Origin of the sequence: Sedimentitalea xiamensis, from assembly GCF_030164465.1 — a bacterium.
GTDB classification, from domain to species: domain Bacteria; phylum Pseudomonadota; class Alphaproteobacteria; order Rhodobacterales; family Rhodobacteraceae; genus Sedimentitalea; species Sedimentitalea xiamensis.
The window spans coordinates 1-57671 of record NZ_JASNJE010000023.1; the positions used below are offsets into that span (position 1 = coordinate 1).

Annotated in this window: 52 protein-coding genes, 3 pseudogenes, 2 CRISPR repeat arrays and 1 riboswitch (1 of these 58 running past the window's edge); of the genes and pseudogenes, 8 read left to right on the forward strand and 47 right to left on the reverse strand. The window is 64.1% G+C overall.

What is annotated here, in order from left to right:
- Positions 1-147 precede the first annotated feature (147 nt).
- The 3 genes from QO034_RS16300 to QO034_RS16310 form a co-directional block, all read right to left on the reverse strand.
- Positions 148-450, reverse strand: coding sequence for a monooxygenase (locus QO034_RS16300; RefSeq protein WP_284486593.1), 303 nt, complete (start codon positions 448-450; stop codon positions 148-150).
- Positions 451-548: 98 nt separating this feature from the next.
- Positions 549-839 carry a CcdB family protein gene (locus QO034_RS16305; RefSeq protein ID WP_284486594.1) on the reverse strand — a complete coding sequence of 97 codons (291 nt, stop codon included), beginning with the start codon at positions 837-839 and terminating at the stop codon, positions 549-551.
- Positions 827-1078 carry a type II toxin-antitoxin system CcdA family antitoxin gene (locus QO034_RS16310; protein ID WP_284486595.1) on the reverse strand — a complete coding sequence of 84 codons (252 nt, stop codon included), beginning with the start codon at positions 1076-1078 and terminating at the stop codon, positions 827-829. Before QO034_RS16310 ends, QO034_RS16305 begins: the two co-directional genes overlap by 13 nt.
- A 163-nt stretch (positions 1079-1241) precedes the next feature.
- Here QO034_RS16310 and QO034_RS16315 point away from each other — a divergent pair, with 163 nt between their 5' ends.
- From QO034_RS16315 to QO034_RS16335, 5 genes are all read left to right on the forward strand, one after another.
- Positions 1242-2729, forward strand: coding sequence for an aldehyde dehydrogenase family protein (locus QO034_RS16315; protein ID WP_284486596.1), 1488 nt, complete (start codon positions 1242-1244; stop codon positions 2727-2729).
- Positions 2730-2770: 41 nt separating this feature from the next.
- On the forward strand, positions 2771-3652 hold the full coding sequence (locus QO034_RS16320; RefSeq protein ID WP_284486597.1) for an NAD(P)-dependent oxidoreductase: 882 nt from the start codon (positions 2771-2773) through the stop codon (positions 3650-3652).
- Between the two features lie 78 nt (positions 3653-3730).
- Complete coding sequence (locus tag QO034_RS16325; protein WP_284486598.1) at positions 3731-4711, forward strand: TRAP transporter substrate-binding protein; 981 nt, start codon at positions 3731-3733, stop codon at positions 4709-4711.
- A gap of 49 nt (positions 4712-4760) precedes the next feature.
- Positions 4761-5288 carry a TRAP transporter small permease gene (locus QO034_RS16330; RefSeq protein ID WP_284486599.1) on the forward strand — a complete coding sequence of 176 codons (528 nt, stop codon included), beginning with the start codon at positions 4761-4763 and terminating at the stop codon, positions 5286-5288.
- Positions 5281-6564, forward strand: coding sequence for a TRAP transporter large permease (locus tag QO034_RS16335; RefSeq protein ID WP_284486600.1), 1284 nt, complete (start codon positions 5281-5283; stop codon positions 6562-6564). Before QO034_RS16330 ends, QO034_RS16335 begins: the two co-directional genes overlap by 8 nt.
- Before the next feature lie 220 nt (positions 6565-6784).
- Here QO034_RS16335 and QO034_RS16340 read toward each other — a convergent pair whose 3' ends face one another.
- From QO034_RS16340 to QO034_RS16430, 19 genes and pseudogenes are all read right to left on the reverse strand, one after another.
- A complete protein-coding gene (locus tag QO034_RS16340) occupies positions 6785-8029 on the reverse strand; it encodes an arginine deiminase (protein WP_284486601.1) in 1245 nt (414 codons plus the stop codon).
- Positions 8030-8078: 49 nt separating this feature from the next.
- Positions 8079-9506 (reverse strand): basic amino acid/polyamine antiporter, encoded by a 1428-nt coding sequence (locus QO034_RS16345; RefSeq protein WP_284486602.1) that lies wholly within the window; start codon positions 9504-9506, stop codon positions 8079-8081.
- 553 nt (positions 9507-10059) lie between these two features.
- Complete coding sequence (locus tag QO034_RS16350; RefSeq protein ID WP_284486603.1) at positions 10060-11262, reverse strand: porin; 1203 nt, start codon at positions 11260-11262, stop codon at positions 10060-10062.
- A 279-nt stretch (positions 11263-11541) separates the two neighbouring features.
- On the reverse strand, positions 11542-13008 hold the full coding sequence (locus QO034_RS16355; RefSeq protein WP_284486604.1) for a Na+/H+ antiporter NhaC family protein: 1467 nt from the start codon (positions 13006-13008) through the stop codon (positions 11542-11544).
- 37 nt (positions 13009-13045) lie between these two features.
- Positions 13046-13169: pseudogene (locus QO034_RS16360) on the reverse strand (helix-turn-helix domain-containing protein); the annotation flags it as partial.
- Between the two features lie 147 nt (positions 13170-13316).
- On the reverse strand, positions 13317-13718 hold the full coding sequence (locus tag QO034_RS16365) for an SHOCT domain-containing protein (RefSeq protein ID WP_284486605.1): 402 nt from the start codon (positions 13716-13718) through the stop codon (positions 13317-13319).
- Between the two features lie 208 nt (positions 13719-13926).
- Positions 13927-14739, reverse strand: coding sequence for an ABC transporter ATP-binding protein (locus QO034_RS16370; RefSeq protein ID WP_284486606.1), 813 nt, complete (start codon positions 14737-14739; stop codon positions 13927-13929).
- A complete protein-coding gene (locus QO034_RS16375) occupies positions 14711-15541 on the reverse strand; it encodes an ABC transporter permease (RefSeq protein ID WP_284486607.1) in 831 nt (276 codons plus the stop codon). Before QO034_RS16375 ends, QO034_RS16370 begins: the two co-directional genes overlap by 29 nt.
- 286 nt (positions 15542-15827) lie before the next feature.
- Positions 15828-16781: an ABC transporter substrate-binding protein gene (locus QO034_RS16380; RefSeq protein ID WP_284486608.1), complete on the reverse strand. Its 954-nt coding sequence runs from the start codon at positions 16779-16781 to the stop codon at positions 15828-15830.
- Between the two features lie 315 nt (positions 16782-17096).
- Complete coding sequence (locus tag QO034_RS16385) at positions 17097-17717, reverse strand: AraC family transcriptional regulator (protein WP_284486609.1); 621 nt, start codon at positions 17715-17717, stop codon at positions 17097-17099.
- 192 nt (positions 17718-17909) lie between these two features.
- A complete protein-coding gene (gene exaC, locus QO034_RS16390; RefSeq protein WP_284486610.1) occupies positions 17910-19430 on the reverse strand; it encodes an acetaldehyde dehydrogenase ExaC in 1521 nt (506 codons plus the stop codon).
- Positions 19431-19553: 123 nt separating this feature from the next.
- Complete coding sequence (locus QO034_RS16395; RefSeq protein ID WP_284486655.1) at positions 19554-20519, reverse strand: GAF domain-containing protein; 966 nt, start codon at positions 20517-20519, stop codon at positions 19554-19556.
- A 670-nt stretch (positions 20520-21189) separates the two neighbouring features.
- Positions 21190-21464: direct repeats of the CRISPR family, unit length 29 nt; unit sequence GGGTCGATCCCCGCGGGGGCGGGGGAGCC.
- 86 nt (positions 21465-21550) lie between these two features.
- Positions 21551-22921: a CRISPR direct-repeat array (repeat unit 29 nt; unit sequence GGGTCGATCCCCGCGGGGGCGGGGGAGCC).
- 63 nt (positions 22922-22984) lie between these two features.
- Positions 22985-23272 (reverse strand): type I-E CRISPR-associated endoribonuclease Cas2e, encoded by a 288-nt coding sequence (gene cas2e / locus QO034_RS16400; RefSeq protein WP_284486611.1) that lies wholly within the window; start codon positions 23270-23272, stop codon positions 22985-22987.
- 37 nt (positions 23273-23309) lie between these two features.
- Entirely contained in the window at positions 23310-24185 is an 876-nt protein-coding gene (gene cas1e / locus QO034_RS16405; RefSeq protein WP_284486612.1) for a type I-E CRISPR-associated endonuclease Cas1e, read from the reverse strand.
- 4 nt (positions 24186-24189) lie between these two features.
- Positions 24190-24981: a type I-E CRISPR-associated protein Cas6/Cse3/CasE gene (locus QO034_RS16410; protein WP_284486613.1), complete on the reverse strand. Its 792-nt coding sequence runs from the start codon at positions 24979-24981 to the stop codon at positions 24190-24192.
- The gene (gene cas5e, locus QO034_RS16415) at positions 24978-25664 is read right to left on the reverse strand and encodes a type I-E CRISPR-associated protein Cas5/CasD (RefSeq protein WP_284486614.1); all 687 of its coding nucleotides are present in this window, start codon (positions 25662-25664) and stop codon (positions 24978-24980) included. The genes QO034_RS16410 and cas5e overlap by 4 nt, the downstream gene beginning before the upstream one ends.
- On the reverse strand, positions 25661-26779 hold the full coding sequence (gene cas7e, locus QO034_RS16420) for a type I-E CRISPR-associated protein Cas7/Cse4/CasC (protein WP_284486615.1): 1119 nt from the start codon (positions 26777-26779) through the stop codon (positions 25661-25663). The genes cas5e and cas7e overlap by 4 nt, the downstream gene beginning before the upstream one ends.
- Entirely contained in the window at positions 26772-27335 is a 564-nt protein-coding gene (locus QO034_RS16425) for a type I-E CRISPR-associated protein Cse2/CasB (RefSeq protein WP_284486616.1), read from the reverse strand. Before QO034_RS16425 ends, cas7e begins: the two co-directional genes overlap by 8 nt.
- Positions 27328-28839 carry a hypothetical protein gene (locus tag QO034_RS16430; RefSeq protein ID WP_284486617.1) on the reverse strand — a complete coding sequence of 504 codons (1512 nt, stop codon included), beginning with the start codon at positions 28837-28839 and terminating at the stop codon, positions 27328-27330. Before QO034_RS16430 ends, QO034_RS16425 begins: the two co-directional genes overlap by 8 nt.
- A gap of 278 nt (positions 28840-29117) precedes the next feature.
- Between QO034_RS16430 and cas3 the strand changes: the two genes are divergently transcribed.
- On the forward strand, positions 29118-31652 hold the full coding sequence (gene cas3, locus QO034_RS16435) for a CRISPR-associated helicase Cas3' (protein ID WP_284486618.1): 2535 nt from the start codon (positions 29118-29120) through the stop codon (positions 31650-31652).
- A 23-nt stretch (positions 31653-31675) separates the two neighbouring features.
- Here the strand turns inward: cas3 and QO034_RS16440 are convergent.
- Positions 31676-32008: pseudogene (locus QO034_RS16440) on the reverse strand (DDE-type integrase/transposase/recombinase); the annotation flags it as partial.
- 122 nt (positions 32009-32130) lie between these two features.
- On the opposite strand from QO034_RS16440, the pseudogene QO034_RS16445 reads away from it, so the two are divergent.
- A pseudogene (locus QO034_RS16445) lies at positions 32131-32304 on the forward strand (transposase); the annotation flags it as partial.
- A gap of 166 nt (positions 32305-32470) precedes the next feature.
- On the opposite strand, the gene QO034_RS16450 reads toward QO034_RS16445, so the two are convergent.
- Positions 32471-33187 (reverse strand): Crp/Fnr family transcriptional regulator, encoded by a 717-nt coding sequence (locus tag QO034_RS16450; protein ID WP_284486619.1) that lies wholly within the window; start codon positions 33185-33187, stop codon positions 32471-32473.
- Positions 33188-33331: 144 nt separating this feature from the next.
- Between QO034_RS16450 and QO034_RS16455 the strand changes: the two genes are divergently transcribed.
- Positions 33332-35665 carry a sulfatase-like hydrolase/transferase gene (locus QO034_RS16455; protein WP_284486620.1) on the forward strand — a complete coding sequence of 778 codons (2334 nt, stop codon included), beginning with the start codon at positions 33332-33334 and terminating at the stop codon, positions 35663-35665.
- Between the two features lie 212 nt (positions 35666-35877).
- Here QO034_RS16455 and QO034_RS16460 read toward each other — a convergent pair whose 3' ends face one another.
- The 23 genes from QO034_RS16460 to QO034_RS16570 all read right to left on the reverse strand — a co-directional run.
- Positions 35878-36177: a hypothetical protein gene (locus tag QO034_RS16460; RefSeq protein WP_284486621.1), complete on the reverse strand. Its 300-nt coding sequence runs from the start codon at positions 36175-36177 to the stop codon at positions 35878-35880.
- Between the two features lie 33 nt (positions 36178-36210).
- The gene (locus QO034_RS16465; RefSeq protein ID WP_284486622.1) at positions 36211-37170 is read right to left on the reverse strand and encodes an SH3 domain-containing protein; all 960 of its coding nucleotides are present in this window, start codon (positions 37168-37170) and stop codon (positions 36211-36213) included.
- Between the two features lie 294 nt (positions 37171-37464).
- Positions 37465-38250, reverse strand: a complete 786-nt coding sequence (locus QO034_RS16470) for a formate/nitrite transporter family protein (RefSeq protein WP_284486623.1) — start codon at positions 38248-38250, stop codon at positions 37465-37467.
- A gap of 152 nt (positions 38251-38402) precedes the next feature.
- Positions 38403-39020 (reverse strand): ABC-type transport auxiliary lipoprotein family protein, encoded by a 618-nt coding sequence (locus tag QO034_RS16475; protein ID WP_284486624.1) that lies wholly within the window; start codon positions 39018-39020, stop codon positions 38403-38405.
- Positions 39017-40762, reverse strand: coding sequence for an MlaD family protein (locus tag QO034_RS16480; protein ID WP_284486625.1), 1746 nt, complete (start codon positions 40760-40762; stop codon positions 39017-39019). The genes QO034_RS16475 and QO034_RS16480 overlap by 4 nt, the downstream gene beginning before the upstream one ends.
- Complete coding sequence (locus QO034_RS16485; RefSeq protein WP_284486626.1) at positions 40759-41565, reverse strand: ABC transporter ATP-binding protein; 807 nt, start codon at positions 41563-41565, stop codon at positions 40759-40761. Before QO034_RS16485 ends, QO034_RS16480 begins: the two co-directional genes overlap by 4 nt.
- A complete protein-coding gene (locus QO034_RS16490) occupies positions 41562-42668 on the reverse strand; it encodes an ABC transporter permease (protein WP_284486657.1) in 1107 nt (368 codons plus the stop codon). Before QO034_RS16490 ends, QO034_RS16485 begins: the two co-directional genes overlap by 4 nt.
- A gap of 180 nt (positions 42669-42848) precedes the next feature.
- On the reverse strand, positions 42849-43655 hold the full coding sequence (locus QO034_RS16495) for an energy transducer TonB family protein (RefSeq protein WP_284486627.1): 807 nt from the start codon (positions 43653-43655) through the stop codon (positions 42849-42851).
- Positions 43652-44032, reverse strand: a complete 381-nt coding sequence (locus QO034_RS16500; protein ID WP_284486628.1) for an ExbD/TolR family protein — start codon at positions 44030-44032, stop codon at positions 43652-43654. Before QO034_RS16500 ends, QO034_RS16495 begins: the two co-directional genes overlap by 4 nt.
- Positions 44033-44037: 5 nt before the next feature.
- Positions 44038-44415 (reverse strand): ExbD/TolR family protein, encoded by a 378-nt coding sequence (locus QO034_RS16505; RefSeq protein ID WP_284486629.1) that lies wholly within the window; start codon positions 44413-44415, stop codon positions 44038-44040.
- Entirely contained in the window at positions 44415-45062 is a 648-nt protein-coding gene (locus tag QO034_RS16510; protein WP_284486630.1) for a MotA/TolQ/ExbB proton channel family protein, read from the reverse strand. The genes QO034_RS16505 and QO034_RS16510 overlap by 1 nt, the downstream gene beginning before the upstream one ends.
- A gap of 11 nt (positions 45063-45073) precedes the next feature.
- Positions 45074-45814, reverse strand: a complete 741-nt coding sequence (locus QO034_RS16515; RefSeq protein WP_284486631.1) for an adenosylcobinamide amidohydrolase — start codon at positions 45812-45814, stop codon at positions 45074-45076.
- Entirely contained in the window at positions 45811-46569 is a 759-nt protein-coding gene (locus tag QO034_RS16520) for an ABC transporter ATP-binding protein (protein WP_284486632.1), read from the reverse strand. The genes QO034_RS16515 and QO034_RS16520 overlap by 4 nt, the downstream gene beginning before the upstream one ends.
- Positions 46566-47549, reverse strand: a complete 984-nt coding sequence (locus tag QO034_RS16525) for a FecCD family ABC transporter permease (RefSeq protein ID WP_284486633.1) — start codon at positions 47547-47549, stop codon at positions 46566-46568. Before QO034_RS16525 ends, QO034_RS16520 begins: the two co-directional genes overlap by 4 nt.
- On the reverse strand, positions 47546-48382 hold the full coding sequence (locus QO034_RS16530; RefSeq protein WP_284486634.1) for an ABC transporter substrate-binding protein: 837 nt from the start codon (positions 48380-48382) through the stop codon (positions 47546-47548). Before QO034_RS16530 ends, QO034_RS16525 begins: the two co-directional genes overlap by 4 nt.
- Position 48383: 1 nt before the next feature.
- The gene (locus QO034_RS16535; RefSeq protein ID WP_284486635.1) at positions 48384-50252 is read right to left on the reverse strand and encodes a TonB-dependent receptor plug domain-containing protein; all 1869 of its coding nucleotides are present in this window, start codon (positions 50250-50252) and stop codon (positions 48384-48386) included.
- A gap of 133 nt (positions 50253-50385) precedes the next feature.
- Positions 50386-50606, reverse strand: a riboswitch (cobalamin riboswitch).
- A gap of 107 nt (positions 50607-50713) precedes the next feature.
- Positions 50714-51622 carry a sugar kinase gene (locus QO034_RS16540; protein WP_284486636.1) on the reverse strand — a complete coding sequence of 303 codons (909 nt, stop codon included), beginning with the start codon at positions 51620-51622 and terminating at the stop codon, positions 50714-50716.
- Positions 51623-51697: 75 nt separating this feature from the next.
- Positions 51698-52486 carry a hypothetical protein gene (locus QO034_RS16545; protein ID WP_284486637.1) on the reverse strand — a complete coding sequence of 263 codons (789 nt, stop codon included), beginning with the start codon at positions 52484-52486 and terminating at the stop codon, positions 51698-51700.
- Positions 52479-54206 (reverse strand): thiamine pyrophosphate-binding protein, encoded by a 1728-nt coding sequence (locus QO034_RS16550; protein ID WP_284486638.1) that lies wholly within the window; start codon positions 54204-54206, stop codon positions 52479-52481. Before QO034_RS16550 ends, QO034_RS16545 begins: the two co-directional genes overlap by 8 nt.
- A gap of 12 nt (positions 54207-54218) precedes the next feature.
- Positions 54219-55520, reverse strand: a complete 1302-nt coding sequence (locus QO034_RS16555; protein WP_284486639.1) for a TRAP transporter large permease — start codon at positions 55518-55520, stop codon at positions 54219-54221.
- Entirely contained in the window at positions 55517-56032 is a 516-nt protein-coding gene (locus QO034_RS16560) for a TRAP transporter small permease (RefSeq protein WP_284486640.1), read from the reverse strand. Before QO034_RS16560 ends, QO034_RS16555 begins: the two co-directional genes overlap by 4 nt.
- A 51-nt stretch (positions 56033-56083) precedes the next feature.
- The gene (locus QO034_RS16565; protein WP_284486641.1) at positions 56084-57097 is read right to left on the reverse strand and encodes a DctP family TRAP transporter solute-binding subunit; all 1014 of its coding nucleotides are present in this window, start codon (positions 57095-57097) and stop codon (positions 56084-56086) included.
- Positions 57098-57140: 43 nt separating this feature from the next.
- Positions 57141-57671 carry the 3' portion of an alpha-ketoacid dehydrogenase subunit beta gene (locus tag QO034_RS16570; protein ID WP_284486642.1) on the reverse strand. It continues 456 nt past the right edge of the window, so the window shows 531 of its 987 coding nt (coding positions 457-987); its start codon lies off the right edge, out of view; it ends in the stop codon at positions 57141-57143.

Below are 57671 nucleotides of genomic sequence, written 5' to 3' on the forward strand. Positions count from 1 at the left end.
ACCGCGTCCGAAGCGCGCCTGGCAGTGGTGCTGACATGAAACATCCTCCTGAAAAGGATGAATCACAATCGACCCCTCAAGGGAATCCCCAGCGACTCAGGGTTTCCCCGAAATGCTTTAAAAGGCGCCGGCGTCAATTGCGCGCGCTCACAGCGGCGCGCGGTCGATCCGGGAAAGCGCGTCGTTGACGGCGAATATCTTGCCCCTCACCGCCTCGACGCCGAACCCGTTGAGCCGCGCCCTGTGCATATTCAGATAGGCTTCGGCGCTTGCCGCATCTTCGAACAGATAGATGCCGCCCGCTTCGCCGGCGGCCTGATTTTCCGTCCAGATCTTCCAGATCAGGCCCGGTTCCCCGGCGATCGACCGGGCCAGATCGTCCATCGCTTCGGCCATTTCCTGCCCCCATGGGCCGGAATAGGGAAAATCGACTTGCAGGATATGGGGCATTGTTCGGTCCTCGTCTCAAGGGCGCCGGCCAAGGATAGCCGACAGGCGCGGTTTTGCCAGTTTCGCAGAGGCGGGACGCTGTGTCGAGTTCCCGCGCCCTATACACCCGCCATCAACACATCGACCGCCCGTGTGATCAGATCGCCCTGATCCGTGACGTTCCCGCTACGGCGCAGACGCGAGCGCCAGACCGCCGCGATCAGCCGTGTCGCGAGAACCAGGCGTTTGCCATCATGCTCGATTTCGGGGTTCAGATAGCGCGCCGCCGGGTAGTCGGGCAAAAGCGGAATGACGACCACCGCGGGGTCCGGCGGCAGCAGGTCGCTTTCGACGACGACCATGAAAACGCCGTCATACTCCGCGACATCAAAGCGGCTCAGCGGCTCCATGACGAGCCGCCCGGCGCGGCGATGATGCCGGCCAGCGGATGCCGGTTTTGTTCGTGCCAGTCTCTCTGGGCGGCGAAGGCTTCGGCATTGTCGTCGAGCCATCGCTGGCGGCGGGCCTCGGCAACGGCTTGCAGCAGTGCCGCCTCGGCCACTGCCGAGACATTGATCCCGAGCGCCCTGGCCCGGTCAAGCGCCTCGGCATCGAGCGTCAGCGACGTCTTGCGCCGGGTCGCGACCATGGGTTTGCCCTCCGTCTTCATACCGCCAATATATACCGCACGCCGACAAGGCACAAGTTTGAACCCGCCGACCAGCAGGGCGCGGTCAAATCGGCAAATGCCACGTTGTCTCTTGCCCGCGCCTGGTGCACACACGCAACGCAAGCAAGGCGAAGGACGGAAAATGACGGATTGGAAAGCCCGCGCGGCGGCGCTCTATGATGGTGGCTTTCGCCCGATGTTCATCGGCGGTCAATGGTGCGAGGCGCGTTCAGGCGCGGTGATCGAGGCGCGCAACCCCGCTGACGGTTCGCTTCTGGCGACGGTGCCGCGGGGCGGGGCAGAGGACATCGACGCGGCGGTTGCGGCGGCGCGCAAGGCGCTGGAGGGGCCGTGGGCGCGGTTCACGCCGTTCGAGCGGCAGAACCTCCTGCTGCGGATCGCCGACCGGTTCGAGGCCGAATGGGAAAGCCTGTGCCTGTCGGACACGCTCGACATGGGGATGCCGATCCAGCGCACGCTGGCCAACAGCCGCCGGGTTCTGGGCATGTTGCGCTATTATGCCGGGCAGGCGGTGGCGACTCACGGCGACACCATCCCCAATTCCTTTCCCGGCGAGATCTATTCCGCCACCGTGCGCGAACCGGTGGGCGTGGTCGGTGCCATCATTCCCTGGAACGCTCCGATCGCCGGGTCGATCTGGAAGATCGGACCGGCGCTGGCGACCGGCTGCACGGTGGTGCTGAAGCCGTCGGAAGAAGCCTCGCTGACCGTCTTGATGATCGCGCGGATCATGCAGGAGGCCGGGCTGCCCGACGGGGTGCTGAACATCGTGCCGGGGCTGGGGGCCGAGGCGGGCGCGGCGCTGGCCGCGCATCCCGGTGTCGACAAGATCGTCTTTACCGGCTCGACCGCGACCGGGCAGGCCATCGCCCGCGCAGCGACCGGCAATCTCAAGCGGGTCTCGCTGGAACTGGGCGGCAAATCGCCGGTGATCGTCTGCCGCGACGCCGATATCGACAAGGCGGTGCCGGTGGCGGCGATGGCGGTTTTCGCCAATTCCGGGCAGATCTGCATCGCCGGTTCGCGGCTGTTCGTGGCGCGCGAGATCCATGACGAGTTTCTCGGGCGGGTGGCCGACTACGCGGCGGGTCTGCGGATCGGGCACGGAATCGAGGAAACCACCGAAATCGGGCCGATCATCTCGGCGCGCCAGGCCGGGCGCATCGCCGGCTATCTTGCCGCCGGCCCCAAGGAAGGCGCCCACCTGCTGACCGGCGGCGGCAGCGCCGAGGGCGGCCATCTTGCCGGCGGGCATTATTTTCAGCCCACCGTGTTCGGCGGCGTGACCGACGAGATGAGCATCGCCCGCGAAGAGATCTTCGGCCCGGTCATTTCGGCCCTGCCCTTTGACAGCATCGACGAGGTGGTGGCGCGCGCCAATGCGACGCCCTACGGGCTGGCCGCCGGGGTGTTCTCGACCCATCTGGGCACCGCGCACAAACTGGCGCACAGGCTTCGGGCCGGGTCGGTCTGGGTCAACATGTATCACGCCATCGACCCGGCGGTGCCCTTTGGCGGGGTCAAGATGTCGGGCTATGGGCGAGAGGGCGGGCGCGGCCATGTGGAGGACTATCTCGACACCAAGGCGATCTGGATCAACACCGACTGACCGGACACGCCCGGACAAGCGGAAAACAGGAGGACATCAAGGTGAAAGTCGGAATCATCGGTGTCGGGCTCATGGGCCACGGCATTGCCCGCAACGTGCTGTTGCACGACGGGCATTCCCTCGTGTTTCTCGACCATCCGGGCAATCAGCCGGTGGACGAGCTGCGCGGGCTTGGCGCCCGTGCCTGCGCCACACCGGCGGCACTGGCCGCGGTCTGCGAGGTGGTGATCCTCTGCGTCACCGGCTCGGCGCAGGTCGAAGCCATTATCGCGGGGGAAAACGGGCTGATCTCCGGGCTGAACCCCGGCACGGTGATCGTCGATTGCTCGACCTCCCTGCCAAACTCGACCCTGCGCATGGGCGCGGCCATCCGGGAAGCCGGGGGCGATTACCTCGACGCGCCGATGACGCGCACCGCCAGACACGCCCATGAGGGGAGCCTGAACCTTCTGGTCGGGGGCGAGGCGGAGGTGCTGGACCGGGTCCGCCCGGTGCTGGACGCCTTCACCGAAACGGTGAGCCATGTCGGGCCGCTTGGCCATGGCCACCGGCTCAAGCTGCTGCATAATTTCGTCTCGGTCGGCTTCATGTCGCTGCTCGCCGAAGCGGCAGCACAGGCCGCCGATGCGGGAATCGCGCCGCAGGTTCTGGTGGATGTGCTGGCCGGCGGCGGCGGCGCCAGCGCCGCGCTCGACCGGCTGGCCCCCTATATCGTCGAAGGCGACCGCGAGGGCCTGCCGTTTGCCATCGCCAATGCACAGAAGGATATCGACTATTATCGCGCCATGTCGGAAGACGCGGGTGCGCGGCAGACCATTGCCGACGGCGTCGCCACGGCGCTTGCCGCTGCCGCCGCTGCCGGGCATGGGCAAGCCTATGTCCCGGAACTCGTCCGCATCTTCCGGCGGGATGATATCGCCTGACCCCGACCGCGCGCCGGGTTGGTCTTGCCAGCGTAAATTAGCTTGTGTAGCACCGACAAAGATTAACCGGAGGATACCATGACATTCACCATTCGCGGGCTGGCCGCCATCGGCGCCCTTGTTGCGATCGGCGCTCCCGCCCTTGCGCAGACCGAGATCAAGATCGGCTATGCGCTGGCGCCCGACAGCCATTACGGCGTCGCGGCACAGAAATTCGAAGAGGTTCTGCTGGCCGAAACCGGCGATCAGTTCAGCTTTACCCATTTCCCCTCCTCGGGTCTTGGCGGCGAGCGCGAGGTCATCGAAGGGCTGCAACTGGGCACCGTCGAGGCCACCATCGTGTCATCGGGCACGCTGGCCAATTTCGTGCCCGAGACCGGGGTTTTCGACATTCCCTTCCTGTTCCGCGATCTCGATCACGCGCGGGCGGTACTCGACGGGCCGATCGGGCAGGAAATCCTGGCCAGGTTCGACGATGTCGGCCTGCATGGCCTCGCCTGGGGCGAGCAGGGCTTCCGCCACATCACCAACAACCGCAACGCCATCGAGACGCCCGCCGATGTCGAGGGGCTGAAGATCCGCACCATGGAGAACCCGGTGCACCTGGCCGCGTTCAACGCCATGGGCGCGGCACCGACCCCGATGGCCTGGCCCGAGGTGATCTCGTCGCTTCAGCAGGGCGTGATCGATGGGCAGGAAAACCCGCTGTCGGTGATCGTGTCGGTCAAGCTGGACGAGGTGCAGAAATACCTGACGCTTTCGGGCCATGTCTATTCGCCGGCGATGCTCCTGGTGTCGCGGCCGTTCTGGGAAGGTCTGAGCGACGATCAGAAAGCCGCGTTCGAAAAGGCCGCGGCAGAAGCGGTGACGGCGATGCGCGGTTTCGTAGACGATGTCGAAACCACCGGTGTCGCGACGCTGAAAGAGCGCGGCATGCAGGTCAACGCCCTGTCGCCCGAGGAAAAGGCCAAGTTCCAGGCGGCCATCGCCTCCGCCTATGAGGGCTATTACGAGACCTATGGGCAGGAACTCGTCGATTCCATCGTGAACTTCCAATAGCTCCGTGCCGGCGCCTTCGGGCGCCGGTTCGCTTGCCAGAGGCCGCAACTTGAAGAAGCTCGAGCACATCATTGTGGTGCTGAACGGCTGGGCGCTGATCCTGATGCTGACCGCGATGACGCTCGTCGTCGGGGCCAATATCGCCCTGCGCTATCTGACCGCGCATTCCCTGCCCTGGGCGGATGAGGCGGCCCGGTACCTGATGATCTGGATGACCTTCGGCGGCGCCGGGCTGGTGCTGCGCATGGGCGGGCATGTGGCGATCACCAACCTGCGCGATGCGTTGCCCGACCGGGGGCAAAAGATCATGCGCGGTGCCATCGCGCTCGGGCTGCTGATATTCTTCGGCTTCATGGTCTATGTCGGCATCCAATACGCGCAGCGCATGCAATATCAGGTGACACCGGCTCTGCGCCTGCCGTTTCTCTATGTCTATGCGGCGATGCCGGTGGGCTTTGCGCTCCTGATCCTGCATCTGGCCTTTATCGCCTATCCGTTCATCACCGCCGGCAGCTACAAGCACCCCGATGGCGATGACAGCGAAACCACCCACCTGCCCGATAGCGCCAATGGCTGAGATCCTGTTCCCGATGCTGTTCCTGCTGCTGGCGCTCGGCGTGCCGGTGGCCTTCGCCATGGCGATCGCGGTCTTTACCGCGCTCAGCCTCGGCTCGACCTATCCCAACCTCGTCGTGGTCAAGGAAATGTTCGCTGGTCTCGACAGCTTTCCGCTGCTCGCCGTGCCCTTCTTCATCCTCGCCGCCGAGATCATGACCGGCGGCGCCATCACCATGGCGGTGCTGCGGCTCGCGCAATCGCTGGTCGGGCACCTCAAGGGCGGGCTCGGCCATGCCAATGTGGTCAGTTCGGCGATGTTCGCGGGCATTTCTGGCAGCGCGCTTGCCGATGCCGCCGGGCCGGGCTCGATGATGATCCGGATGATGGAGAAAGGCGGCTATGACCGCGCCTATGCCGGGGCGCTGACCATCGCCAGCGCGGTGGTCGGGCCGATCATCCCGCCGTCGATCACCATGATCATCTATGCCATGCAGGATCAGGAGGTCTCGGTCGGATCGCTGTTCATGGCGGGCATCCTGCCGGGGATCGTGATTACCTTGGCGGTGCTGCTGGCCAACGCCCGCATGAGCCACCGGCGCGGCTATGCTTCGGACGCGCCACGGCCGCCGCTCGCGGAAATCACCCGTGTCGCGGTCTACGCGCTGCCGGCGCTGCTGCTGATCCTGCTGATCGTCGGCGGCATCCGCTTCGGCATCTTCACCCCGACCGAAGCCTCGGTCATCGCGGTGTTCTATGCGCTCATCGTCGGCATGTTCGTCTATCGCTCCTTGCGCCTGCGCGACCTGCCCGAGATCATCCTGCGCGCGGCGCTGACCTCGGCGGCGGTGCTGCTGATCCTCGGTGCGGCGCGGGCCTTTGCCTGGATCCTGATCATCGAGGGCATCCCGCAGTTCCTCGCCGAAACCATCATCGCCTGGGATCTGTCGCCCATCGTCTTTCTGCTGGCGGTGAACCTGCTGCTCTTGGTGTTCGGCCTGTTCATGGACCCGCTGCCCGGCGTGATGATCCTGGTGCCGATCCTGGCGCCGATCAGCTTTGCCATGGGGATCGACCCCAATCACTTCGCCATCGTGGTGATCGTCAACCTGACGCTGGGCCTCACCACGCCGCCGGTGGGCAGCCTGATCTTCGTGGTCTCCTCGACGGTAAGGCTGAAACCCTCGGTGCTGATCATGGAGATGCCGCCCTTCTTCCTGGCGCTGGTGGCGGCGCTCCTCCTGATCACCTTCGTCCCGGCCCTCTCCACCTGGCTACCCGGAGTCAGCGGGTTCTGACGCGATCAGGCCGCGCGGGAACGGGAGGCCCTGGCCATGCGCGCTGCCCTGACAAATCCGTGTGCATCAAAAATATATCCGATGCCCACGGACATCAGGCGCATATGGCTATCCCCTTTGTCAGGTCATTCGGACGGAACCTGGCGGTCGCGGCGGCGGCGATCTCGGCACATACCCCCACAAATGACAATGCCCTCTCAACAAGTTTCAAATCAGCCTCTCAGTAGTCGACCGGGTCCCTGATGATGGGGCAGGTCATGCAGTGGCCGCCGCCACGGCCCCGGCCAAGCTCGGCCCCGGCGATGGAGATGACCTCGATCCCCTGCTTGCGCAGCAGCGTGTTGGTGTAGGTGTTGCGGTCATAGGCATAGACCACGCCCGGCGAGGCGCAGACTAGGTTGGCCCCCGAGTCCCACTGGGTGCGTTCACGCATGTAGGCGGTGCCTCCGGTTTCGACCACGCGGATCTTCCTAAGGTTCAGCGCATCTCGCACCGCATCCGTCCAGGACCCTTCATTGCGGCGGATATCCAGCTTGCCGTTGTCGCCCGGGCGCACGCTGATGGGCGTGATCGTGTCCACAATATCGGGGTAGACCAGCACACAGTCCCGGTCGGCGAAAGTAAAGACCGTGTCGAGATGCATCGCCGCGCGCAGCTTCGGCATGGCGGCGACGAGCACGTGATCGACGACATCCTGTTCAAACAGCGACTTGGCCAGCAGCGCGATCCCCTGGTGCGAAGTGCGTTCCGACATGCCGATCAGCATGGTCCGGTTGCCCGCCGGCATCACGTCGCCGCCTTCGATCGTGGCAAGCCCGTGCTCTTCTTCGGGATTTCCCCACCAGACCTTCACCTTGCCGGCGAAATCCGGGTGGTACTTGTAGATCGCCGTTGTCAGCAGGGTCTCGTCCTTGCGGGCGGGCCAATAGAGCGGGTTCACCGTGCAGCCGCCATAGACCCAGCAGGTCGTATCACGGGTGTAAAGCGTGTTGGGCAGGGGCGAGACCAGGTAGCGGCTGATGCCCGGCGAATTGCGGATCAGGTTCATCAGCGCGCCTGATTGCGCTTCGGGGAATTCCTCGACCGAGAGGCCGCCGATCAAGGTTTCGGCCAGCTCTCGGTCGGGCATCTCCTGCAGGTAGCTGCGGACGTCGTCCATCAGCTCAAGCCCGACCTCGTTGGCGGTGATCCGGTTGTCGAGGATCCAGGTGCGGGCCTCGGGGATGGCGACGGTCTGGGTCAGCAGATCGTGCATCTCGACCACATCCACGCCCCGGTCGCGCATCTTCTGTTGAAAATCCAGATGGTCACGCTTGGCAGTCTCGACCCAGAGCACGTCGTCGAACAGCAGGTCGTCGCAGTTCGAGGGTGTCAGCCGCTGGTGTGCCCGACCGGGGGCGCAGACCATCACCTTGCGCAGTTGGCCGACTTCCGAATGGACGCCGAAGGGTTGTTGGTCGGACATGACAATCTCCATATTGGTATAAGGTGGTCTTGAAAGGCGAAGGCGGGATTCAGGGAGTAATGTGGCCGGTGATCAGCCCGATGAGGCCGATTACCGCGCCAACAACCACGAGCCCGAAGAGCACCCGTTCCTTATGGTTGAAGTATTGCAGCTTCTGCTCGTTCCTGGCCCAGAAATAGAGAAGCGTTCCCGGCGCGAAGAGCACGGCCACGAGAATGACGTACTTCAGTCCGGCGGCCACGAACATGATCAGGGTGTAGATCACCGCGATCCAGGCGAATATGAGGTCGCGGCGCCGTTCGCCCGGTACATCCTCGTAGCCGGTGCCGTTGCGCGCGATGATGACGCCGTAGCCTGCCACCAGAAGATAGGGGATCAGGGTGGTGACGCTGGTCATGTCGAGCATGAACCAGAAAGCGTCGCTCGACCAATAGGTCGACACCACGAACAGTGAGACCAGGATATTGGTGACCCAGAGAGAGACGACCGGCACTTTGTTGCTGTTTTCGCGGCCGAAGGCGCTCGGCATGTCCCTGGATTGCGCCGCGGCATGGGGAACTTCCGCACAGATGAGCGACCAGGCAAGAAAGGCACCAAGTACCGAGACTAGAACCCCAATGGAGATAAAAACCTTGCCCCATCTTCCGACCACCGCCTCAAGCGCTCCGGCCAGCGACGGGTTGCTCAGTTCGGCGATCTCGGCACGCGGCATGTTTGCGTAGGGCAGCATGGTAACGGCCAGCATCAGGCCGGTTACACCTACGAAGCCTAGGATCGTCGCCGTGCCGACATCGGCGCGAGTCTTCGCATAGCGTGAATAAACACTCGCCCCCTCAATCCCGATAAACACGAACACGGTAATCAGCATCGTGTCGCGCACCTGGGCAAACAGGGATTTGTCGGGCATACCCACGCCGCCGAAGAAGTTCTCGGCGAACTGTTGGTAGTTGAAGGCGAAGAGCATCATGAGCAGCGCAACGATGATGGGAACGATCTTTGCGATGGTCACCACGAAGTTGACGAAGGCCGCCTCCTGCACACCACGGAGGATCATGAAGTGGAAAGCCCAGATGCCAATCAGCGAGACGGTGATCGCAACGAACGTATTGCCGCCGGCGAAGGCCGGAAAGAAGTTGCCTAGCGTTGTGCCGATCAGCACCCAGTAGAAGACATTCCCGAGAATGCTGCCGAGCCAGTACCCGAAGGCCGACAGAAACCCCGTATAGTCGCCGAAGCCGGCTTTGGCATAGGCGAATACGCCCGAGTCGATATCGGGCCTGCGCTCGGCCAGCGCCTGAAACACCCGCGCCAGCATATACATGCCAGTCCCTGCTATACTCCACGCGATGATCGCCCCGAATGGTCCCGTCGCCTGGCCGAAGCGGCCGGGCAGGTTGAAGATCCCCGCTCCGACCATCGATCCCACCACCATGGCGGTCAGCGCCATCAGTGAAAATTTCTGTGATTTTTCAGCCATCGTGGTCCTTTCAGACGAAATCATACGAACGAACGGTTGTCCAACGGGTGACTCTACTATCCCCCAAATGCGGACAGCACCTTCCGATCTTCCATACCGAAGCGGTGCCAGTCAGGATACCAACTGCTAACGCAAGCTTATAATGCTCGCAAAACAAGCCCAGGCTATCCACTTTCCGTCAATAGTGCTCGGACCGTCGGGCAGAACAATCCTTGGGCCGCGGTCCGGCTGGCCATTGCGTGGCAAGGGAGATCGCCATTTCGGAGGCTGCCGAACATGGTGCACGGCGGAGATTGCAGCCGCGAAGCGTTCCAGTGCGAATGCAACACACCTTGCTTTGAATCTCGGCGGACCAAAGGCGTTCCCAGGTGTCGCGAAATGACGTTCCGACGCTTCTAACATTTCCCACACCTGGGCTGCGCATCGGACTGCCCGCATCCGATATCAGTCAGAATCTTCGAAAACGAAATACGACAAGCTCAAACCGAAGGCCGCCGCCGGGAGTCAGGCGGCCTGACGTCGATCTACACTTCGTCGATTGCCGCCCCGGGCTTCAGAAATCCCAGCGCGCACCGAAGAAGATCGAACTGGCGTCGAGATAGGTTGCCGTCGCATCGGCGTATTCGTATGTCCGGTATGCGAGATAGGCCTGTACCCGGGCCGCGTCGAACTGCTGCACCAAGCCTGCTCCAAAGCTGTTGGCCGACGCTCCCGTCACCGTAAAATCGGAACCGTCGTAATAGTCGATTGAGAAGGCCGTTGTACCGACACTGAACCAGTCGCCAATGAACCCGATCTTCCCATAGGCGTAGTCGCCACCCGTATTCCGGCTGCCCGCCGCAAAGGAAAAGTTCAGGCCAGACGGCAGAAGTATGCTGAGCGCACCCGTCGTGTCGTCGCGGTCCGGAAGGCCGGGGCTTTCGCGCCGCGACCAGCCTATTCCGCCCACAAGTTCCGTACCGTTGGCGAATGTGTTCTGGTAGACGAGGGCAGCATCATAGAAGGTGTCGTCATTGTTGGATTGCAGCACCTCCTCGCCATATGCGGCGCTGACGGTAAAGCCCGAGAATGACGGCGTGTCGTACCTGATGCGCGCGCGTCGTGTGCCATTCAGACTGGGCATCGCGTCGTCAATGGCGATGCCCGAGAGCACGCCTGCGGTGGTTCGGAACTGGAAACTGCCGGCGGTATCGCCAATCGAGTTGGCGTTCGCCAGCCAGGTGTTTGACAGGTCTAGGTCGGCGACCCCGTCCGTCGCCATGCTACCCTGCCCGGCATAAAAGCTGCCCCAATTCGCCGTCACCAGACTCAGATCGACCCGGCGGATATTGGTGCGTCTCCAATTCCATCCCGGATCCCCGGTCTGGCTGAAGTTGGCGGATTGCGGTGCCCCAAGGTTTGTTTCCAGCCAGAACCCAAAGGTGCCAATATCATACGGCTGCAACAACCTCATTCCGATGCGGGACACCGAATGCGAACTGTCGGTGAGGTTGTCGTAAGTCTGCACGCCGTCATCGAAATAGAGAAATGCCGGGTTCACGTGGCCGTAGAGCCGGACCGAGCCGCCCGAGGCGTTCTCGAAGACGGCATCGGACAGGGCGGGCGTGGCCAGAAGGAGGGAAAGCGTCCAAAGCCCGGCGATCGGGGCCAAACCGCTGGCAGGATGGCAATGCCTTGCCCCGCCGATGTTGCCGGTTGCCATTACGGTCGTCGTGTCGCCGTCATGTTTTTCGACTTTACCTGAATTCAGATTCATCAACGAATGCCTCCCGCGATCATTGGTTCCAGCGTCTTTCCGCGAGTCTCGGTTGATCTTGCACCGGCATACGAACGCCTCCGATGCAGACCTTGTTCTCCCACGGACTACATGCGGATACCGAAAAGTACGATGATGGGGAAACCGCGGCTATCCGCATTCCGACCGAAATCGCCGCGCTCACGCGGGCGAGGCAATCAACGCCGTCGCGCCAATGCGCAACTGTCGAAGGCGGCGGCCCGCAACGTTGCCTATATCGCGGGCGCATGCTGCGGGTTGTTAGGCCGTCCGCGGCTCCGGCGTGCGGATCATCCGCCAGCCCATGAAGCCGAAGACCATGGTGATGATCGGGTTCAGCAGGTTGAAGGCGGCAAACGGCAGGTAATTCACTGTCGCCACCCCCAGCGTAGCCGCCATGTAGGCGCCGCAGCTGTTCCAAGGCACCAGCGCGCTGATCACGGTGGCGGAATCGCCCACCGCCCTCGACAGTACCTCCGGCGCCAGCCGCTTGGCGCGAAAGGCGCTCTGGAACATCTTTCCGGGCATGACGATGGCGATATACTGGTCCCCCACCAGCAGGTTGGCCCCGAGCGAGGCGGCAACGACCGATGCGATGAGCCGCCCCGTGGTGCGCGCGGCCCTCAGCACCGGCTCCAGCAGCCGGTCGAGGATGCCGACCTTCTCGATGATCCCGCCGAAGGCCAGCGCCGAAAGGATGAGCCAGATGGTGATCAGCATGCTCTCCATGCCGCCCCGGCTCAGGAGCTGGTCGAGCGCCGCAGCCCCGGTTTGCGAGACGTTGCCGCTCGCCATCGCCTTCCACACGCCCTTCAGCAGCGCGAGCGGGTAGGCGAGATCCGGATCGTTGGCGGCAAGGATCACGTTTCCGGGGTTGAGGGTGACGGCGACCAACGCACCGGCGATGGCGCCGCCCATGATTGTCAGGAACGGCGACAGCTTCAGCAGCGCCAGCCCCAGCACCACGATGAGCGGGATGAACGGCACGAAACCGGTGTCGAAGTCCGCCGCCAGCATCTCGGTCAGCGAGGAGGCATCGAAATCTCCCGGCGAGCCCAGCATGAAGAAAAAGCCGAGGCTCAGAAGAAGCGTCGGCACCGAGGTCCACAAGGTTTCGAGGATATGCCGGTAGAGCTCGGCGCCTGCTGCCGCCGAGGCCAGGTTGGTGGCATCCGACAGCGGCGAGGACTTGTCACCGAAATAGGCGCCGGACAACACCGCGCCCGCGGTGACTGCCGGACTCAACCCCATCTGCAGCGCCACCCCCATAAGCCCTATGCCGATGGTACCTGCTACCGTCCAGGAACTGCCAATACAGAGTGCCACGGCTGCGCAAATTAATACCACGGTAAAGTAGAAGTAGTTGGGCGAGAGTAACTGCAGCCCCCAGTAGACCATCGCCACCAGCGTTCCGCTCATGGCCCAGGTGCCGATCAGCGCCCCTACCGCGAGCAGGATAAAGAGGGCGGGCAACCCCGTACCAACGCTCTCGAGCGCCGCAGCGCGCATTTCGTCCATAGAGACGCGGTGCCGGAAGCCCACTAGGATCGCGACGATGGCAGCCATGGTCAGAGCGATCTGGTTCGGACCCTTGGCGGCTTCGTCGCCGAAAAGGAAATAGGCCAGCGCCAGCAACACGATGAGCGTGATGATGGGAACCAGCGCCCACCCGAGTTCCGGTCTCTGCGCGCCACCCGTCGACCGGGTTCGTTCGTTTGCGGTATTCAACGTGCGGCCCCCCCCTGATAGTGCCACCTTACGGAGCACCGTGGCTGTCATACCGATGTCGCCAGCGATAGAAACTGGCGCGCCGAATCCCGAAATACCGGCGTCTTACTCACCGATCCGGTCTGCTCAGCGTGCTCAAGAACACGCAATTTACGACGGATCTATCGCTGGTCCTCTGTCATCGATTACATCCTCCTTCTCCAACTTGGAGCTTAAAGAAGATGTCTTGCGGGTACGTACATATCTACAAACCGGCCTACCCGCCTCAACCGGACTCGCTCTGACACTGACGTTTACCAAGCTGCAACTCAGATCAAGCTCGCGCGCAGCTTTTTGTACTCCTCCTCAGTGATCGAGCCCTCGGACTTGAGCTGGTCAAGTTTTCGGATCTCATCCGAGACACTGAATCCGATCACTTTTCTCAATTCATCCCGTGCAAGGACAGCTTGTTTCATATCGCGGTCATGCATAGCCGAGTTCTGAGTCAGCAGATAAACGAAAACCCCGATGTAGGGCAGGACGATCAGAAAGATCACCCACATCACCTTGACGAAACCGGAAATGTCCGAGCGTCTGAACATGTCCGCCATCACGCGGATCATGAGCCAGAACCAGATCACGAAGACGAAAATCGCCAGCATGTCCATCAAAAGGCTGGGGAAGGTTGTCCCGAACAGGTGCCCGCCACCCTGCACGACTTCATCATCCATAGTTTCGTTTCCTTTCAGTTGAAGTCACATGTCGCCGACAGCGAGCCTTTGACGTTCGTCCGGCAATCCCCGCTGTTTTGATGGATGCCTTTGGTTGTGGCCGTTGTCAGAATGACAGCCCAGTGCAGACAGGCTATCCGCTTCCCGACACGGTGCGACCGTAGAAATACGCCTGACCACGATCCGGCGAGGGCCGCCTCCCGGTGAGTCAGGCTTCCTGTTCGAGAAAGGCCCGATCCGCTTCATCGCCGATCACGCCGGTCAGATGACGGCGCGCGGCGAGAAGCGCCGGCGCGTTCAGGTCCCGCGGCCGTTCTTCGTCGATCCTGAGTTCAGTCCGGATCCGACCGGGCCGGGCGGTCATTACCAAGATCCGGTCAGCAAGCGCCAGCGCTTCATCAATGTCATGTGTGGCAAGCAGAACGGCGCCGTTGGTCTCGCGCACCGTCTCCAGCAGGTAGCGCAGCATGCGCTGGCGCATCAGAACGTCAAGTGCGGCAAAGGGTTCATCGAGAATCAGAAGCGCCGGCTGCATCAACAGAGCCCGGGCAATCGCGGCGCGCTGCTGCATGCCGAGCGAGAGCGTATGTGGCAGTTGCCCCATCACTGGGGCGAGACCGAACTTCGCGAGCATGCCCCGGGCGGAGTCATGGCGGTCCTGCCGTGACACACCCTGCAAGGCAAGACCGAAGCTCACGTTTTCCCAGACGGTCTGCCAGGGGTAGAGGCAGGGTACCTGAAACACCATTGTCCGGGTGGGGCTGGGTCCGGCGACAGGCTGGCCCGCTGCCAAAACGGAGCCGTCGCTGGGCTGTTCGAGTCCCGCAGCCAGCCGCAGGAGCGTGGTCTTGCCACAACCCGAGGGTCCGAGGATGGCGACGATCTCGCGGTGACCGACGTTCAGACTGAGGTCGGCCAGTGCCCGGGTCTCGGAAGGCAACCCCGGCGACCAGATCTTCCCAACGCCCCGGCAAGCCAACGACAGGGGGCGCTCAGCGGTCAAGATACTGCCCGCCGCCACCGCCGGGAAGCCAGTAAAGCGCCCGGCGCTCGATCAGGCGGAAGCCGAGATCGAAGAGGTAGCCGATCACGCCGAGAAGCACGATTGTGAAGAACACAAGCCTCGGATTGAAGCCGTTGCGCACCAGCATGACCACCTGACCCAGTCCCCGACTGACCCCCGTGGCCTCCACAAAGAGCGCCACCATCCAGGCGGCGAAAAGGTTGAGGCGCAGGATGACAAAGAGACCGGGCAGGATGGCCGGCAGAACGACTTGCAGGAAGATTTGGCGACGCGAGGCACCCATCATTCGGGCAACTTCGAGATAGGGCGCTTCGACCGCATCGATCTGGCTGACGGTGGCGAGCAGCATCAGGAAGAAGAGCGCTATGAACACCATGAAGATCGCCGGCATACTGCCGACGCCGAAGATGAAAATGGCGACGGGCAACCAGGTAACCGCCGAGACCGGGGCAAGGAAGGTAACGGTTGGAAGGGTAAGCTTGCCGAAAAGCGGCCAGTATCGTGCCGCCAGCCCCATGGTGAGCGCCGCGATGGCGGCGAGCGCAAGGCCGGCGAGAACCCGTGTGGCCGTCGCAGTCACCGTACTCAGAACCGCCAATGCCGCAGGCCGGGCAGCGACCTCACCGGAAGTGATCAGCCAGCGATCGGAGGTGTTGAAGTGGCGTGCCTGCGCACCGAAGTCGGCAAGGAAGACATGCGGCGGAGGCAGCAGGCGCGGATCGGCGAGGCCGGCAAGCCAAGCCGCCTCCCAGATCAGGGCGAACAGCCCAACGGACAGCAGACTCCAGCACAGGCGCACACCGAACGCTCGCCACCGAGCCTTGCTCGCGCGGGCTTTCGGACCGTTTGAACAGTTGGGTCCGATACTGGCGACCGGATTGATGTCATGTATCGGCGCTTTCATGTCCCTGGGCATGGCGCTTCTCCTTCGCGTAGGCGCGAAACGCGCCGCAGCGCTTGGTCGGACCGGGGGGCCGCATCCCGAGGACGACGCAGGCTGCGTACGCACAACGTCCGAACCACTCAGACGCCGGCCCGGCGACCAAGGCTCTGCCAAAGCGCAGTGTTGTCGGCGATTGTTTTCTTCAGCAGGCGCAGTCAATCAGCTGCGGATCCGGTCGTTGTGTAATGTAGCCCATGTCGATCAGGCTGTCGGCTCGGGAAAGGATGAAATCCTCCTGGCCACGAATATCGACCTGCAGGGGCTGGTTCGCAGCGCCGAGTTTCGCGTCTTCGAGAGAAGTCTTGTAGTAAGACCCGACCATGGCGGACAAAATGGAATCGAGATCAGTTTCGCAGGCATGCTGCGCACGCATCAAAGCCTTGATGACGGCACAGATGGCCTCGGGCCGTCGTGTCTCGATGGCCTCGACCTGGGCAGTCAGCACGCAATCGGGGTAATCCTGATCGTAGATGTCACGTCCGTTCGACAGCAGATGCGCGCCGGGAACCTCGGCCAGCAGTGATGTGACATAAGGTTCGATCGATGAGATCCAGTCAAGCGCGCGGGCCTTGAACGCTTCGACCGCCTCGGGGATGGAACCCATGTAGCGGATTTCGACATCGGCCAGCGGCACGCCATTGGCACGCAGCCAGTCGAAAGCCATGACCTCGAGACTGTCCATCTGGAACGTGCCAAGTGTTGTGCCCGGAATCTTGTCCGGCCCATCGATACCGGCGCGTGCGACCAGCCCGCAGCCCTCGATCCCGCCGCCGCCGACAATACGGATGTTCGCCCCGTTCTCGATCAGGGCGATGGCACTTGCATAGGGTGTCACGCTCACGTCGACGGCCCCATTTCCTACCATCGTAATATGATCGGCGAATGTCGGAGTGGTCACGAGTTCGATTGAGACACCGTCGTCTTCGGCCAGTTGCCGGGCATGAGCGAGGAAGAGGTCAAGGCTGCAGAAACCTGCCCCATAGGGCGCCTGGATCACCTGTGTCGAAGCCGCCGCAGCGATTGGCAAGGCACAAGTGGCGGCGGCGGCGAGACCGCCTCCGGCAAGTCTGAGCAGGGCCTGGCGGCGGTCGATCACACCAGGCCCCGGCCCAAGGGCGACGGCTTGGCGGCAATTGTGGCACATGGGTGGTTCTCCACGGCAACGCAACACGGATCGTTCTGCCGGAACGCGGCTCTCCTCATTCAGGCACCTGGACCGAGACAAGAAAAGCCGGAGGCCGTCGTGTCCGAAAGCCCGGTCGTACGCCGTGATCACTGAAGCAGGATTGCACCCTTCATGCAATCCCGGCGACTTCGAATTGACAAACGATCCGACTGACCCCCGCCATGTCTTTCGCCCATTTGTTCCTCTCCGGTGACACTACGGCCTTCGTCCCCATCCTCTGATCGTTCAACAGGCCGCCTGTGCGTCCAATGGCTCTGCCTGACCGGCGCCAAACGTCTGGTCCTGCCAGAACCGCCGCCTTGTCTCACTCGGGGCACAGCCATGCATCCTTGAATATGCGGCTGAAAATCGGCCCAGATGGGTGAAACCGAAGCTCATTGCGATATCGGTAATCGATCGCCGACTTCCTTCGGCAAGTATCGTGCCATGGACCGCGCGCAAGCGTCTGTCGCGCTCGAAGCTGCGCAGTGTCATCCCCATGCGTTCCTGGAAGGCACGCTGCAGCATGCGTTCGTTTACGCGCAGAACCTCGGTGATCTTGCTAACCGCCACCGGTTCGTCCGGACGTTCGGCCAGGTATTCGATGGCCGCTTCAACCAGTATGCGCTTGGACTGGCTGGTCTCCCGGGGGTTCTCGTCGACTTCCCTGACCGAACTCAACGCCTGTATCAACGCGCCCCTTACGTGATGCGCCGCGAGTTTGAGGAGATTTGGATTCTGTGCCCGCCGAACCGCGTCATTGGCCACCATCAGGCCGTGATGCATCTGTTCCTGCAGGTTGGTCTCCATCTCGGGCGCGATGCCAGGCCTGCGCAGTCCCAGACTCTGAAAGTCGCCGCCTGACATGAAACCCATGCTATAGCTTAACCCGGCGGACAAATGGTCGAAAAACCAGGACCACCTCTTGCGGAAATGGACCACGACAACGCGGGACTTGCTACCTGCTTGCCTCTGTCCCAAAGTAGCCAAAAGGTACACGATCTGCGATGCCGGTCGTTGTTAACGACCGGCACCTCACTATTACCCAAAGCGTCGAGCTCAGAAGAAGCCGAGCTTGTTCGGGTTGTAGCTGACCAGCATGTTCTTGGTTTGCTGGTAGTGATCGAGCATCATCTTGTGCGTTTCACGGCCGATGCCCGATTGCTTGTATCCGCCGAAGGCCGCGTGCGCCGGGTAAGCGTGATAATTGTTCACCCAGACACGTCCCGCTTCGATATTGCGGCCAAAACGGTAGGCGCGCGTGCCATCGCGCGTCCAGACACCGGCACCCAGACCGTACATCGTGTCATTCGCGATGGCCAGCGCCTCGGCCTCATCCTTGAAGGTGGTGACTGAGACCACCGGGCCGAAGATCTCCTCCTGGAAGACCCGCATCTTGTTGTGGCCCTTCAGGATCGTCGGTTGGACATAGAAGCCGCCCGAAATGTCACCGTTGAAGCGCGCGGCATCGCCGCCCACCAGAACCTCGGCCCCTTCTTCGACGCCGATCGTGAGATAGGACATGATCTTGTCCTGCTGCTCCTGGCTGGCCTGTGCACCCACCATGGTGTCCATGTCGCGCGGATCGCCTTGCTTGATGGCCTTCACGCGCTCGATGCAGCGGGCGATGAAGGCCTCATAGATGTCCTTCTGAACAAGCGCCCGCGACGGGCAAGTGCAGACCTCGCCTTGGTTGAAGGCGAACAGAACGAAACCCTCGACCGCCTTGTCAAGGAAGGCATCGTCCTCGGCCATCACGTCCGAAAAAAAGATGTTTGGGCTCTTGCCGCCCAGTTCGAGGGTCACCGGGATCAGGTTCTTTGTGGCGGCCTTCATGATGATGCGGCCGGTTTCGGTCGAACCGGTAAAGGCGATCTTGGCGATGCGCGGGCTTTCAGCCAGCGGCCCGCCCACATCCGGACCCATGCCGTTGACGATATTCAGTACCCCATCGGGCAAGAGATCGGCGATGCACTCCATCAACACCATGATCGCCGCCGGGGTCTGTTCGGCCGGTTTCAACACGATGCAGTTGCCCGCCGCCAGCGCCGGCGCCAGCTTCCATGCCGCCATCAGAACCGAAAAGTTCCACGGGATGATCTGACCGACAACGCCCAGCGGCTCATGGAAGTGATAGGCCACGGTATCGTGGTCGATCTCAGACATGTTGCCTTCCTGCGCCCGCAGGACTCCTGCGAAATAGCGGAAATGATCGACGGAAAGCGGAATATCGGCCGCGGTGGTTTCCCGGATCGGCTTGCCGTTGTCCCAGGTCTCGGCGGCGGCGATCAGGTCGAGGTTCTCTTCGATCCGGTCAGCGATCTTCAGCAGGATGTTCGACCGGTCGGTCGCGCTGGTCCTGCCCCAGGCTTCCTTGGCGGCATGGGCAGCGTCCAGCGCCAACTCCACATCCTCGGCTGTGGACCGGGCCACTTCGCAGACCTTGGCGCCGGTAATCGGCGTGATGTTGTCGAAGTACCGGCCCTTCACGGGCGCTACGAACTTGCCCCCGATGAAGTTGTCGTAACGGGTCTTGAAAGGCGACGTGTGGCCGCCCGCAACCTGGGTCATTTCGTTCATTGGGTATCCTCCATTGGTCGTCCGGTCCTCCGCCGGAGACAAACAGAGCATGTGTGAAGGCCGCCTCCGCGTCAGCCCGGCCACCCCGGCCGGCACCCTCCACCTGTCTCACCTCTGAGACAGTCAGCCTTGATTTCCGCCGATCCCAAGCCGCTTCATGCGCCGATAAAGCGTTGCCCGGCCCACGCCCAGCATTCGCGCGGCTTCCGAAACGTTGCCGCCCGCTCGCGAAAGTGCCCGATTCACCGCCGACCTTTCGGCCTTCTCGAAGCCCGTCGGCCCGTCGTCACGCCCGAACAGGTCGGATGCTGGAACCGAGGTGATCGGCCCGGTCGAATTCAGCCGAAACGCCTTGCGGGCGCCGCGGGTCGCACCCAGCACGAGGTCGTCTCGGTCCACTGCCAGCAGCATCGCCGCCTCGCTGTCGTCCGTATTCGCCACGATGATCCGTGCATCGGCAAAGGCGGCGCGGAAATTGTCGGTCTCGATCTGGCGGGCAGTCTGGGCCACCATCGCGGCGATCAGCTGGTTGAAAGCCTCAGTCTGGTCGGCCCTCGCCGAGGACACGTCGAGCGCGCCGATCAGTTCTCCCTCGGGGCCGAAGATAGGCGCATCCATGCAACTCATGCCGGTGTTGCGGGCGTGAAAATGCTCGTCGCGGTGAATGATCACCCTTCGCCCTTCGGCGATGCAGGTGCCGATGCCGTTGGTGCCTTCCGAGGCTTCCGACCAGTCGGATCCTGGCGTCAACCCCCAGGCTTCGAACGTGGAAAGGTCGCTGCCTCCGGTGCGCAGGTCGAGTACCACACCTTCGGCATCGGTCAAGAGCACCCCACACCCCGAACTGCCGACCAACTGGAATAGTGTGTCGAGCTTGGGCATGGCCACGCGCAACATCGCTTCCGATCGCTCGCGCCGCTCCGTCAAGGCCTCTACCGTCACGCGCTGCACGCCTTCCTTCTGTCCCGGATCCAGCCCGTGATGTTCAAATGATCGGCGCCACGAAGCCGCCAGTCGTGATCTGGCCGCAGCGTTCGGGTGGCTCGCAATTTCCACCACGCGCTTGATATGCCGCGAGTCCGACGTCAATCCTGGCTTCCTCCGCGAACCGACGGTATCGCGTTTTTCATGATGCGTCGAGCGACAGCCAGACATATCTTCTTGCTCGGCTTGAGTGGGCGTCGTTTCAAAGTGGACCACCGGTGTTTCCACCGCGCGGCATGAGGCAGATAGTGCCGGTAGCGGTAATACGGCAGGGCAGAACATTGCCGAACAAAGGCGCTATTTGAATGTCAGCTTCCGGCATCCTGGCCTGACCGGTCCGCACACGCAGAGGATGTCCGGGATCCGCCCAACGCGAGCGCACCGTGATCAACGCCGGGTCGCTGAGCGGCGTTCCTCGGAACGGCATAACCGGTTAATCGACCGTCGATAGGCCCGGGGGCGCACCCGCGCCGCGCCCGGACCCGCGGGAGGTGAGCCGACGCCTTACCCGAACGGGTCATACTCCGAGACGATCACGACTTCGTTTCCGTCGATTTCATCGGCGGGGACGGCGCCAGAGGTTCCATCACCTGCCTCGAAGAGGGGCTATCGCATTAATCGCAGTTCTTGGGGAAGTTACGGTTTTCGAACTTGAGAAAGCCGCGTATATCGCCGTTCAAGCATCGCCGCTTTCCGCGCGACATCATTCTCTGTACCGTGCGACGGTAATTGCATTATCCGCTATCCTACCAAGACGTCGTAGTCCTCCTGGAAGAGGTCGATCCCCGCGGGGGCGGGGGAGCCTAGTGCCGTACCTGTGTGCCGCCGATGGCCTCGGGTCGATCCCCGCGGGGGCGGGGGAGCCCGGGACAATGGCGGCGGTTCCTATCGCATCTGGGGTCGATCCCCGCGGGGGCGGGGGAGCCGGACCGCGCCGAGCTGGACGCGCTACATCACGGGGTCGATCCCCGCGGGGGCGGGGGAGCCCTGCACCGGTTTGAACCCGACCTGCGCCACCTGGGGTCGATCCCCGCGGGGGCGGGGGAGCCCCGATGACCGCGCCTGAACTACGACCCTGCCCGGGTCGATCCCCGCGGGGGAGCCCACCGCGCCCGACCCGAAATACTATCGCACATGGGTCGATCCCCGCGGGGGCGGGGGAGCCGCTGAGCGTGTAATCGGCCTGCACGGTACCCCGGGTCGATCCCCGCGGGGGCGGGGGAGCCTCCTGAATGATCCGCTGCACCGGATGTGCCCGGGGTCGATCCCCGCGGGGGCGGGGGAGCCGCCTGCACCGTGCGCTCGCCGGTGCAGATCAGGGGTCGATCCCCGCGGGGGCGGGGGAGCCTCATCGCCGGTCAGCCCCTCCAATTGCAGGAAGGGTCGATCCCCGCGGGGGCGGGGGAGCCCGTCATGTGCGAGCCGGGATCGAAAAGTATTCGGGTCGATCCCCGCGGGGGCGGGGGAGCCAAAAACATCGGTCGCGTGAGAAAGAGGATCGCGGGTCGATCCCCGCGGGGGCGGGGGAGCCCGCTTTGTCGGGCGATGGCTGGTAAAGCGAAAGGGTCGATCCCCGCGGGGGCGGGGGAGCCACCAAAGAGGACACAAACGACGCCATTGGCAAGGGTCGATCCCCGCGGGGGCGGGGGAGCCTCGGACCGCTGCTGCATCACGGCGGAAGATCTGGGTCGATCCCCGCGGGGGCGGGGGAGCCGTCCTGCAGGACTGCGACGGCGGGCTCGACGTGGGTCGATCCCCGCGGGGGCGGGGGAGCCAGTGCATCCAAGACGGTCGGACGGCAGCGGAGCGGTCGATCCCCGCGGGGGCGGGGGAGCCCGGAGGCCGGTGAGATTGTCCACGCCGCATACGGGTCGATCCCCGCGGGGGCGGGGGAGCCCAATCAAGAAACAGCTTGAGGCTGGCGAAACCGGGTCGATCCCCGCGGGGGCGGGGGAGCCATCTTGCGCGAGGACAGCGACGAATTCCGCAAGGGTCGATCCCCGCGGGGGCGGGGGAGCCGCGAACCATTTCGCCCCCGGCGCTGACTTCCTGGGTCGATCCCCGCGGGGGCGGGGGAGCCGCGAACCCGGCTCAGAATGCGCTTGATGCGCCGGGTCGATCCCCGCGGGGGCGGGGGAGCCCATCAGCCAGATATACCTTTAGATCCTGACCAGGGTCGATCCCCGCGGGGGCGGGGGAGCCAGTTGGCTCCGCATGAATCCTGACCAGACGCAGGGTCGATCCCCGCGGGGGCGGGGGAGCCAATGAAGAACGGAACGAAAACAGACCAAGAATGGGTCGATCCCCGCGGGGGCGGGGGAGCCGAGAGGATCACGGCAAAGGACCGCGAACTAGCGGGTCGATCCCCGCGGGGGCGGGGGAGCCATGACCGATACCGTTTTCAAGGAAATCCGAAAGGGTCGATCCCCGCGGGGGCGGGGGAGCCCGTGAGGCGGCGGACGGTATCCCGTTCATCGAGGGTCGATCCCCGCGGGGGCGGGGGAGCCTCTAGGAGGTAAGTATTTGGCAAGTATAAAAATGTCAAAAAGCGTGGATGTTCTGATCGATTCCTATTCCCGTTTTACGAGCAAAATGCCATCGGCGTCTACGATCACTTTCGGCGGCTCTCCCAGCATTTCCATCGCCAGGTCACCTGTAGCCGAAGGATCGCGCCAGACCATCACGATGGCGCCGCGACCGAGGGTTTCGTACCAGCTCGACAGCACGTCCCAAACCCGTGTTCGTACACCTGCCGAAAGGTCCGGCGCGACATAGATGCCTGGCGCCACCTCCAACATGATCGAGGTGAGGAAGCCGCGATATCGCGCCTCGACGTCACGAGTGACCACCATCGTCATTGGCAAGGCGCGCGACCCTCAAATATTGGTTTGCAGCTCATGGTCCATCCTCGATCAGGGCTTTGATGCGTTCGATCATGGCTGGTATGATCCTCTCCCTGGCCAAGGTCTCTCCGGTGAGACGCCGTGCAATGCGCTCGACAGGCATGTCGGGCCTGTCCTCGGCGCGCTTGGCCGCGCGGAAGGCGCAGGGCAGAGTAACCGTCTCTCGCCAAAGGTCGGCAATGTCGAGCACAAACGACTGACCTGGGTCCTCGTGGATGAAACCCAGTTGTGGCACGGTCGCAGTCGCGCTTACGGCAATTGCCGCAGCGGCCTCGACGGCAGAGGCCGCGTGGTTGAGAGCCTGGTTGGCAAGATCGGCTGCCTGGGGATTTGCCCGGTCGTACCGGCGGCCGCGCCAAGGCACGCCAAAGCGCTCTGCGGTCAGCTTGTAACTTTCCTTGACGCGGGCTCCCTCAATGCCGCGCAACACATCGAGGGAGCGATGCGGCAAGACCTCACCCAGGCGCAGTGCGTACATGCGCCGGGCGACCATGATCCGCATGTCCTCGTCAGCCCAAATGCGCGCCTGAAGACGCGCGAGCCCGGAGCGGTCGGGGATCAGTGGCGGTGCCGTGTAGAGACGAACACCATCCTCTCCCACAGCCGCAAGCGCAGTGCGCGCATGGGCCAGCAGGCGAAGCGCGTCGTGACTGACTGTCGACCCCGGACCGAGCAGGATCATCGAGACGCCCTGAAGCGGAATGGCGTGATCGCCCTGCGCCAGAGCGTCCGGTCCGGACTCCGCGCCACGCAGAAAGGCCAGCGTTCCGTCTCGTGCGGTCAGTTGGCCACGCGCAAGATAGAGCAGCCCCGCCCTGTCCGCATGGGGAACCTTGGCGCTGTCAAGGCCCAGGCGTCCTTTCAGCATATCCTTAGCTCCTCGGGACCGGTCGCCCCGGCGGTCGCAGCAACAGCATACCGAAACCGAAGGCTTTGTGACGGCCGACGCCGCGGCGCAAGCGATCCCTGAAGGCGTCCGGTTCGCGGACGGTAAGCGTGCCGTGCAGAATTGCGTCCGGCCCTTCAACGCCACGTCCATCCCCCCTTGCGGCCAAGCGGCGACGGAATGATGCAAGGCGGATGTCCTCGATCTCCGCGGCGCCCGCGAGGCGATCAGCAAGCCATGCGGCATAAACGGTTTCGCGACTGCGATCCGTGTCCCCCATGGCGTTCCGGTCGGGGTTGCGCAATGCGGTTGCGAGAAAAGCGTCAATCTCCGCTCCCGCCTTGAACCCGTGCCGCCGGCCCTTGTTGCGATCCGCAGGCGTTTCGATGTCGGAAGCCAGGCGCACGACCGGGCGCAGCCGAATGTCGAAGCCCAGTCGACGGCCCGGAGCGGCAACATCCGGCAGCGTCTTGGTCGCAAGGCGGGAGAGCGGCAGCGCAGCCTCAGCCGCTTCGGACAAGGCCACCATCTTTGCGGTCTCCAGCAAAGTGGCGGCATTGGCCTCGGTATAGGCCCATAACGTCCCTGTCCGGGCTCGGGGTGCGACGATCAGGCGAAACGGTTGAAGTACACCGGGGCCAAAGGTCTCACCTAGCAAGTGGTGAAGCGCCCGGCCCTCGTCAAAGGTGGCGCGCGAACCACGGGTCCAGCCGCGCTCACCTGCTGCGCGTGCAAGAGCGGGCAAGTCGATCGGCAGCCGGGCGAGGTGAAGCGTCACACCATACCCTCCACGATTGCGCGCGTTCCGCCATGCAGTCCGCTGGACCAGACGCGGCGATCAGCGACGTCCATCGCGCGAGATCCGGACGGGCCTTTATCCGCGGGCCACATGGCGGGCCTGGGTTTGTCGCGATCGATCGCGCAGAGCGCATCGTGGACGGTCGGCGCGTCAACAAATCCGCCGTTCAGCGGCGTGGATGGCAGACAGGGCTTGCGTCCAATGAAAAGGGGGCGGGCTGGACGGTCGAGAGCGTTGGCGACCTCGTCCAGTGTGGGCTGTTGATTTTCTGGATCCAGACGCAATACCACCCGAAGGGAGGCATCCAGAATATAGTCGCGCCGCCGTCGATGCGGTGCGTCGTAGCTCGCTCCCGTGCGACCTTCCGGTTGTCCGCGCGTCGTCCATCCTCGATCTGTCTTCCCGAGTTGGGCATTCTGGCTGTCGGTCAATATGTCTCCCTCCCGCAGGGCGATAGCCCCGAACAGAAGCCGGTCCTGAAGCGCCTGATGCGCGGTGCGGTCGTCCCAATCCCAGCCAAGCGCGTTTCCCAGCATTCCGGTCAACATCGAGGCCCCGGGCCAGCGTGCCGTCGGACCCACCTGGTCGATTGCGACGGCGCCAAAAGACATCATCGGCGCGCAGAGGCGCAGCACCAACCAGCGCATTTCACCGCCACTCATGACAGCCGGGCTGGAAGAGTGGCGGCCCAGTCGGCCAGTTCCTTGAGCGTGCCGGGCGCCGCGCCATCCAAGGCCTCATTGCGCAGAGACAGGACGCGGCGCTCCTCACCTGTGGCATATGCGCGGTCCAGTGCGGCGAGGTGCCCGGTCAGCGCCTCGGCGGCAGATGCCATGTCAGGATCGCACGGAACGCGGAACGCCTCGGCCAAAGAGCGCGGCTGACGGTCGCCCGCTTCGAGCAGCATCAACCCCGCGCGGCCGTAGGGTGCGGTGGACCCGAGTTTCGCGCCGGGGGATACTTCGGCAATCAGATGGACGAGGTTGTGCAGGACCGGACCGGCGAGGTCAGGCGCGGCAGACCCGAGATTATCAATCAAGCCGGGCAAGTCGACAACGACGTAGCCATAAAAGAGGCCGGAGGTCAGTTCCGTTTCCTGGATGGTGTCGGCACCTGGTTCGTCCGCGCTCAGGTCATCGACGGCCGTAAAATAATCGGATTCGCTCTCCTCTCCATGAACGGTGAACGCATGAGCGACATGGACAGGGGCTGTGATATTGGCGGAGGTGTCAGAGGTGACCATCCGCCCGAAGAGCGCAGCTGTAAGTCCCCCGGGCAGCGCCGTCGCTTCACGCATCGCCGCAATGTTCTTCTTGAAATCCTTGCCCCACTGCTCAGTTGCCTTGGCCGCCGCCTTCGTATCGCCCGCGGACTCTGCCACGAGACGCTTGGCCTCATCGCGCAGCCATGCGAGCTCGCGTTCTCCGAACAGCAGGGTCTGGCGGCTTCGTTTTTCTTTGAAGCCCTTACCGCCGTAGACGGCTTCCTGAAAGGCAGGCTCTATGGCCTGAACGACTTCCGACGGTTCCAGTCCCCCCAGCACTTTGCGCGTCACCAGTTCTCGCGATCGGAACGCCTTGTCCGCACCGTTAATAGTGTGAAGCGCATGCGGATCTTCCGCCATGCGCCAATGCCGTTTGAGGCATTGCGACGAGACCCGCGTGCGAAGGGCACCGCCATAGGTCAAGCGCTTGGCGAGGCCACTGTCATCGCGGTTGAGCAAGGTCGCGGTGTAGGAGGTCAGGGTGTGGATTTGTAGAAAACGGGGTTCAGGCATCGGCAGGCATATCCTTTGATGTATCTGCATCGCGCTCGGCGCAATCAAGGCGGCGGTAATACGGGGCGGCAAGCGCATCCGGGCGGGAGGAGTCAAGAAAGGCCCGGGCGATGTCGGGTACGCGAATACCTGCATCCGCGGGCTTGGACGCGGCGAGCGCACGGATCGCGCGTGTCAGCAGAATGGTGCGTTGCTTGCCGCGCGCGGCCATGAGCTGCGCCAGACGGCGCTCGCTCAACATGGGACGGGGCAGGTTCGCGCCCGGCCAGTCCCGATCGCCACCGGTGCACAGGGCTTCGCCCAGTGGGCAATCTTTGTCGTGCAGATCCGGCCGGTCTTCCGGCGCGCCTTTCGGCGTCAGGATCGCCAGCGCCCGGACGATGGACACCCAGCGATCCGGCCGGTCAGTCAGCGGCGCGTGGCGCGCGGCCAGTCGCCAATAGCCCGGCACGGCCCCGTCATCGCCCATGCGGCGCAGCGCGGCCAAGGTGCCGGGGTCCAGTCGCCTCAACTGCGCAGCGAGCGAGAGGGCAATTGCACCAGGATCATCAGGCATTGGTCGTCTCCAACAGGTCCGCCTTTCGCACGGCGCTTTCCAGTCTGCTTCTCGCCCGCGTCCGGGCGCGGGGCGCATGAATGCGGGCGCAAGGGACAGTTCCAAAAGCGCGGGTCAACTCGGTGCGGGCCGTCTCGACCAGAGCAGCACGAAACGCGCGTGTCGCGGCGGTCTGCGCGTCCGGGCCCTGTTCCATCGCAGTAATCCGCGCCCAAAGGTGGTTGAAGAACACCCGGTCCGCAAAGGCGTCGAGCCGAGCGCGCGCTTCGGCGGCACGCAGGCGTTGCGGTTTGCCGACGCTCTCATAATCTCCACCTGCCGCATAAAGCGCGACCGCCTCCCGAAGCGCGGCGTCGGCCTTCTTGATCTCGCCGAGTTGTGCTTCCGCGACCGTCGACAGGCGCGCGGGCAAATCCTTTGCCCGCCACACGCGGGCCGGCATTGGCAGGATGCGCGATTGCAGCCCGTCGGTTTTCGAGTTCCCTCGCGCCAGCGCCTCGGCCACCACCACCATGTCGCCTGCTGCCGCGCCATCAAGCCGCGCGGCAGGAGGCGCGCGCCAGTCCTTTTCCGACAGAAGTTCGACCATGCGGCGGTAGTGAAAACGACCGCCCTCACCTAGGGTCAGGGCTTTGGGCGACGCGTCCTTCACACTTACCGGTGCCCATGGATCATCAAGCACCCCGGCGAATTCCTTGGCCGCGACACGCGCCGCCTTGGACGCGGCCCGCTCGGCCCGGATTGCGCCGTCCACCTCTGTCAGCCGGATCCGTCGGCAAACCTCGATTGCGAGCGGGTCCATGTCGGACACAGGGATTTGGCGACCCTCGGGCCAAGGCAATGTCCAGAGCAGTGCCGGCCCTCCGCGCGTCAGAACTGTCGGCGCATTCCGGTTGCGCAATACGAGGTCTAGATCGCGCCGCCACCACGAGGACGGATCGGGGCGCCCGCCCGCTCCTGCGGGTGCGAGCCCCAGCATTGCCCGGCTGGACGAACCGCCGTTCATCCGCGCGATACCGAAATTGCCGCGCCCGCCATAGCCCTCGGATGTCTGGAGCGACACCAGGGCGTAGACCCAATCCTCAGGAGCGGCGTTGTCGGCGACTGCCACCTTCAGGTCGTGGTTCTTGGATGTGATCAGGAGATCAAGCGCGTCAGGCATCGCCACTGGATCCCATTTCAACTTACCCGGGTCGGGCGGCTGCAGGAAGCCGGGCCTGCTGCGATCCTTAACCACGAGAGTCCATGGCTCGGCCGCGCCATCGGTGAGAGATAGCAACAATTCCCGCCAAACGGCGACTTCCCGCGGCGGCTCGGCGTCGGGCATTTTATCCATCGCAAGAGCGGCGAGCTGTACCAGAAACATATGCCAGGCTGCCCGCTGGTGGGCGCGAAGGCGCAAAAAGGATCGGACCTCATCGCGGGCAAGGGCGGACAACAAGCCCGGGAGCGTGCAGGAGGCACCGGGTTCGACAGAGATAACCGGGTCGGTCAGTAAACTCACCGGCCCGGCCCTTGTTGCCCCAAAGCACTTGGGGAAGACGATCTGAATCCGACATTTCCCCTATAGGACACGGGTCTATCCCCGGCTTCCGGGGCCGTAATGTCAGATTCACTGCCAACGTGCGCTCCGAATTGGTAACGTCTTCGCATGGCTCGACTCGCCACCATCCGTATGGAGTTAAACTCGGTATTGAAAGCAAAACGCATGTTAGTCTCTTTACGGAACATTCACTATATGACACGTTAATCAGAAGCCTTTGTGATGTCAAGGTTGCGATGATGTATCGAAAGTCAGCATGGGGCAAAACCGACAGGTCCGGTCGGCCGTCTCATCACCTCGCCCATCATTCGATGGATGTTGCAGCGGTGCTTGAAGCACTCCTGCGCCATCCGATCTTGTCTGCGCGCGCAGTCGCCGCCGCCGGCACACCGCTCGGGCCGACGGAAACCGCCTGGCTTTCCGCCTTCGGCTTTCTGCATGACGTCGGGAAGCTGTCTCCACGCTTCCAAGCCAAGGCGTGGAAGGACAGGGTCGCCGGCGGGACGCGCAGCCATCTGTGGGAGGGGCTTATTTGGGCGATTCGGTTATTCGAGGGCCAGCCGCTTCTGGATGGGGCTGCCACGCCATTGATCGACCCACTCATTGAGGCAGAGGCCGAGGAGGTTTGGTTCAGTGCACTCCTTGCGCATCACGGACGACCGCTGCCTTTCAGCGAAGTGACCCTGCCCTCCGACCGGCGAACCGTTTTTCCGGACGTTCCTGGCTATGATTGGCGCGCCGAGGATCGCCGGATGGGCGAGGCGCTGCGGCTCTGGTTTCCGGAAATTTCCATGCCCCGCGCTCCGCTTCGATCCTCTCGCCTGGTTCATCTTTTCGCCGGGTTGCTGGCGCTAGCCGACTGGATTGGTTCTGACGTCCATGCCTTCCCGCATGTCCACGATTTCGACCCGAACTACGGCACGAGAGCCCGGGCGCTTGCAGCAAAGGCCGTGGCAGCCATCGGCCTGACGGAACCGTCCTGGCCGAAGGCTGCACCGAGCTTTGAAGACCTGACCGGCCACCCCGAGCCACGCGGTGTTCAAAAGACAATTGTCGATGTGCCAAGATCCGCCCGTCTTGTCGTGGTCGAAGCAGAGACCGGATCGGGCAAAACCGAAGCCGCGCTCATGCACTTTGCCCGGCTCAGGAGCGAGGGTTTGGTAGACGCGCTCTACTTCGCGGTGCCGACTCGTGCCGCCGCCGGGCAGTTGCATCGTCGTATTGATGAAGCCATGGTTCGTATCGGCGGCCCGGAGGCCGTGCTGGCCGTGCCGGGCATGTTGCGGGCAGGACAGGCGAAGGGTCGGAAGCTGCCGGGTTTCCGTGTTCTTTGGGATGACGATCGTACGCATTGGGCTGCGGAGCATCCAACCCGCTTTCTCGCCGCCCCGATCGCGGTGGGCACAATCGATCAGGCACTGCTGGCCGGGTTGCGCGTCAAACATGCACCGCTGCGCGCGGCAGCTCTGACCCGCAGCCTGTTGGTCATCGATGAGGTACATGCCTCGGATGCCTATATGAATGCCGTCGCCCGTCCGCTTGTCGCCGGGCATGTCGCACTTGGCGGACATGCCCTGCTGATGTCGGCCACACTTGGCTCGGCACAACGCGCCGCATGGCTGGGGCAGGACGTTCCTTCGCTCCACGCGGCAGAAGCCATCTGCTATCCCGCAATCTGGCACAATGCGTCTCCTTCAGTTCCCCTGCGTCCCGATCCCGAAAATCGTGAAAAGATCGTCCATCCGGTTCTCGTGCCGACGATGGACCCGATGGAGGCCGCCCATCTGGCGGTGACCGCGGCGGCGCAGGGGGCCCGCGTCCTTGTGATACGAAACACGGTCGATGCCGCCGTCGATACATGGCGTGCTGTTACGGCAACTCGGCCAGATCTATGCTTCGCCATTCGCGGTCGCGCGACCCTGCACCATTCGCGCTTCGCCGCGGAGGATCGGCAAGCGCTTGATGCCGCGGTGGAGGACGCATTTGGTCGCGGCGGCAGCGGGAACGGAACGGTCTTGATCGGAACGCAGACGCTTGAGCAGTCGCTGGATATCGACGCGGATTTTCTGATCACCGATCTGTGCCCGATGGACGTGCTGCTGCAACGCATCGGGCGTCTGCACCGCCATTCAGATCGAAGCAGACCTGCTGGCTTCGAGACTGCGGCCGTTCACGTCATGGTGCCGGAGGGTGGACTGGAGCCGCTGGCGATCGGTCCAAGCTTCGAGAACGGCCTTGGCGCCTGGCCTCATGCGGGCGGATACGCCGGCATCTACCTCGACCTTCGGATCCTGGAGCTGACCCGCCGGTGCCTGATCGGCCATACGCCCTGGCGCATCCCGGCCGACAATCGGCACCTGGTCGAGGCATCAACTCATCCCGATGCTCTCGCCGGGATTGAGGCCGAAATGGGTTGGTCGGATTACGGAATGCGAATTGATGCCAAGGCTCTGGCGGAAGGCCGCGCAGGAGGGATTGTCACGCTCGACCGGGCCGCTCCTTTCCCAGAAGCTTTCCCAGATGCAGACGAAGCGATTCAAACTCGGCTCGGTGCCCGCGGCCCGAACTTCTGCCTTCCAAAGGGCGCTATCGGACCGTTCGGGGCACCAATTTCAACCATCGCGCCCCCCGTGCATTGGTGCCACGGGTTGACCGGTGACGAGACGGTGGAAGTTGCATTGAGCGGAACAGGCCTCACGCTGAACATCAAAGATCACTCGTTCGAATACGACACCGCAGGTTTGTCGCGAACAAGCGATCCAATCGTCAAGTGAACAGGATGAAATAGTCTGTGTCCCTATGCGGCGTGCTCGAACAGCCCCCTGATAAACGCGATTTCGCCTCTGATGTCTGGTTCTTTGTGATGGATGTGGCCGCGTTTGATGGTCCGGATCGTCTCGATCCCGCTGAGGGTCGCCTTTGCGGTTCGCAACGAGCAGAATCTCTGGCGGTATCCGATGAGCCGTTTCAGCGCGGCGTGGTCGATCTCGATCCGATCGTTCCGCCATTTTCCGTCGATATGCCGGATGCTGTCGAAATGCGGGCCATATCGGTGATTAATCTCGCGGATGACGAGCGGGTAGGCGCGTGCCTTGTCGGCGCAGATTGTCACCGGACGGTGGAGCCGAACGGTTAGTGTCCGAGTACGTGGTGAAATTTCCGCGCCTTCAACGGTGTAATGCGGGCGGCCATCGAGGTGTATGGTCGAGGTGGAGTTTCGACGCTTCAACCACGAACCCTACGGAGACCCGGATGACCAAAACCAACATGGACCTGTCCGAGCTTCTGGCCAAGCACGATCAGGGTGACTTCCTGCGCGGCATTGCCGAGGCCGTTTTGCAGCTGATCATGGAGAGCGATGTCGACGGCCTGATCGGCGCCGGCCGGCATGAGCGCAGCGGCGAGTGCACATGTGCCCGGCATGGTCGCGGAAACGAATTCCGGCGCGGCGACCGCATCGACGTCGAACAAGACTGAGGATCTCTTCAGCAGGCCAGAGGCTTCGTTAAAACTATGATCGCCTGAGCGCTTCCGACAGATTCTCCCGAGACCCTTCGCCCTGGCGCTGTTTTTGGGCCGATGCAGATTCTGGTCACCGCGCGCCGCGATCGAGGTCGGACTCCATCTTGTCTGCCAGACGCACCGGATTGAAGCTGATCCAACCGTAGGTTTCGCGCGCAATCAGCCTGTCGCGCTCCAGGCCTCTCAGCGCCGGACCTGCGCTGTTGCGGGAAAGCCCCGCCATTTCCCCCAGTTCCTGCTGCGAACAGGGGACCGAGATATCGGCGTCCTCGCGCATGTCTGACCCGGCAAGCCGGATCAGAGTGCCGGCAATCTTGGTCCTTGCATCCCCCTTGACCAGGCAGGACGCAAGCATCAGGGCATTGTCCAGGTGCGTCACTGTCATTTGCGCCAGTGAACGCCACAGGCGGGGGAAGCGCGACTCAAGTTCTTCGATGTCCTGAAGCGAGACGTAGCAGACTTGCATTTCCGTTCGGGCGCGGATCTCGACGCGACGCGGAGAGCCGGTGACGGCAGCCGCCTCCCCGACCCACCAGCCCGGACGGGCGATATGGCCCAGGAAGGGCGACTGGTAACCTGATGCCACCAGGACATCGGCAAACCCCTCTGCCAGCCCGTAGATCCCGCCGGGCGGGTCGCCCAGCGAATACAGGTGGATGCCGCGCGGCACGGTACGCAACTCGCCAACTTCCAACCAGGCTCTGCGAAACGGCTCGGGCTGGGCGGCCAGCCACCCCTTGCGATGGAAGATTGCGGCGGGGTCCGGCTGAGTCATCTCGAATTCCACGACTTGCACAATTATGTGCAAGCTAGCGCATGCCTCCATGATATTCAAACCTGGTGACAAGGGGCCGATTCGGCTCGGCAAATCCTATTGGACACAAGGAACCGTTCGGCTTCTTTTGCAGCCGTCGAAAACTGAGGAGCTGACATGGCGAGATTCATTTTGGCGACGGCCACCCTGATGCTTGCGACCCAGGTTCAGGCCCAGGCTTGGCCCGACCGCAGCAACCTTCCCATTCCGCTTGCCCCTTTCGAGGGCACCATCGGCGAAACGTATCAGGATTCGGTTTCCGACTGGCAGGAGCCGGTCGCGGCACCCGAGGGGGCGCCCAACGTCATCGTCATCCTGCTGGACGATGTGGGCTTTGGCCAGACCTCCACATTTGGCGGGCTGATCCCGACCCCGGCGCTGGACCAGCTGGCCGAAGAGGGGCTGCGTTTTACCCGTTTCCACACCACCGCCATCTGCGGCCCGTCCCGCGCGGCGCTTCTGACCGGCCGCAATCACCACAGCTCCGGCAACGGTTTCCTGATGGAATGGGCGACGGGCTTCCCGAGCTATTCCACCATGTTGCCGAAGGAGACCGCGACCATTGCCGAGATCCTCAAGGACAACGGCTATGCCACATGGTGGTTCGGCAAGAACCACAACACGCCGGACTGGGAACAGACTGTCACCGGCCCATTCGACCGCTGGCCGACGGGCATGGGCTTTGACTATTTCTACGGATTCAATTCGGGCGAGACGCACCAGTACTACCCGGTGCTGTTCGAGAACACGGTGCCCGTCGAGCCTGAAACGACGCCTGAAGAGGGCTACCATTTGATGACCGACATGACGGACCGGGCCATCGCGCGGATGAAGTTCGCCAAGTCGGTTGCGCCGAACAAGCCGTTCTTCATGTATTTCGCCCCCGGCGCCATGCACGCGCCGCACCATGTGACGGCCGAATGGCGCGAGACGTTCGACGGCGCCTTCGACATGGGCTGGGAGGAATACCGCAATCAGGTCTTTGCCCGGCAGCGGGAGATGGGGATCGTGCCCGAGGGCACCGAACTGACCCCGCGCCCCGACTGGGTGCCTGCGTGGGACACGTTGAGCGACGACCAGAAGGAGGTCTACAACGCACTGTTCGAGAACTTCGCGGGGTATTTCGCCTTCACCGACCAGGAAGTCGGCCGCCTTCTGGACGCGGTCAGGGAATTGCCGGATGCCGAGAACACGATGGTGGTCTACATTGTCGGCGACAATGGCGCATCCTCCGAAGGCGGGCCGGATGGAACGCTGAACGAGATCATGAACCTCAACGGCATCCCGTCCGACATCGAGGACATCAAGGCGAACCTTCACAAGCTGGGCGGGCCGGAATCCGAGCCACACTACCCCGTCGGCTGGGCCTGGGCCGGGAACACGCCGTTCCAGTGGGTCAAGCAGGTCGCCTCGCATCTCGGCGGCACCCGCAATCCGATGGTGATCAGCTGGCCCGCCCGCATCGAACATGACGCCGCCCCGCGCACCGCCTTCCTGCATCTGGTGGACGTGGTTCCGACGATCCTTGACGCGGCGAACATCCCGATGCCGGACAGGGTGAACGGGATCGACCAGAAACCGCTGGAGGGCGAGAGCTTCCTCGCCAGCTTCACCGACCCGGGCTACATGGGCCGCACCCAGCAGTATTTCGAGGTGTTTTCCAACCGCTCTATGTATGCCGACGGCTGGAAGGCCAACGCGCAGCACACCTTCCCGTGGCGGCAGGATTTCGCCCCTGGCGAGTGGGAAAACGACAGGTGGGAGCTCTACAACCTCGACGAGGATTTCTCCGAGGCCAACGATCTTGCCGCCGAGAATCCCGAGAAACTCGCGGAATTGAAGGCGATGTTGCACGAGGCGTTCGAGAAATACGGCGTCTTGCCGCTCGATGACCGCGGCGCGGGGCGACTGGCCATCGCCAAGCCGCCGGTGCCGGGGGCCGACGAAGGGGCCACGACCTACACCTACTACGAAGGCGCGATCCGCATCGCGGAACCCGCGGCACCGCCGATGAAGAACCGCTCCTGGACGCTGACCGCAAAGGTCGAAACCGAAGGCGCCGACACCGAGGGCGTCATCATGGGCTTCGGCGGTGTCGCTGCCGGGATGGTGCTGTATCTCGATGGCGGGGTGCCGGTGTTCGACTACAACCTGTTCGAGAAGCACACAGTCGTGCAGGGTGCCGAGCCGCTTCCGGCGGGAGAGGCCGAGATCATCCTTGATTTCTCCTACCAGGGCGCGGAGGGCGAGGCCGGCAAGGGCGCGGAGATCACCCTCACGGTCAATGGCACCGAGGTGGCAACAGGCAGGATGGAGACCACCGTCGGCGGGCGCTTCGGCATCGACACTTTCGGCATTGGAGAGGACAGCGGCCAGCCGGTCACCGCCGCGTATGAGCCCCCGTTTGCCTTCACTGGCGGGATCGAGAGCGTCGTGGTCGAGGTTCGGTGACAAAGGGCGAAGGGACAAGATTGCCGTTCACGGATGGGTTTCTGTGAACGGCAGCATCATTCATGGATGCAATCAACACGCAGACGGCAGCGAAAGGTTGCGGCGCCAAAGAGGCTCCCGACAACGCCGATTGCGCGGCAATGGCGACGGTGGCCGCGTATCATGCGGCCAGCCCCCGGAAGACGATGATCCAAAAACCTCACGATGGCCGGTCAGAGCATTCCTTCATCGGTGAGCGACTGGATTCCGGCGGTGGTTCCGTCATTGTAGGCGATGCACTGCCACGGCGCCTGGTTCTCGCCCACGCCGACCCGCACCAGCGTCCCGGCTTCGGAGAATTCCGAGCCGAGCAGCACGACATCGGGATTGTTCGTGGCGACGGTCACATCGCGCAGGCAGGCCTGTTCGGCGGTTGATGGCGTGCCGGAGGCGCCGGAACCCCCGGTATCTTCGACGCAGGCAGACAGCGACAGCGAAGCGCCGATTGCGCCGGCGATGACAAAACGTCTCATCTCATTCTCCTTGGCTTGATTTCTGATTTCGCGTCACTCGATACCGAAAATCACCGAATAGATGGCATCGCCGTTGGTCCTGTTGATGACCTCGACCACGTGATCTCCGGATTGCCACAACTGGCCCCGGTAATCGCGTTCGGTCGAAATCATGTCGAGCAGGAAGGTCCGGTCCGGATTGAATATCTGGTATGAAATCGGCGCGGATTGTGTCGTGACCCGCACGGTCAGGAACTGGCCGTCGCGCGCGTTGAGCGAATAGCGGCGCGACTCGCCCGGCGCCAGCAGCCCGTGAAGTTCGGCACCCGATGCGCCGGCTGCGAACTGCACCCGTTCGTCGCCGTCACCCACCGAAATCGCTGCTCCCGAACCGGCGGGCTCCGCTGCGACGCCCGACCCTTCGATCAGGAAATCGCCCGCGGCCCAGCCTTCGAAACCCGGATCGGCCATGGTCGCGACGCGGCACCACCGGCCGCCCTCGGCCATGCGGCAGCCGAGATTGCGCAGGTTCTGGCCATTGGAGAGCCGCGTGATGATGCTGGCCCCTGCCGATGGACCCGCGCGCATGTTCAGGGTGCCGCCGCCGGACACGGAGACCTGGAGAAAATCCGGTCCGCCGGCCAGACCATCGGCGAAATCGCCTTCGACGCGCGCGCCGGTTTCGCCCAGAACCGAGAGGTCCAGTGTGAATTCGGCGGTTTCGCCCCGGCGCGCGGCGGCACGATACAGGAAGACAGCGACCGTGTATTCCCCGGAAATGTCCAGGGTGCCGGACCAATTGTTGATCGGATCGGTGAATTCACCGATCACGAACGCCTCGTCGCCGGGTCCGCTGCCGGGCGCATATACGTTGAAATAAGTCGCGGCATTGTTTGACGACAGGACGACATTCATGGTCTGCCCCGCTTCCGCCCCGAGCTTGTAGAGAACGGTATCGCGGCCGGTCACGCTGTCGCTCAGGGTCGTTCCCGTCGCGCCGGCGGGGAAGCGCACGTCTACCGCCCGATCCTGGGCCAGGGCAGGGACCGGGGCAATGAGAATGGCCGCGGCTATGAAAAGGGATCTCAGGATCTGCAAAGCAACCTCTCGCTTCTCAAGAAAGGACGGTCCAGGCACGGTTTTCTGCCAGCGCGGTTGCTGGCAGGTTATCGCAAGAGCAGGAATTTTCAAGTTTGCATCGCGACGAAGGGGAATGCCGCGATCCGGATCACTCCGGCAGGGCGGATCATCCCTGTCCAAAAGGAAAAACCGCAAACCCGGTACAGGCCAGCCGGATCCCGTGCCGCGTCAGCGCGCGGGCTTTCCGAGATAGGCAAAACGATAGGCCAGGGCGACGCCGCCCGCACCGCCTGCGATGTTGCCCAAAGTGACCCAGACCAGGTTGCGCACCGCATCGCCCACCGGCACCCCGGACGCCGCCAGCCATCCCTGCGGAAAGAAATACATGTTCGCGACGGAGTGTTCGAGACCCAGCAGGACGAATGCGCTGATCGGCCAGAGGATGGCCAGGATTTTCCCGCTAACCGTCCTGGCCGCAAAGGTCAGCCATATGGCGAGACACACCAGCGCATTGCACAGAGCGCCGCGAAAGAACGCCTCGACGGGTTGCAGGGCGGCTTTCGCCTGGGAAATCCGCGCCGCGACCTCTCCCATCGGGCCGTCCAGAAGTCCGGAAAACCCGAAGGCGAGGGCAAGCCCGGCCGCGCCCGCCAGGTTTCCCAGGTAGACGACCGTCCAGCTACGCAGCAGTTCCGGCGCCGTGATTCTCCGGTCGACGGCGGCCATGACCATCAGGGCATTGCCGGTAAACAGTTCCGCGCCCCCGACAACGACCAGAACAAGGCCCAGCGAAAAGACCACGCCGCCGAGCAGCTTGTGGGGGCCGAATGCCGGATCGATGCCGGACATGACGGCGCTGTAGGCGGCTGCACCGAACCCTATGAAGGCCCCGGCGAGGATGGCGAGCACGAACATCTGAAAGAGCGGAAGCCGGGCCTTGGCGATGCCGACATCTTCCACGAGAAGCGCGATCTTCGCGGGCCCATAGGCATCATGGCTGCTGTCGTCCTTCATGCGACCGACGATAAACCGCCCGATCCGGAACAAAAGATCTATTTCGGGTTCGCGACGTTCGTTGCACCATTTCGTCAGACCCCGGTCAGGGACAGGGTTGACCGATCACGGCAAACGGAGACCGGCCCGAACGGACCCCGGATTCCGGACGCCTAGGTGCGTGCGACGATCCATGATACGGCTTCGGCCAGAAGCTGCGAGGTCGCACCATCGAACGCGGCCGCAAGCGCATCGGGATCGGTCGAAGCGGTGTTTTCGGTGACGGCGAAAGCCCGTGTGGCGACGACCCTGCTGTCGCTTTCCCGAACCAGCCGCAGAACGAGTCGGACCCGGATAACCGATGCGCGCCCGTCGGCCACCGTTTCCGCCTGAAAATCCGTCAACTCGCCCAGCACCGTGAAATCGGAAATTGGTCCGACCGGACTGCGGCCGACCGACGCGAACCTGCCGGTTTCGGTGAGTCCCCTGACCAGCAGGGTCTGGATCATGACCGGCGCCGTGTCCGCCCACCGCACTCCGGGCAGGTATTGCGCCTGAAGCGGCGCGGGCCGGATCATGATCCGGTCGGTCGCGAGCGCGCCGCTGGCGGCGGGCGCCTGGACGACAAGTTCGACAGCCCGGCGCGACGCCGACCGAGGCACCTCGGGCGTGCGCAGTTCGTAGATTTCCAGCGGTTGCGAGGCATCTCCCAATGCCGTGAGCGCGGAGCAGCCGGACAGCGCCAAGGGCAGCAAGAGACACAGGGTCGGCAGGCGCATCTTCACATTCATCGTCTGAACTCCGGGGCGCGTGGGTCTAGGAAAAATCGGCTCGGGTCGCGTCGGATCTGCGCGAGCAATGCATCGAGATTGCTGATCAGGGCGCGGGTCTCGGTGGCAAGCCGGGCGTATTGCGGCAGCGCGGTTGCCGCGAAATTGCGGACCTCCGGGGCGCTCTCTTCGACGGCGGCCCTGACCTGGGCAAAGGCGGATTCCGCCGAACGGCTCGCGGCGCGCAGGTCTTCCGTCACGCCGGGAATTTCGTCCGCGACCCTGGCGACCGTGGCTTCGAGTTGCGACAGGGTCATGCGCAACCGTTCGGCAATTTCCGTGGCGTCTTCGTTCAGGACACGGTCCGCGCCCTGGAACGCCGATTTCGCGGCTTTCAGGGCGCGATCCCCTGTCTCCAGCGCGGCGTTGATCGCCGACAGGGTTTCGTTCGCATTGGCGAAAGTGACGCGCGCGCCGTCCAGCGTTTCTTCCGCCTTCCGGGCGAGATCATCCAGCCGGCCCGAGGCGGAAGACAGGTCCGCTCCGACAGTCGTGGCGACGCTGGAAGCGGTCTCGGTCGCCCTGCGGATATCGTCGAGAATCGCCGGCAGGTCGGTTTCCGCCGTATCCCCGATCATCCGGATGACCGACGTGGCCTCGGTCGTGGCGATGCGGAGTTCCGCGATCAGCGGTTCAGCGCCTTCGGCAATCGCCCCATCGAGCCGTCGCGCGGCATTGTCCACGCTGGCCAGCGTTTCTTCGATCCGGCCGATCAGAGCATGCGCCGCCGCCAGGGTCTCTTTCGCTTCGCCGAGGCGCAGGTTGGCCGTCTCGCCGGTTTCGGTATAGGTTCCCATCAGGAGGTCGGCGCGGTCGCTGAGGACGGCGAAGCGGGACTGGATGTCAGCCGCCGAACGGTCGAGCTGTCGTGTCGCGGAGGTCAGGTCTTCCCGGATATAGCGGTCGGCGCTGGCGATGGCGCCTTCCGCCCGTTCGAGCGTGTCAGAGCCTTGCGCCAGAACGTTTTGCGCGTCGGCGGACAGCGCGTCGATCGAGCCGAGCGCGGATTCCGCGGACTTGAGAACGCCGGAGGCATCGGTGGTGAGCGAATCCAGCATGTCGTTGAACCGGTCGATTTCGCGCGCGAAATCCGACACCGTGCCGCTGACCACCGAAAAGTCATCCAGCGCCTGGGCAAAGGATGCCGACGACTGTTCGACATTCCGCAGGATGTTCTGCACGCTTTGCTGGTTCTCGCCGCCAATCAACTGCCGCAACTGCCGCACGACTTCCAGCGTTTCGGCAAGGATTTCGGGTGCATCCTGCGACAGTGATTGCAAAACCGACTGCCCCGCCTCGATCATCGGGATGTCGTCCGGCGACGCGGCGGCGAGAAGCGGGGATTCCGGCGTGCCTGCCGAGATGCCCACAAAGGATACGCCGGTCACGCCCTGCGCTTCGATCGTGGCGACACTGTCGGTGCGCACCGGGGTATCCGCCCCTACTTCGACCCTGACCCGCACGCGCCCGTCCCGCTCCGGCGACAACCGCACATCGACGACCTGCCCGACCGGCAGACCGGAAAAGCGCACGTCCGATGCGTCGCTCAGCCCGGACACCGTCGGAAAATCGATATCGAAATAGGCGAACTGCCGGTCAAGCTGGATATTCGCGAACCAGAGAAAGAACGCGAGCATACCCAGAAACCCGGACAGGGCGAAGGCGCCGATCAGGATGTAGTTGGCCCTCGTTTCCATCGTCATTCTTCTCCGGTGGCAACGCGGGACGCCTGCGTTTCAGAAGCGGCGCGGGCGCGGGGGCCGTGAAAATATTCGCGCACCCAAGGATGCTCAACCTTCTGCATATCTTCAAGACTCCCCGTGACGAGAACCTTCTTCTCGGCCAGAACCGCGATACGGTCGCAGATCGCATAAAGCGTGTCGAGGTCATGGGTCACGAGGAAAACGGTAAGTTCAAGCGACCGGCTCAGGTTCCGGATCAACGTGTCGAAGGCCGCGGCACCGATCGGGTCAAGGCCGGCGGTCGGCTCATCAAGGAAAACGATCTCGGGGTCGAGCGCGAGGGCGCGCGCCAGCCCGGCCCGTTTCCGCATGCCGCCCGAAAGTTCCGCCGGGTATTTGTCCCCTGCCGAATAGGGAAGGCCCACCATCGAGATCTTCAGATCGGCAAGGTCGCGCCGGATCGCGGGTGCGAGGCCCGGAACCGATCGCATCGGCACCTCGACATTCTCGCGCACGGTCAGCGAAGAGAAAAGCGCGCCATCCTGGAACATGACGCCCCAGCGTTCTTCCAGCGATTCGCGCGCCGACTCCTCTTCGGACAGCACGTTCACGCCGAAAACCTCGATCGATCCGGCCTTTGGCTTCTGCAATCCGGTGATCGACCGCAGCAGCACGGATTTCCCCGTTCCGGACCCGCCCACGACGCCGAGAATTTCGCCGCGATAGACGTCCAGATCCAGGTTTTCGTGCACCACATGCGCGCCGAACTGGTTCTTCAGGCTGCGCACGCGGATCACGGTTTCGCGGGGTCCAGAGTCCATCATAGCCCGATCTGCGCGAAGAAGATCGAAAACATGGCGTCGGCGACGATGACCGCGAAGATCGCGGTCACGACCGCGTTCGATGTCATGCGGCCAAGCGATTCCGCGTCGCCCTTGACCTGCATTCCGGCATGGCATCCCACGACACCGATGATCAGCGCGAAGACCGGGGCCTTCACCAGCCCGACGAAAACATGGGACACATCCGTGCCTTCGACCAACCGGGTGCGGAACATCGACGGAGAAATCCCGAGATCGATCCAGGCCATCAGCGCGCCGCCGAACAGCCCCATGACATCGGCAATCAGGCCGAGGATCGGCAACATCACGAGAAGCGCGAGGATTCGCGGAAGGAACAGCACTGTCGCCGGGTCGAGGCCAAGGGTGCGCATCGCGTCGATTTCCTCGCGCATTTTCATCGACCCGATGGCCGCCGTGAAGGCCGAAGCCGTCCGGCCCGCGACGATGATCGCCGTCAGCAGAATTCCCAACTCCCGAAGGATCGAGATTGCGATCAGGTCCACGACGAAAACTTCGGCACCGAACTGCCGCAGTTGGGCAGACCCCTGGAATGCGAGCACCACGCCGATCAGGAAAGCCATGAGGGCGACAATCGGGACGGCGCGCAAACCGACATCCTCGGCATGGGCGACAAGGGCCGTCAGGCGAAATTCGCTCGGGTGCCGCATCACCCGGCCGAGACGGGCGAAAAAGAGGCCGAGATAGCCGGTCAGTTCGAGCAGGAACCTGGCGCCGGCAACCACGGTCTGTCCGATGCGTTCCAGAAGCGCAGCGAAATCCTTGCGGTCCGGAGGCGCCCCTTCCTTTTCGGGCATGGCGCGGCGCACGCTTTCCAGCAACTGGGCGCTTTCCGCGCTGAGGTTGCGCATCTCCATCGTGCCGCCGGAACCGGTCAGCCGCCTTTCAAGATCGGACAGGGCCCAGGCGCCGGCGGTGTCGAGACGGACGACCTTTGCCATGTCGACGACCAGACGATCGCAAGGCTTCAGGTCTCCGAGGTTTTCGTGAACCTGGGTCACCGTATTGACGGAGAGCGTGCCGATCAGGCGCAGGACTGCCTCGCCGGTCTCGGCCGCCGGGATCATTTCGAACTGGAAATCCTGTTTCACGACCGGACCATTTCCTTCTCGGCGCGCCTAGCGGCACCGCGACGCATCTTCGGCAGAAATGATCCTGCCATGTGCGTGCGGAACAGGAAAGCAGATGACATATGGCGGCGCCGACCGTTGCCCAAGGGGCACGGCCGGGAAGCGGACGGGCCGGTTTCAGGGCTGGAAGGACATCGGCAGAACGAACTGGTGAACGCCAGTCGCAAGCCCCTTGGGTGCGCTGCGAATCCGGGCGCGTTTGACAGCCGCGATGGCGGCCTGATCCAGCGCCGGGTGTCCCGATGACTTGCGGATCCTGACCGCGGACACCGTGCCATTGCTGTGCACGGCAATCGCCAGCGTGACCGAACCCTCCACCCGCAACCCTTTCGGGAATGATTTGCGCCGTTCGATTTCAGCCCGGATCGCCTGTCCCCAGGTCGCCATCAGGGCAGGGGACTGCGAGGAGTCGGCGGCGGCCGAACGCGATGCGCCGTTGTTTCCGGCCTGGCTGCGTTGGCCGCGTCCCGCGGCCTTTTGTCCGGGGCTGGCGAGCGCGGACCGGGGTGGACTGGGTTGCGGCTGTCGCTGCGGCGGGCGGATCGAACGTTCCGGCGATGCAAAGGCGTAGTCGTGAGAAGCGCGGTCAACGGAGACGGGTGCCGACGGTTCGCTCGCTGACATGGGCAGGCTCTCGATGGCGGTCAGCCGTGGAACCGATTGTTCCGGTGCAGTCCGGCGGATCGGCGTCGGAGGGATGGCCGGATCCGGTGTCATCGGGGCGGGACTGGACGCCACGACCGGTTCGCGCTGCCATCGATCGACCAGCGCCTCCAGCGACGGGCTGCTGGCCTGGAGCGATATCAGCGCGTCGCCGCCCTCCCCGGCGCCGGGCGCGCCGCCGGAATCCGCGCCCTGCCAGACCGCGACGTGAACGCCCGCAGCGACGGCCAGAAAGAAGCCGATTTCAACCGCGGCCCTCATTCCTGCCGCACCACGAGACTGAACCGCGTGACGCCGGCTTTCGCCAGGCGCGACAGGATGGACGCCAGGTCCCTGGCCGGCAATTCCGCATCGGCCCGGATCGTCACCTGTTCCACTGATTCCGCGGCTTCGATGGCGGCCCAGGCGTCTTCTCCTGTCTGGCCGCCAAGGGCGATCATCCCGGCGGCGGAAACGTACAGGGTTTCCAAGTCCGCGACCGCCTCGTCGGAATCGGCCTCCGGCAATGTGAGATCGAAAGGCGGTGCCGGGGCGATCCGGGCCGTCATCATGAAGAAGATCAGCAGAAGAAACACGACGTTGATCATCGGAACGACGGATTCGGCATGCGGACGGCGGCGGGAACGGGTGAACTGCATCGGCGTCACTCCACCACGGCAAGGTTCGTGATGCCGGATCGGCGCAGACTCTGCGCCACTCCGATCAGCCGTTGCAGACTGGTATCCGCGTCGGCGCGCAGCACGACCAGGTCATCGCGGTCGCGCATCAGCGGGGCCAGCCTGCCGGGCAGGTCTTCGGCGGTGAGGGGCTGGCCGTTCAACTGCAGTCCGGTTTCTGTCACGACGACCAGCCGCGGCGGGCCTTCATATGGCGCGCCACCGCCTGCAGCAGCCAGGGACAACGCCGCGTCATGGCCGAACCGCGACGCGAGCATGAAGAAGACCAGCAACAGAAACACCACATCGATCATCGGTGTCAGGCTGGGCTTGCGGCTGCGCCGTGGTTCGGAAAAGCTGAACATCAGGCCGCCACCGTGTCCCTTGTCGCCCGGCGGGTAAACAGGCGGGTCGCCATGTCTTCCATGTCGGACTGGACCCGGTCCGCGACGGATTCAAACCAGCTGAGCGCGATTGCCGCCGGGATTGCCACCGCCATCCCGGCGGCAGTGGTCAGCAGGGCTTCCCAGATACCGCCGGCCAGAACCGAAGGGTCGGCCTGTCCGCCGCTGGTTTCCAGCGCCTGAAAGGCGTCGATCATGCCGAGAACCGTACCCAGAAGGCCGATCAGGGGGGCGACCGTGACGATCAGTTCCAACGGACGCAGACCGGTGCGAAGCTGCTGCAATTCCCGCTGCGCCAGCCGGGCGGTTTCCTCGCGGGCCAGCTGTTCGGGCAGGGCGAGGGTCGCAAGCGTTCCCTCGACGAAACGGGCGCGCACGTTGCGCGGCGTCGTGGGCAGTGACGTTTCGGGCCGTATCCTGTCGGTGCCGTCGCAAGCCGCGGCGACCATCTTTTCCGCCTGGGACTCCGACCATGCCCCGGCAAGGCCCAGTCTCCACAGTTTCCACAGGATGATCGCCAGCGTCAGCACGGACAGGGCCGCGATGGCCCAGAGCGCGGGACCGCCGGTGTGCAGGAATGCCAGGAGCGCGGCAATGTCGGGTTTCATGTCAAAATCCTTCAGCAGTCATTGCAACCTGTCCGCCCAGGCAGGGGCCGATGCAGTGGGTTTTGAAGGCTGCGCTGATCCTGTGCATTCGTCACCCATTCTGATCGGGCCGAGGCGAATTCGTCCATCCAGTCACGGGCGCCGGCCAGGGTTGCGCGGTAGACCGCTCGTCCGACGGCTTCGCCGATATCGGTGTGCAGCCCGGCATAGGTGCAGGTTCCGATGGGGGCCGCCACGGCGATGCAATCCGTTCCGGTCCCGGTTGCCGGACCATCGCGCAGGGGCAGCCCGACCTCGATGATGGCCGCGGTGCGGGCCTGCGTGGCGATGCTCAGCGTTTCCAGCAGACCGGTTTGCGAAAGTCCGGCGGTCAGGCGGATGGCGATGTTGATCGTGCCGCGCCCCGGATGCGCCCGAACGGTCCGGAATCCCACCCGTTCGGCATTGGTAAGCCCCACGGTGGCGACGCAATGCGCCGTGGTTCCGCCCACGCTGGCGGTGGCCTGTTTGTATCGGCCGATGTCACGCGAGGTCAGCAAGGTGACGGCGTCCGCCGCTTGCCGGTCTTCAAGTTCCTCCGACAGCCAGCGGGCGACATCGAAATCTTCGGACAGGTCGGCGTTGCGGACCTCGCGCCAGAAAATGCGGCGTGCGGTGACAAAGCCGGGCCGGTTGATCGCCCAGCTCAGAACCTGCATGTCCCCGCCGAGATCGAATTCGAGCCACGGGCGCTTCAGGGTCACGGCGGTCATGTGGCCACCTCCAGCGGCTGAAAGACCAGCCCTTCCGGGGTATCCTGGAACCAGGCCGTGATGCCGAAGGTCTTTCGGATCAGGTCGGGCGACAGCAGCGCGCGCGGCGGTCCGTCGGCGACCACTCCGCCCCGGTCGATGACGATCAGCCGGGTGCAGTGACGCACCGCAAGTCCGAGATCGTGCAGCGACACGAAAACGGAACGGCCCTTCCGGGCGAGTTCCGCAAAGGTTTCCATGGTCGAAATCTGGTGCGCCGGATCAAGCCCTGCGATCGGTTCATCCGCCATCAGCAGCGGGGTTTCCTGCGCCAGGGTGCGCGCGATCAGGACCCGCGCCTGTTCGCCGCCGGAGAGGCGAGTCGCCGTCCGCTGCCGCAGCTCCGTCAAACCCATCTGTTCGAGCGCCGAGTCGACCGCGTCCCGGTCCGCTCCGGTCATGCGCTGGCCGGTGGACATGTGCGGCATGCGTCCAAGCGAAACCACGGTCTGTACATCCACCGGCCAGGCGATTTCGCGGGCCTGGGGCAACCATGCGACTGCGCGTCCACGCTGGGCCGGGGCAAGGGCCGCAAGCGAACTGTGTCCGACCGAACCGATCAGACCGAGCGCGGCCCGCATCAGCGTCGTCTTGCCCGCGCCGTTGGGTCCGATCAGGCCGACCAGTTCTCCGCCGCCGATGTCGAAGGCAATGTCGCGCAGGATCGGCCTGCCGCGAAGCGTCACGCCGAAACCGGACAGGGACAGCACGGTCACAGGCCTTCCCTCCGGGTGCGGTGGATGAGATGCAGGAACAGCGGCGCTCCGACGAGCGCGGTGACGACGCCCAGTTTCAGGTCGCGGGCGGGCAACAGGATGCGCACCGCAAGATCGGAAGCGAGAAGCATCGCCGCCCCGCCCAGGGCCGACGCCCAAAGCAGACGTCCCGGCCGCGCCCCGACCAGCGGGCGAAGGATATGCGGCACGACCAGCCCGATGAACCCGATGGCGCCGGCGACCGCGGTCGATCCCGCCACCACGGTGGCGGTCCCGAGGATCAGGATCATGCGCATCCGGTTCAGGCGCAGGCCCATGGCTTCGGCGGCGTCCTCGCCCAGCGTCAGCGCATCGAGACCGCGCGTCAGCGTCGCGAGCATCACGGTCCCGGCAAGGATGAGAGGAAAGGCGATCCAGACATGCGCCATCGACCTGTCCGCCAGCGACCCCATCATCCAGAACACGATTTCATTCGCGGCAAAGGGATTGGGCGACAGGTTCAGAACCAGCGATGTCAGGGCCCCAGCCAATGCGGAAATCGCGATGCCTGCAAGGATCAGGGTCAGCGACGACCCACGCGGCCCCGCCAGAGCCAGAACCAGCAGAACGCCGATCAGCGCCCCGGTCAGCGCCGCCAGCGGCAACCCGATACCGCTTTGCACCGCCAGCCCGGTTTGCAGGGCGATCACCGCACCCAATGCGGACGCACCGGAAATGCCGATGAGTCCTGGGTCGGCCAGCGGGTTGCGCAAGTAGCCTTGCATGGCGGCGCCCGCCATCCCCAGACCCGCCCCGATCAACGCCGCCAGAATCGCCCGCGGCAGGCGGATCTCGCGCACGACCAGTGTCGATGCGCCGCCGTCCCCGCCGATCAAGGCGACGATACTGTCGACGGGACCGATAGACGCCGGGCCAACCACCAGCGCAGCGCCGAACAGCGCCAGCACCAGCAGCGACAGGATCAGGCCAAGCCGGGTCATGGCCGGTCCGCCGTCAAGGACTGCCTGAGGTCCGTCATCTGGCTGACGGCGTCCAGAACGAAGGGTGTCCCGCAGACCCAATCGCTGTCCGTCACGGACGCGGTGGCGGACTGCCGGCGCAGAACGGACACGACCGGATGATCCATGATCTCTTCGGACCGGGACGCGCCGGGGTATGGTTGTCCTGTCACCACCGCGTCGGGGATGTTCATCGCCAGCAGTTCGAGCGGCAGGACGCCGCCGCCTTCGTATCCGATGTCGGCGGCGACGTTGTCGAAACCGGCCCTCGTCAGGATTTGCCCCGCCAGCGACTTGTCGCCGAGGGTGTATCCGTTGGCATAGTAGAGCGCCGCGCGCGGGCGGGCCGCGATCTCTGCCTGAAAGTCGCCGAGCCGGGCATCGAACCTGTCGACAAGCTCCGCGGCGCGATCCTGCCGGCCGAGGACCTCGCCCATCTGGATCATCCGGGCGCGCACATCGTCCAGCGAATAGGCCTGTTCAAACCGCAGGACTGGCACATCCAGCCGTCTGAGCATGTCCACCGTGGCATTGGCGCCATATTCACCCGCCAGAACGAGATCCGGCTGCATCAGATAGATCTCTTCGGCCAGACCGCTGTTGGCGGGGTAAGCCCGTGCCTGTTCGACCATCGCCGAACTGCGCGGGTCCGTCGCAAGATGGGACACGGACACCAACTGCCCGGTATCCGCGATCAGCATCGCCAACTGGTCCGTGCACAGGTTGATGGACACGACGCGCGCGGGGGACGGATCGGCGTGCGCACCGGCCCAGGGCCAGATCAGAGCCGCCGCCCATGCCAGCCCCCGCAACATGTCAGAACGCGGCCCGCAACCCGACATAGGCCGTGCGGCCCCGCGTGGCATATCCCCAGGTGTCAGAGTAGGTTTCGTCGAACAAGTTCACGATTCGGCCGGTCAGTTGCACCGCGTCGGTCAGTTCATATTGTGCCGAAAGATCGACGGTCACGTAATCGGGAAGCTCCTTGGTGTCGAAATTTCCGAAGAACTGCGTGTCGTAATTCCCCGCAACATAGCGCAGATCGGCCGTGACCTGTCCGCGCCCGGCAAGAAATTCCTGGGTCGCGGACAGCGACAGTTCATGCTTCGGACGCCGGATCTCGATGGAACCATCGGGGTTTCGCGCACGCAGGTAGGTATAGTCGAGTTGCAGGTTCAGACTGTCCGTCGCCTGAAGCGAGCCGGACAGTTCGACGCCCCGCCGGTTGCTTTTCCCGTCCTCGTTGATGAAGGTCGAATTGCCCGAAACCGGGTCGAAAACCGCCGTGATTTCGTCGGTCAGGTTGTCGTAGAAATAGGTGAGGCCGATGCTCCCCCTGTCGCCCCAGAACGGCACGTCCACCCCGATGTCGAAGCTTTCGTTCTTTTCCGGCTTCAGGTTGGGATTGCCCACGAACCCGAACGAATCGGCGAACAGCTCGAAGTAGCTGGGATTGACCGACCCGGTTCCGGCAGAGGTATGAAGACGCACACCGCTTTGCGCGAATGTGTAGGAGGCCGCCAGTGTCCAGACCACGTCGTCTTCGAAGGTCTTGTTGTCGTCATAGCGCAAGCCGCCCTGAAGGTTCAGGCCGTTTTCCAGGGCGCCGCGGTATTCCATGGCGACGGAATTGGTTTCGCGACGATATTCCGAGTTGGTCGACGACGAATCCTCTTCCCATTCCAGCAACACGTTCAAAAGGTGATCGGTGTCTGAAACCATCTGCCCGTCCAGACCGTAGCTCAGCAGGTATTTTGCGGCCTTCCGGTCCGCCTTGGTGGGATCGCCGCCATTGGTGCTGGTTTCGAAATCGGATCCTTCAAAGGTCAGGCGCTGGATCAGCCGGCCGTCCAGGGCGTCGAATTCCGCGTAGAGGCTGCCCTGGCGTTCCTGGCGTTCGGACGTCTGGTCGGGATCGTCTATGACATAGTCGGCCGGATCCATGGCCAGGAAGTTCGTTTCGTCGAAATCGGAATCCTCGTCTGATGCCCGCAACGTGAAGCCGAGCGTGATCTGCTCCGTCACGTTGTAATCGCCGGTCAGGTTGATGGTCGAGCGCCGGATGCCGTCGTCTTCGCCATTGCTGCCGGAATAGTCGTAGCCGTCGTCGTCCAGGCGGGACAGGCCCAGGGCCAAGCCGCCGCGATCGGTCCGGAAGGAATATCGCGCGGTCGCCGCATAGCCGTCCCCGGCTTCGACCGTTCCGCCGAATTCGGTGCCGAGATTGCCTTTCTTCGTGATGATATTGATGACGCCGGCGGATGCGTTGGAGCCGTAGAAGACGGATTGCGGCCCGCGTAACACTTCGATCCGTTCGATATTCGCAGTCTCAAGTCCGGACAGGACGTATTCGTTGTCGCCGGCGGATGCCTGGACACCGTCGATCAGGATGAGCGTATGATTGGCTTCGGCGCCGCGAATGCGCACCTGCGTCAGGTTATCGCCTGTTCCGCTGACCGATACGCCGGGCACCGTGCGCAGCGCTTCCTTCACCGTGATGAATCCCCCGTTTTCGATGTCTTCGGCGGTCAGGACGGTTGCAGAGCGCCCATAGCGTTGTTCCTCGATCGGGGTGAACCCGCCGGAAACGACGATTTCATCCAGTTCGAAGGGGGTTTGCGAAATGGCCGGCTGCGCGCAGAGTGTGGCTGCGGCAACGGTGGCGAGATGAATGGAGCGTGTCATGTTCTTTGCCTCGGATGCGACCGTGGAGCGGTCGCCAGACCTGATCGGTTGTCCGGTGAGGGCAAGATGTCCCCCGCAGACGGTGAAGCCACCACGGCGGAAGATCCGCAGCCCGAAACGCCCCTCGCGTCCGGACAGGGTGATCGCTTCGGCAGGTCTCCTGACTTGCGGGTCAATGCTTGGCCGGACCTTCCCGTCACGGCAATCGTGACAGTGGTTTTTCCCGGCTTCGCTCGCCGCCTACAGTTGCGGGGGCAGTCCCGGATTTCGCGCTTTTGAATGGCGCGGCACCGTGTTCCCTAATTTTGAAAATCCGGACGGCAAGCCGCTCGGACCGAAGCAGACCTCTGATAGGCCGAGTCCGTGTTCTTGTGAAGAGATTAATTTGTGCCATTGCCGGTCGGTTCGTCGGACCCGACGGGGGGGCTGGGCCGGCCCGAGATCGCGGCAAGCCTGCCCGGTCAGATCCTGAGGTCGGAAAACGGCACCAGCGCGCCCTTGCGGTACACGACCTGCGCGGAACAGGCCTGCGCAACGGCAATCGCCTGCGCCACGGCCGCGCCCCGGCCCAATGCGGACAGATAGGCGCCATTGAAGGAATCCCCGGCCGCTGTCGTGTCGACGACGCCTTCCACGGGCGGCACAGGGAAATCCTGCATACCTCCCTTGTTCAGCAGCAACGTCGGAAGCGGGCCATTTTTGACCACCACCTGATCCGCGCCAAGCGCGCCATATCGCCGGGCCGTGTCTTCCGGGGCCGCGTCGCCGAAATTTCGGCACTCGTCGTCAAAACTGGGAAGCACGATATCCGACAGGCCCGCCGCCCGCGAGATGACCCGGCGCATCCGGTCTGCATCGTCCCAGAGATGCGGGCGGAGGTTCGGATCAAAGGCCACGCGCGCACCGGGTTTCATCCGCGCCCGCAGGTTTCCGAGAAACAACTCGCAGTCTTCGTGGCTCAGGATCGCCAGGGTGATCCCCGAGAAATAGACAAAGTCGGCATCCGCGACCTGCGGCCAGAGGCGGTTGGCATGCCGCATCATCAGCCGCGCCGCCGACGTGTCGCGCCAGTAGCTGAACGTGCGCTCGGCACCTGTCAGATGGATGACGTAGAGACCTGGCCTTCGACCCGGTATGCGCGGAACAGAATCGCAGCGGATACCCGCTGTGGCGGCGAATGCCAGCATCCGGTCCGAGATCGGGTCATCGCCGACGGCGGTGAAAAAGGCGACTTCGGCATCGGGACCGCCGGTGGCCTTGGCATACCATAACGTGTTGAACACGTCGCCCGCGAATCCCTGCCGAAGCAACGACCCCTCCGCGGGCGAAAGTTCGATCATGCATTCGCCGATACCGAGGATGGATGTCATGTCGCCGCTTTCATGTTCGGTTGCCGGTCCCGCGATCCCTGTCCGGGCACAGTGACACCGAAGGCCGGCGGGCGGTCAAGAGCGCAGGGCCGATGCCACCAGATCGCTGGCTTTCATGCCGATCCGGCCTCCGATCGTTTCGGCAGCGGGGTTGAGGGCCGAGATCGTCCCGTCGTGCCATGTCGAATGCGCGTCGCCGATGCGGGCCGACGTCGCGGCCACGGTGGCGGCGGCAACGCCCCGGTCCTGCAGGGCCGGCAGGCGCGACGTGGCCGCACCGCCCGCGTCGTTGAAGAGCGCGAGGTGGGCATCGGTTTTCAGGGCGTTGGCCGGGTTGCCCCCGAAGATCGCGCCATGCGATCCGGTCACGACCACCTGACCGGCGTCGTCGGGCCGCACGAGGCCGGCGGAGTCGACCAGGATCAGCCGGCGCTTTGCGCGGGGCAAGGTGATTTCCTCGCGGCCTTCGCGGATATCGGGGCAAGGGCCGTCGGGCAGCGGCGTCCGCGCCAGCAGCCTGGCGGCGGCGGCGCAGGCCATGCCGGGGGCCAGACCGGCCGCGGCCGCGCCGGCGTTGACATGCGACAGGATGCCCCGAGCCATCATCATCCCCGCATTGCCGATATCCGCGGTGGCGTGATTCACCGCGGCCGCGGCCATGCCCTGGGCTTCCAGCCAGCGCAATCCGCCGATCCCGGCCTGCTCCAGCCCGACCCCCGCGTCGTGGAAGATCGCGGCGCGCGCGCCTGCCTGCCGGACCAGAAACGCGGCATAGATTCCGCCATGCGATCCGGTGACCGCGACCTTGCCGATGGCGTCGGGACCAAGGCGTGTCGCGCTGTCCGCCAGGATCGGGTCAGGCAACCCGGTCGCCCTTCCTGACCTTGACCGCGCGGCTGTCCGCCGCGGGCAGCATCTTGCCCGGATCGCGGGTCACGACCACGTCCAGGACGGTGGGTCGCCCGGTTTCCGCCAGTGCCCGTTTCAACGCGCCCGCCAGCGCGTCCGGCGTTTCCACACGGATACCGAGACAGCCCATCGCATTGGCCACATCCGCATAATTGGTTTCCGCGAGATCGCTGGATTGATAGGCGCCTTCGCCATACATCAGGTGTTGCAGCGCCTTCACGTAGCCCGATGCGGCGTTGTTCACCACGATGATCGTCGGCGCCAGGCCCATGCGGCGGGCGGTTTCGAGTTCGCCCAGCACCATGTTGAAACCGCCATCGCCGGTTATCGCGACGACGGATCGTTCCGGGGCGGCGATGCAGGCGCCCATCGCGCCGGGAAGGCCGTAGCCGATGGATGCGAAGCCCCTGTCCGGAACGAATCCGCGGCCGGGCCTGCGGCTGTCAAACAGCAGCCCGCTCCAGTGCGCGGCGAACCCGCCGTCGGCGATCAGGATAGCATCCTGTGGCAGGTGCGTGTTCAGTTCCCCGATCATCCGCCCCATCGATACCGGCACCTCGTCGCTTTCAAGCCGCGCGCGCGCCATCTCGCGCCAGTCGTTCATGCGCGCAAGAACCCTGTCGCACCAGGCCGCGCGCGCCGCGGGCACGGTGCCGCCGGTCAGCGCCGCCTTGAGATCGCGCAGCCCTTCGCGCGCGTCGCCCCACAGCGGCAGCGTCGGCGCGTAGGTCCGGCCGATTTCCTCGGCGACGCAATCCAGGTGGATCACCGTCTTGCCAGGCGCCGGCACGGTATAGCGCTTGGTCGCGATCTCGCCGAGCTTGCAGCCCACGACGAGAAGGCAATCGCTGTCTTCGATCAGCTCGTTGGCGATGCGGTCGTATCGCCCGAAGAGCCCGGCGCTCAGCGGGCTGGTGCAGGGAACCGCGCCCTTGCCGCTCATCGTGTGGGCCACGGGGATCCGGGCCGCTTCCGACAGGGCCGTCAGGATATCCGCAGCCTGCGAGATGTGAACGCCGCCTCCGGCCAGAACCAGGGGCCGTTCCGCCGCCGCCAGCATCGCCGCCGCCCGCGCCAGCGCCTCGGCTTCGGGGCGGCACCGCAGGGCCGGCGCTGCCTGATAACGCGGGTCGCTGTCGAAATCGCCGTCGCCGAAGCCATGGGTGCCATGCGCCACATCCTCGGGCACGATCAGAACCACCGGACCGGGCCGTCCCGTCGTTGCGACCATGAAGGCCCGTCGCAGCAGTTCGGGGATACGGTGGACCGCCTCGACCCGGATCACCTCCTTGGCGGCAGGACGCAGGATTTCAGCCTGGTGGGTTTCCTGGGTCATGTTCTTCCAGGAGTGGTCCCGGTGGGTATCGCCGACGATCGCGACGATCGGGGATCCGGCGTTCAATGCCTCGACAAGACCCGTCACGAGATTCGTCGCTCCCGGCCCGAGCGTCGCATCGACCAGCCCGACGCGGCCCGAGACCTTGGCATAGGCGTCTGCGGCGAAAGCGCCGCAGCGTTCGTCGTTGATCAGGTGGTGGTTCAGGCCGAGACGGCGTGCGGCGTCATAGAAGGGCAGAAGCTGAAAGCCTCCCATGCCGAAGATCGGCCCGGCCCCGTGGCTCATCAGGGTGCGGGCCAAGGCCTCGCCTCCGGTCATTTCGTTGCTTTCGGACATGTCAACCTCGTGTCAAGTTATGCGATAGCCCAGAACCCTCGGCAGCCAGAGCGCGATTTCCGGAAAGGCGATGATCAGGGCCAGCGCCACGGCCATGGCGAACAGCAGCCACCCGACCCAGCGAAAGGTGGATTCCAGAGGCACCCCGGCGATCTTGGCCGTCACCATCAGGTTGACGGCCACGGGCGGGGTGAATTGCCCCATGGCGATGTTGATCGCCATCACCACCCCGAACCAGACGTAGGACCATTCGAAGGCGTTGATGATCGGGATCAGCAACGGCAGCGTTATCAGGTAGATGGATACCCCGTCCAGCACCATGCCGGCCAGCAGCATCACGACCATGACCAGGCAGAGGATCACCCACTGGTTGTCGCTGACCCCGAGGATCAGCTCCGCCGTGGCGGAAAACGCGCCCATGGTGGAGCCTGCCCAGGCGAACAGGCCGGCCAGCGACAGGATGATCATCAGCACGCCCGAGATCCGGGCGCTTTCCGCCAGAACGTTGTAGATGTCGCGCCAGCCCATGGTGCGGTAGAGAACGGTGCCGACGAACAACCCGTAGAACACCGCCACGACGGCGGTTTCCGTCGGAGTGAACAGGCCGGACCGCAATCCGCCCAGGATGATGACCGGCGCCATCAGTCCCGGAAGGGCGCGTTGGAAGCTGGGCCAGAAGGGCGGGCGCTTCTCGACCTCGCCGACGCCGAAATCGTGGCGGCGGCTCAGGATCAGGGTCGGGACAGCGATGGCCACGCCGAGCAGCAGGCCCGGCAAGAGCCCGGCGGCGAACAGGGCCCGCAGATCCATGCCCGGTATGATCACGGAATAGACGATCATGGCGATCGACGGCGGAATCAGGATCGCGGTCGAGGCCGAGGCGGCGATCACGCTGGCGGTGAAAGGTTTCGGATATCCCGCCTTCACCATCGATGGCAACATCACGGTGGCGACCGCGGCGGCGTCCGCCGGGCCGGAACCCGACATGCCGCCCATGATCATGCAGACAAGTATCGCCACCAAAGCCAGGCCGCCGCGGCGCGGCCCGATCAGAGACTGCGCGAATTCCACCAGCCGGGCGGCGACGCCGGACCGTTCGAACATCGCGCCGGTGAGGATGAAGAGCGGAATGGCGATCAGCGGATATTTGGCGACGGCGGCATAGGTGTTCGGCCCGATCATGCCAAGCGCGGTCGCATCGAGCCCGAGCCAGACCCCGACCGCGCCACCAAGTCCGAGCGCGACGGCGATGGGCGTGCCGATCAGCATCAGGCCGACGAAAACCGCCAGCAACATGACATTGGCCAGGATCATGCGGCGCGCCCCTTGCGGAACCGCGCCCATCCCCGGCCCAGAACCCGCAGCAGAATGGCCACCGACAGGATCGGCATCCAGATCGTGTAGATCCAGGTCGGATTGCCCAGACCCGGCGTGGTTTCTTCCCAATACCATTCGGTATAGGTCACGCGGCCGCCGAAATAGATGATCAGCGAGAACATCAGCGTCGTGGCCAGAAGCGTCACAAGCTCGCACAGACGCTGCAAAGTGGCAGGCATCCGGTTCAGAAAGAACGTGATCCGGATGTGTTCATTGCCGGCGAAGGCGGCAGATGCCCCGACGAAGGTCATGAAGACGAGCAGGAACACGGAATATTCCTCGGTGAAGGCGAAGGACACGTTGGTCGCATAGCGCGCGATCACGTTCGCAAAGGAGATCAGGCAGATCAGCGCCATGGCGGCCGCGCCAAGGGCTTCCTCGATGCGCACCGGCACGATGGTGTGATCGGTTCCGGTGTCGTCGGCCGGTGTCGGGTCTGGCTGATCCATCCGATTGCCCCCAGGCAGAGGCCGGGCCCATCCGGGCCCGGCGCTGGTTCCTCAACGGTTGGCGATGGACTGTTCGGCCAGATCGACCAGATCTGCGCCGATCTTTTCCTTCCAGGCGTCATAGACCGGGCGCGTCGCGTCCACGAAGGCCTGTCTTTCCGCGTCCGTCAGGGTGATCACCTCGACACCCTTGCCGCGGATGTCTTCGATCAGGCTCTGGTCGCCGTCGGTCAGGCCCTTGCGGGCGATCTCGATTCCGATGGCTCCGGCATCGATGGCGGCCTGGCGCAGAATTTCCTGGTCCTCTGAGGTGAAGCTGTCCCACACCTGCTGGTTCACCGCAAAGATCAGCGGGTCCGCTACGTAGTGCCACAGGGTCACGTTGGTCTGCCCCAGTTCGTGCATGTTCAGCACCGAATAGATGGTCAGGGGGTTTTCCTGCCCGTCCACCGCCCCGGTGGTCAGAGCCGGCTGCGCATCGGCCCAGCTCATCTGGGTTGGGTTCGCGCCCATGGCGCTGAACATGTCGCTGAAGATCGGCGATCCGACGACGCGCAGCTTCAGGCCTTCCAGATCCGCGGGGGTGCGGATCGGCGTCTTGGAGTTTGTCACCTCGCGGAAGCCGTTTTCGGCCCAGGCCAGCGGCACCGCGCCCTTCGCCTGGACGATCTCGAAGATCCTTTCGCCCACCGGTCCCTGCGTCAGCGCATCCAGCGCCGCGTAATCCGGCATCAGGAAGGGCATCGAGAACAGGTTCAACTCGGTGATCTGCGGCGACCAGTTGATGGTCGAACCGACCGCCATGTCGATCACGCCCTGCCGCATTGCGGTGAATTCGCGGGTCTGATCGCCCTGGACAAGCTGCACGCCGGGATAGATCTTCAGGTTGATCCGCCCTTCGCTGCGTTCCGCGGTCAGTTCCGCCCATTTCTCAGCGGCGATGCCCCACGGAAACGGCGCCGGCACGACGGTGGAAACGCGGTATTCTTCCTTGTACTCCTGGGCAACGGCAGCGGTCGCGGCCAGCGTGGCCACCGCGGCGATCACGGTCTTGAAAAATTGCATGGTTGGTCCTCCCTCAGGTGTGGTGGCGGCACGGGCCGCCGGTTCAGGCCGCGGTGCGGGGGGCGATCAGACCCCGAACCGCGTCGATGATGCTCTCCTGGCTGACCCGCGCGCGGTCTTCGAGCGCGGGGGCATAGGCGATGGGAATGCGCGGCGCGCCCAACCGGCGCACAGGCGCTTTCAGGTCATGATGCAGGGCTTCGGCCACGCTGGCGGCGATTTCCGCGCCGAACCCGGCGACGCTGACGGATTCCTGCACGACCAGAAGCCGCCCGGTCCTTTGTACCGAGCCGAACACGGTGTCGCGATCCCAGGGCCAAAGCGTGCGCAGGTCGATGACCTCGACCTCGACGCCCTGCGCGGAAAGGGTTTCGGCCGCTATCAGGCAGACATGGCGCATCGCGGACCAGGTGACGATGGTGACCGCATCGCCGGCGCGGGCAATGGCGGCCTCACCAAGCGGCACGAGGTGCTCGCCGTCGGGCAGGTCGCCTTCCAGGACCCAGAGGTTCTTGTGCTCGAGGTAAACCACCGGATCGTCGTTCCTGATCGCGGATTTCAGCAGGCCCAGGTT

Coding starts and splice junctions, on each gene's coding strand:
- QO034_RS16300 (WP_284486593.1), bottom strand. CDS start 450: ATGCCCCATATCCTGCAAGTCGATTTTCCCTATTCCGGCCCATGGGGG.
- QO034_RS16305 (WP_284486594.1), bottom strand. CDS start 839: ATGGAGCCGCTGAGCCGCTTTGATGTCGCGGAGTATGACGGCGTTTTC.
- QO034_RS16310 (WP_284486595.1), bottom strand. CDS start 1,078: ATGGTCGCGACCCGGCGCAAGACGTCGCTGACGCTCGATGCCGAGGCG.
- QO034_RS16315 (WP_284486596.1), top strand. CDS start 1,242: ATGACGGATTGGAAAGCCCGCGCGGCGGCGCTCTATGATGGTGGCTTT.
- QO034_RS16325 (WP_284486598.1), top strand. CDS start 3,731: ATGACATTCACCATTCGCGGGCTGGCCGCCATCGGCGCCCTTGTTGCG.
- QO034_RS16335 (WP_284486600.1), top strand. CDS start 5,281: ATGGCTGAGATCCTGTTCCCGATGCTGTTCCTGCTGCTGGCGCTCGGC.
- QO034_RS16340 (WP_284486601.1), bottom strand. CDS start 8,029: ATGTCCGACCAACAACCCTTCGGCGTCCATTCGGAAGTCGGCCAACTG.
- QO034_RS16345 (WP_284486602.1), bottom strand. CDS start 9,506: ATGGCTGAAAAATCACAGAAATTTTCACTGATGGCGCTGACCGCCATG.
- QO034_RS16350 (WP_284486603.1), bottom strand. CDS start 11,262: ATGAATCTGAATTCAGGTAAAGTCGAAAAACATGACGGCGACACGACG.
- QO034_RS16365 (WP_284486605.1), bottom strand. CDS start 13,718: ATGGATGATGAAGTCGTGCAGGGTGGCGGGCACCTGTTCGGGACAACC.
- QO034_RS16385 (WP_284486609.1), bottom strand. CDS start 17,717: ATGTCAGGCGGCGACTTTCAGAGTCTGGGACTGCGCAGGCCTGGCATC.
- exaC (WP_284486610.1), bottom strand. CDS start 19,430: ATGAACGAAATGACCCAGGTTGCGGGCGGCCACACGTCGCCTTTCAAG.
- cas2e (WP_284486611.1), bottom strand. CDS start 23,272: ATGACGATGGTGGTCACTCGTGACGTCGAGGCGCGATATCGCGGCTTC.
- cas1e (WP_284486612.1), bottom strand. CDS start 24,185: ATGCTGAAAGGACGCCTGGGCCTTGACAGCGCCAAGGTTCCCCATGCG.
- cas5e (WP_284486614.1), bottom strand. CDS start 25,664: ATGAGTGGCGGTGAAATGCGCTGGTTGGTGCTGCGCCTCTGCGCGCCG.
- cas7e (WP_284486615.1), bottom strand. CDS start 26,779: ATGCCTGAACCCCGTTTTCTACAAATCCACACCCTGACCTCCTACACC.
- QO034_RS16425 (WP_284486616.1), bottom strand. CDS start 27,335: ATGCCTGATGATCCTGGTGCAATTGCCCTCTCGCTCGCTGCGCAGTTG.
- cas3 (WP_284486618.1), top strand. CDS start 29,118: ATGTATCGAAAGTCAGCATGGGGCAAAACCGACAGGTCCGGTCGGCCG.
- QO034_RS16455 (WP_284486620.1), top strand. CDS start 33,332: ATGGCGAGATTCATTTTGGCGACGGCCACCCTGATGCTTGCGACCCAG.
- QO034_RS16460 (WP_284486621.1), bottom strand. CDS start 36,177: ATGAGACGTTTTGTCATCGCCGGCGCAATCGGCGCTTCGCTGTCGCTG.
- QO034_RS16470 (WP_284486623.1), bottom strand. CDS start 38,250: ATGAAGGACGACAGCAGCCATGATGCCTATGGGCCCGCGAAGATCGCG.
- QO034_RS16475 (WP_284486624.1), bottom strand. CDS start 39,020: ATGAATGTGAAGATGCGCCTGCCGACCCTGTGTCTCTTGCTGCCCTTG.
- QO034_RS16480 (WP_284486625.1), bottom strand. CDS start 40,762: ATGACGATGGAAACGAGGGCCAACTACATCCTGATCGGCGCCTTCGCC.
- QO034_RS16485 (WP_284486626.1), bottom strand. CDS start 41,565: ATGATGGACTCTGGACCCCGCGAAACCGTGATCCGCGTGCGCAGCCTG.
- QO034_RS16490 (WP_284486657.1), bottom strand. CDS start 42,668: ATGATCCCGGCGGCCGAGACCGGCGAGGCAGTCCTGCGCCTGATCGGC.
- QO034_RS16495 (WP_284486627.1), bottom strand. CDS start 43,655: ATGAGGGCCGCGGTTGAAATCGGCTTCTTTCTGGCCGTCGCTGCGGGC.
- QO034_RS16500 (WP_284486628.1), bottom strand. CDS start 44,032: ATGCAGTTCACCCGTTCCCGCCGCCGTCCGCATGCCGAATCCGTCGTT.
- QO034_RS16505 (WP_284486629.1), bottom strand. CDS start 44,415: ATGTTCAGCTTTTCCGAACCACGGCGCAGCCGCAAGCCCAGCCTGACA.
- QO034_RS16510 (WP_284486630.1), bottom strand. CDS start 45,062: ATGAAACCCGACATTGCCGCGCTCCTGGCATTCCTGCACACCGGCGGT.
- QO034_RS16515 (WP_284486631.1), bottom strand. CDS start 45,814: ATGACCGCCGTGACCCTGAAGCGCCCGTGGCTCGAATTCGATCTCGGC.
- QO034_RS16525 (WP_284486633.1), bottom strand. CDS start 47,549: ATGACCCGGCTTGGCCTGATCCTGTCGCTGCTGGTGCTGGCGCTGTTC.
- QO034_RS16530 (WP_284486634.1), bottom strand. CDS start 48,382: ATGTTGCGGGGGCTGGCATGGGCGGCGGCTCTGATCTGGCCCTGGGCC.
- QO034_RS16535 (WP_284486635.1), bottom strand. CDS start 50,252: ATGACACGCTCCATTCATCTCGCCACCGTTGCCGCAGCCACACTCTGC.
- QO034_RS16540 (WP_284486636.1), bottom strand. CDS start 51,622: ATGACATCCATCCTCGGTATCGGCGAATGCATGATCGAACTTTCGCCC.
- QO034_RS16550 (WP_284486638.1), bottom strand. CDS start 54,206: ATGTCCGAAAGCAACGAAATGACCGGAGGCGAGGCCTTGGCCCGCACC.
- QO034_RS16555 (WP_284486639.1), bottom strand. CDS start 55,520: ATGATCCTGGCCAATGTCATGTTGCTGGCGGTTTTCGTCGGCCTGATG.
- QO034_RS16560 (WP_284486640.1), bottom strand. CDS start 56,032: ATGGATCAGCCAGACCCGACACCGGCCGACGACACCGGAACCGATCAC.
- QO034_RS16565 (WP_284486641.1), bottom strand. CDS start 57,097: ATGCAATTTTTCAAGACCGTGATCGCCGCGGTGGCCACGCTGGCCGCG.